Here is a 56,551-nt window from a genome sequence, read left to right as displayed (position 1 = left end):
TGATGGACGGTCAAGTGTGCCGAGTTCCATAAACACATGTCCACATAGCCTTTTTTTAGGGACGCATTGAAGTAGCAAAATGGATTGTTGTGCAAATAGTAGAACGGCAACTTGTACTTATAATCCAACTTCACCTCTGGCACTGTGGTTTCCACCAATACCTGCAATTGCAACAAAATGCTCTTGAAAGGTTCTTTTTGGTTAAGGATATAGGCCTCGGCTGGGTTCATGGACTAAAATTAACCCAATATCCAAAAAAATTATTTTTATTCGTTTTTTATTTTAACTTTGAATTTCAAAGTACTTTACTATGGATTCAAAAAAATACTTGGACGACATTTCCCAGATCAAGGACATGATGAGTCGTTCGTCTCGCTTTATATCACTTACAGGACTATCGGGTATTTTAGCGGGAATGTATGCCATTATAGGGGCTACAATAGCATATTTGTATCTTTTGCCCAATGAATATGAAGTACTGACCGTTGATAGTCTAAAGTTTAGATCAATCCTCGGAATCTTGATTCTGGTTGCAGTGCTCAGTTTTGTGACAGCCTATTTATTGACCACCAGAAAGGCCAAAAGGAACAATGAGAAAATCTGGGACGAAACCACCAAAAGACTTCTGGTAAACTTTTTTGTCCCCATGGTTACAGGTGGCATCTATATCTTGATAAAACTGCATAGCAGACATTATGGCCTGACTGCTTCCTTGATGCTGATCTTCTATGGTTTGGCATTGGTGAACGCCTCAAAATATACCGTAGGCACCGTCAAATACCTCGGTTACAGCCAAATTGTTTTGGGGTTGGTCTGCTCGGCCTTTCCCGGTTATGGTTTTTGGTTTTGGGTGCTTGGTTTTGGTGTTTTGCACATTGTCTATGGAACAATAATGCATTTTAAGGAAGATAGAAAGTAGTATGGGGCTCATTGACAATATCAACAAACTTTTTGATCACCGCATTCGTTTGGGCATCATGTCCATATTAATGGTCAATGATGATGTTGATTTCAATCGGCTCAAAGAGCTTTTGGATGTTACGGACGGTAATTTGGCAAGCCATACGAAAACCTTGGAAAACGCGGAATACATCAAAATTGAAAAAGCCTTCATCGGGAAGAAACCCAATACCAAATACTTCATTACCCCTTTGGGCAAACAAGCCTTTAAAAAACATATTGATGCCTTGGAAGATCTGATCAGAAACCCTAAATAATTTTTTTATTCATTCACTTTGTTTTTCAAAGTACTTTAATTCTATATTTATGACACTACAAAAACGCATCGGCAATTGGCTAAAAAACTCCATCTCCGCAAAAATGATCACGGTAGGATTCCTGACCCTTATTTTATTGGTCCCCTTGGGCTTTGTGAACGACCTTATTCGTGAACGTGGACAACGACAACAGGAGGTAATCTCGGAAATCAACAGCAAATGGGGTGAGGAAGTCATCATCAATGGGCCCATTTTGAAGATTCCCTATCATCAATACATAGAAGAAAAGGTATTCGACGAGAAGACCAAGACATTTCTTAAAACAGAAAAAGCGGTAAGGCACGAAGCGTATTTTTTTCCTGATGAACTTCATATAGATTCCAATGTCAACACACAACCTTTGGAGCGAGGGATATACAAATCTGTGGTTTACACTTCAAATTCAAAACTTAAAGGGACTTTCTCCAATCCGAGTTTTATAGAACTGGAAGTAAAGGACGAAGACATTCTTTGGGACAAAGCGACGATCATGTATCAAGTGAGTAACCTAAAGGGCATTCGAAATACGGTGACCATCAACCTCAACAGTCAAGGGTACGATTTAAAACCAAAATTTGACAATGCTTTTATGAATACCCTTGAATCCGATTTTATTCCCAATCTGGAAGAAATTCTAAACAAGACATTGGATTTTGAATCCAATATTATCATAAATGGCAGTAATCGTTTACAATATGTCCCCATTGGTAAGGAGACCATAGTGGCGATGAAGTCCAACTGGCACTCCCCTAGTTTTAATGGAAATTTTTTACCGGACACAGAAGGAAAGAAAATTTCAAAGAACGGATTTGAGGCCCAATGGAAGGTACTTGAAACCAATAGAAGGTTTGGACAATCCTTTTTTGACCACCTTCCCGATTTAACAGAGTTTGCTTTCGGCACCGAGTTCTTGGTTCCTGTGGACGATTATCAGAAAACCTCGCGCACCAGCAAATATGGATTTATGATCATTGGTCTTACACTATTGGTTTTTCTGCTGATCCAAATTAGCAGCAAGATTTCCATTCATCCCTTTCAATATTTGATGATAGGCTTGGCCTTGGTCCTTTTTTACACCTTGTTGATATCCATTTCAGAGCATAAAAACTACCTTTTCGCTTACGTGGTCTCTGGCGGTGCCATTGTATCCTTGATCACCATATATTCAAGGTCCATTCTCAAGAACACAAAATTCACTTTACTGGTTTTGGGATCCATGTTGGGGCTCTACTCTTTCATTTTTGTGATCATACAACTGGAAGATTATGCCCTTTTGGTAGGCAGCATAGGACTGTTTGTGATTCTGGCCACCATCATGTACACCTCGAGAAAAATTGATTGGTCAGGACAATTGGAAGTTTAAGGACCGTGCACTGCTCTGGAAAACCAGAGCAGTGCACATTATATGAAGCTAATTATTTCTTCAATATCTTTTTCACCAATTTCATCAAAAAGACGGCCGCAAAGCCCACTACCAAGCCAACCAAAAAATCCTTGAGCATGGATGGAATTTGGGGAAACAAATGGTGGAGGTATTCAATGTTGTGGTTGAATATGCCCCCCGACACCAACAACAGGGCAAGTGTGCCCACTACGGAAAGTGCCTTGATGATCTTGGGCAACGCATTCACCAACAACATCCCCACTTTGTCCGAGAAGCTATCGTCCCTATCGTTCAGTCGGATCAGTTTGTACCCATAATCATCCATCCGGACAATCAAGGCCACAATACCATACACCCCAACTGTAGCCAGCAGTGCCACTATGGAGACCACTACAATCCTGGTCAACAAAGGTTCGTTGACCACGGTGCTCAATGCAATGATGACAATTTCTATGGAAAGGATAAAATCCGTGATGATGGCCTGCTTTACCTTGGTTTTTTCCAAGGCGGGCAAATCTTCTTCCGGAACGGCTGCGGTTTCCTCCACATGCGCTTCCTTGTGAGGAAAAAAGAACTCATAGACTTTTTCCGCTCCCTCATAGGCCAAGTAGACCCCTCCCAACAGCAGTATAATGGTAATCGCAGTGGGAAGATAGGCACTCAACAAAAAAGCAATGGGGAGAATGATCAATTTGTTCAAAAAGGAACCTTTGGTAATGGCCCAAAGTACAGGTATCTCCCTATTGGACACAAAACCGGTCGCTTTCTCGGCATTCACTGCCAAATCATCGCCCAAAATACCCGCTGTTTTTTTGGTCGCTATCTTGCTCATGGAAGCCACATCGTCCATAAGTGCGGAAATATCATCCAGGACCGCAAAAAAACCTGATGCCATATCTGTGTTTTTGGATTAAAGAAACTTTTTTGACTGGCAGCAAAATAAACAAATCCAAGCAGAATGGGGCATCGAAAAAACTAAAAATATGGTTTCCTCCAGATTGGTCAAACACCTTCCAAGGAAACCAAGGTGGTGACCCAAACAATTACGGAAGAAAGGAAAATACCTATGGTATTGGCCGTGAAAGCTTCACGCTTTTTCATTTTGAACAGGTAGGCAGCAATGGTACCGGCATATACTCCGGTTCCGGGCAATGGGACCATCACAAAGAGGACTATGCCCAGAAATCCATACTTCTGCACCTTGCCCCCAGAACCTTTTTTTGCCCTCTGGCCCACATAGACCGCAGATTTTTTATAGAACCGCCATTTCACCAAATATCGGTTGATGTGTTCCAAGAAGAACATCATCAAAGGAAATACGAGCACATTTGCCAAAAAACAGGCAATGAACACCAGATATTCGTTCACTCCCTGGTACATGCCATAGGGAATGCCCACTTTGGCCTCTCCAAAAGGGGAAAGACTCCAAAGTATCGCTATGATCAAATCTTTGTGCAAGGTCAACTTTTTTTGAACCGACAAACCTAGTGATGATTTTGTTTATCCACCCTTTTGGAAACCTTAAATATTTATTAATTGTGACACATCCGGGCCATGCAAGAAATCTGTCCGTATCCGCTATGCACCAACATAGCTTTTAGGTTATCAGTTTGTAAAATCCTCTTCCGGGAATTGATACATTGACCACGGTTCATTAATTTTAGCAAAACCGCAACCATGAAATTCCAATCATTCTTCATTGTACTTCTTGTATCAACTTTTTGTTTCTCCCAAGAACATTCCCACAAGAGTTCCAGAACCTTAGTTTTTCCAGATGTTTCTGGCTATAAGACGTTGAAGACCGACCTTCACCAACATACGGTCTTTTCCGATGGGGATGTATGGCCCACCATTCGTGTCATGGAAGCCTTGCGAGACAATTTGGATGTGATATCGCTCACGGAACACATTGAATACCAACCCCACAAGCAAGATATTCCACATCCGGACCGCAATAGGTCCTATGAGCTTGCACTGGAAGAGGCGAAAGACCATGACCTATTGATCATCCATGGCTCTGAAATTACCCGGCAAGCTCCCATGGGGCACAACAATGCCGTTTTTATCCAAGACGCCAATAAACTTATGAACGATAAGGCCGAAGACTCTTTTGCAGAGGCCAAAAAGCAAGGAGCCTTTGTGTTCTGGAACCACCCGGCTTGGCATCCCCAATCGCCAAATGGCAACCCTATTTTGAGTGACTTTCAAAAAGAACGACTTAAAAAGGGAGAACTGCACGGTGTCGAGGTCATCAATATGGGGGACTATGCCGAGGAATCCTTGGCGTTGGCCCTTGAGCACAATCTGACCATTATGGGCAATAGCGACATCCATGGTCTCATCGATTGGGACTACACGGAAAAAGGGCATGACCGCCCAATTACCCTGGTCTTTGCCAAGGAAAAGACACCGGAATCCCTGAAAGAAGCTTTGTTTGCCGGAAGAACGGTGGCCGTTTTCAATTCGTTATTGGTAGGAAAAAAAGAAAATTTGATTCCGCTGTTGCAAGCCTGCATCCAGGTTGAAAAGGCCCAATACATCAACAAGACCTCCATTCTGGAAGTGACCTTGAAGAATGTTTCCAGTAGCGACCTCATCTTTGAGAACCAGATGCCCTACATCTTTTATTCCAGCTCACCGGTATTTACCGTGCCCGCTGGCGATACGAAGACCATCAACATCAAAACGTTGGAAAGGAAGGATAGTTTGACACTAACACTGAAGGCCCTGGGCGCCTATGTGGCCCCGAAGGTGCAACCAACCATTGAGTGGGAAATAAAAGTAGGGGAATGATCAGGCGACGGAAGGAACAGCAGAACCGTTGATCTCGATATCAAAGTCGGGCAGTATTTTTTTGATGCATTCCTTTGGGGTCTTTTCCGAAATCCAGACCCAGTTCCGTTTTATATCCACATCAAAATGGTAGCACGAGAAGTCCCCGCAACATTCACCATCGACCCGGGTCAGCAAAAACTTGGTGATTCTTGGCCTGAGGCTGTATTCCAAATCGATACAGGCCCTTTTCATGGCCGCATTGGCATTGCCCGAGTATAACCAGTTAAACTTCACTGTTTCAAATAATAGGGAAAACAAGATACAGATAAATAACATATCATTAACAAAAAAGAACCAAAATCGACCAATGGTCGATCATTCTTTTCCATTCACATAATCTTGCAAATAGGCATATCGTTCGGTGAGTTTGCCATTTTGGGTCATCCGGGCCCTTTGAAGTATTCCGTCCACATCCCCATTAAAAAAAGCAGGGATGACGTATTTGGAAAATGCCTCGCCAAAGCCATTACTGGCATCACGGGGCAATTCGCAGGGAAGGTTGTCCACGGCCATGACCGCAATGGCGCCCTCTTCTTTGAAGTCGGTCTCGGTTTCGGTCCGGGGATCGTATCCATAAATGGGATCTGCAATGGTGGACGCCCTTAGCGTAGTGGCCACCGGCCCATCAATATCACAACTGATATCGGCCACCACTTTTATCTTGAAGTCGGGTTGTTTGGCATCTTCCCGCGTGTAGAGATAAGGTGCTCCGTCTCCATAAAAATGTCCGGCGATATAAAAATCGGTCACCTTGGCAAACCGAAAGAAATTGGACCTGTACTCCTGCGGATTTTTAAAGAAATCGGCTTTGCTCCCGCGAACATTGTCCTTGCGTTTGTTGTATTCCGAAGCATCTATCTGGCAGTAAACAGGCTCCTGGAACGTATTTTTCAAATACTCCTCCACACCCACTTTCTTCAGTCCCATGGCATCCAACATCTCCTTGGCCCCATTGCCCACCCTACCCCTTCCGGTGAGCAGGATCTTGATATTGGGAAGGTTGATCTTTTGGAGTTCCACAATCAAGGCCTGTTGGTCCTTGAGTGTTTCCGCCTTAGGCAAGTGGAAGAGGTCAAATTTCAATCCAAAAGTCCGGATTCCGTTGTACGCCCCAACAATGCCTGCATATCTACCGAAGGCCACCAAACGCTGCCCTTTGGGATTGGTGATGACCTCATGATCGTACAGCTCGATATTCTTCTCCAAGACTGCCTTGAGCAATGACCTATTGTAGGGCTGTTTTTTGATGGTATGCGAAAAGAAAAAATATTTTTTGTGGGGAACCAGCGCATCGATGGGTACTTCCTTGACACCCAAAAACACTTCGCAAGATTCCACCGCATCCGAAACCTCCAAGTCTTTCGCCCTATATTCATCATCAGAAAACACCCTAATGGGGGACGATTCCACCAAAATCTGTGCTTTTGGAAAGTGGGCAAGGACATTTTGACAGGCTGTTGGGGATAGCACTACCCTGCGGTCTGGCGGGTCTTTGCGCTCTCGTATGATTCCGAACCTCATAAAATGAATTGGTATAATTGTTGACCAAAATAAGAGGTTTGTGATGGGTAAACAAACTTTTGGTTAACTTTGCAACCCTTTTGAGGAAAGTTCTTGAACATATTGGGGCCGACCGGTTTTGACAGCAAGACCAATGGCGATGTAAGCATGCCGAGCTATGGAATTGATGCTCGAAAATCTCCGTTCCAACCTTTTACATGGCGAGTCTAACTACGCTTTGGCTGCCTAATTGACTGAATCACAGTAAGTCATGGCCTAGTCCCGCAAGGCGGGAAAGCTGAATGTCCCTTGGTAGCCCTTGTTGATGGCGACCTTTATTGGGGCACCATAAAAGTCAACATAGCGATCTTATAGCTTCGTTAAGATCGTAAAACTAAAGAAGCTAAGCGTACGATAGGCGGTTTTCGGTCGGTCGTGCGTCGACAAATAAACGAAGACTAAGCATGTAGAAAGCATGGTTATTGCTTGTTTGGACGAGGGTTCGAATCCCTCCGGCTCCACTGAAACACCATCAAAACAAAACATTAAACCTGTAAATAACTGATTTACAGGTTTTTTTATTTTATTTGGTTTCATTTAACCTCAAATAATATCATTAAAAAAATCACCTATTCGGTGAGTAATTTTTTACTTGAAAAATACTCACCGATTTTACTATAATTGATTGATTTTATGTTAAATACAAAAATGATATTTTTCTTTTTTGTACCTTCATTTCTGTTAAAAAAGACATCAAAAATGAACCATTCTTTCTCTCAGCTATTTTATCTCAAAGGAAAACACAAAGAAAAAGACACTAAAATCCCTATATATCTACGTTTAACGGTAAATGGCCAACGAAGTGAATTGAGTGTTTCACACAAGGTCGATCCTCAAAGATGGAGTGCTCGGATGGGAAAAATAAAGGGAACGAACCTTGAAGCAAATGAATTGAACCAATATTTGGATACTGTTAGAAGTAGAATAAACAAAATCCATCGTCAACTTGTGGAGGACAATAAACCTTTCACCTCATCTGATGTAAAAAATCTGTATCTGGGTAAAGGTGAAAAACTTAAAATGCTACTGGAGCTCTTTGACGAACATAACCAACAAATGGAAAAACTTATTGATATTGAATTTGCATTGGGCACCTACAAGCGATACCATACCACAAGAAGCCATATAGCTGAATTTATCAAGTTGGAACTAAGAAAAACTGATATTCCTGTCCGAGATGTGGATTTGAAATTCATTAAGGGTTTTGAGTATTTCCTAAAAGTGACGAAAAAGTGCAACCATAACTCAGCTTTGAAATACATCAACAATTTCAAGAAGATAATCCGAATGGCCGTTGCCCATGAATGGATCGGCAAAGACCCATTTTACAACTATAAAGTACAATTCAAAACAGTGGAACGGGAATTCCTATCCAAAGAGGAACTACAGGTTTTAGTAGAAAAGGAAATTGATGGAGAACGTTTGGATGTTGTTCGGGATATGTTTGTGTTCTGCTGCTATACAGGCCTTTCCTATATCGATGTCCAAAAGTTACATTCCGACAATATTGTGAAACATACAGATGAAAGTCTTTGGATAAAGTCCAAACGCACCAAAACCAAATCCAGATTGGGTATTCCCCTACTCCCCACCGCATTGGCCATCATCGAAAAATATCAGGATCATCCCAAAGTTGTCAATGGGGATTGTGTGTTGCCTGTTTTGAGCAACCAGAAGTCAAATGCCTATCTCAAAGAAATTGCCGACCTCTGTGGTATCAAAAAAAATCTTACCACCCATTTGGCCAGACATACTTTTGCAACCACTGTGACACTTTCAAATGGCGTGCCAATTGAAACGGTAGGACAACTATTGGGGCATAAAAATCTTAGGACTACACAGCACTATGCAAAAATCATTGATAGGAAGGTGAGCGAGGATATGGCCGCTTTGAAAGAAATTTTAGCTGATCAAAAATATTGAAAGAGTTAAATAGACATAAATCTCTGTGTTATTTCAATCCAAATGGAGATAATTAGGCTTAATTTTCAAAATCAACATCACCGCAAGAAAGGTTCGCGGGTTCGAATCCCGTCCAGACCGCTTGGAATATTTCCAAATTTATGCAAAAGCCTGTAAACGAGATGTTTACAGGCTTTTTTCATTTCCATTGGCATCAAAAAATAGCAAAAAACACCATCTAAAAGGTGAGCAATTCGGTGAGCATTCCATCTCCAAAAAAATGCTCACCGCCATCGCTGTAATTGACTGTTTTATAATTTATTGCAAGGATTTGTTAACATTTATTTAAGACCCCTTTTTGTACCTTCAAAGTGTTAAATCAAAACCTTTTGCCATGTTCAGTACAATCAACGTCATTTTTTATCCCAAAAAAAGAAAATCAAGCAACAATAAATTAGTGCCCATCTATGCCCGTATTACATTGGACAGCAAGCGTTCAGAGTTCAGCACAGGCAAACAGGTCGACCCCTTGAAGTGGGATGCCAACACCGGTCGATTACGAGGGAAAAAACCAGAAACACTGGTGTTGAACAGATTCTTCGACACCTTGAAAGCAAAGTGCGTTTCCATATATGACGAGCTGGTTCGCAATGAAGAATACGTAGATACAGATATCGTGAAGAACATCTTTTTGGGCAAGGGCCAGAAACACTATATGATCTTGGAAATATTCCAAGATCACAATGATGAAATGGAAAGTTTGGTGGGCAAGGAATATTCCGCGGGAACACTCCAACGATATAAAGCGGCCAAATCGCACGTCTCCGATTACATAGTACACAAGTACCAAAAAAGGGATTTTCCGCTTAAAAAGCTCGATTATGAGTTTATAACGGGCTTTGATTACTTTTTGAAGAGCAAAAAAAACTGCTCCCACAATACGGCGACCAAATATATCGTCAATTTCAAGAAAATTGTCCGTATCGCCTATGCCAATCAATGGATTGACCGGGACCCTTTCTTCCACTGGTCCGCCAGTTGGAAACAAAAAGAGCGGGAGTATTTGACACATGAGGAACTGGAAGCAATGCTAAAACAAGAATTTGAATTCGAAAGACTGGATACAGTAAGAGATATGTTTTTGTTCTGCTGTTATACCGGACTGGCCTTTGCAGATATAGAAAAGTTGACCAAGGATGATCTGGTCAAGGACATCAAGGGGAACAAATGGATCAAGACCAAAAGAAAAAAAACCAAGGTTTTGAGCAGTATTCCTTTATTGAGCATTCCGGAGGCCATAATCGACAAGTATAAAGAACATCCCAGGGTAATTGAAAAAAAGACCTTACTACCTGTATACACCAACCAGCGCACCAATTCCTATCTGAAAGAAATTGCCACGGCATGTAAGATCAAAAAGACCTTGACCACGCATTTGGCCAGACACACCTTTGCAACGACTGTCACTCTTTCCAATGGGGTACCCATTGAGTCGGTGAGCAAAATGCTGGGTCATACCTCTTTGAAGACGACACAAATCTATGCCAGGGTATTGGACAGTAAAATTTCGGACGATATGGAAAAATTGAAAAATGACCCTGCCCTCTTGGAGTTTGCCAAATCGATTTAAAAACAATTATTTGAGGTGAACGCATAGTTTAACTTGGAGACCGATTCTTATGGGTAGTACAAAATCAACAGGCCTTTTTATTAAACATTCTTAGAATTTGATAACACCTAGCCCTTCAAGGCATCATTAATATTGTTCGCCCCATAAGCTGCAAGAATACGGAATCAAAAGACTAATCTTCAAGGATTTTCTCCGGCCTAACCAGAAACAGTAGTATAACCATAATCAACATGGCCATACCTAAATAGCTGATACCCAAACCTGACTGATCCTGGGGATGTACCAACCCAACTATGGCATAACTGGATATGGATGTGATAAAAAAAGCAGATCCACCGATAAAACCACCCGAAATTCCTGCCATTTTCGGAAACCTCCCAATACAGTAAGCAAAATAGTTGTTGAAAATAAACCCTACCCCTACATGTACCAGAAAAGCAAACAAAATCAAACTATATAGATTCTCCCAAAGCGTTGCACTAAGAATCATCAAGATGGTCACTGTGATTCCCAATATATTGGCAATCCTAAGTTTGGGAACAAAGGGCCTATCGATAAGGCCTTTTCCTATAAAACCACCCAACAGCCATGCCATTCCCATGATCAAGGAGGCATATCCTGCTACCACAGGGGGAAACCCCATCCCATGTTCCACAATAAAGGCCCCGGACAAATTGAAGATCATAATGGTCCCATAGCACAGTCCACTACATATGACCCCATATAGGAACATGGGTGTTCGCAGCATCGTCCCATAGTCCTTAAGAATGGTCTTTCTTTTGAAGGGTCGAAATTCCCGAACGGTCTCTCCTGAATATAACAACTCCAAGAGAAACAATACCGAGGCATAACCTGCCAGTGCATAAAAACTGGCCTGCCAATTGAAATAATGTTGTAGGTATCCCCCTATAAAAGGGGCCACTATAGGAGCAATGGACCATACGATGGACATGATGCTCAGGTAGTGCTTTCTTTTGTCCCCCTCATGCACATCAACAAAAAAACTTCGCTTGGCAACACCGATACAACCTATAGCAATGCCTTGGACAATCCGCATGGCATAAATTGGCCCTAAACTGGTGGACATTGCTATTACCACATTGCTCAAGATGAACAAGACGAGCGATATCAGCGTTATGCGATAACGCCCATAGCTATCCATGAAACTGCCCGCAAAAAACTGGACCACTGCATAGCTCAACAAAAAAAGTGTGAGGGTCAATTGGACCGCACCTTCCGACTGTTGGAGCTCGGAAGCCATGGTGGGCATCGAGGGCGCATAGATATCCGTTACCAACCCGGACAGGGGGATCATCAAAAAGGATATTAGGGTCGCCTTTTTCTTATGATCGACATGTAATCTTTTGACTTCGGTATATGGCTTTGTTACCAATGGAATGTGTTTAAATAGTGTATGAAAAAAAATAATGATCGACCGTCAAGGTGTTTTAGGGGTTTGGTCAATTATTCACCAAGCGCATGGCCCCTTCGTTATAGCGTTCGCCCACATTCGGGTACCTTTCCAATATTGCCGTGATGGTGTGGAGCTCTTCCTGTGAGAACACCACCTCAACAGCCTTCACATTTTCTTCCAATCTGTAAATTTTTCGGGTGCCGGGTATGGGCATTATATCATTCCCTTGGTTCAAGACCCAGGCTAAGGCCAATTGGGCCATGGTAATCCCTTTTTGACCTGCCAATTCTTGCAGCTCGGATTTAAGAAGGAGGTTGTTGTCCAGATTCTCCCCCTGATATCGCGGTAAGGTCCTTCTAAAGTCCTTTTCATCCAAAGCGTCCACCTTAAAAGTATCCGTTACCAATCCCCGCGCCAATGGGGAATAGGGCACCAAGGACATATTATATTCCCTTACAGTGTCCAGAACTTCCCCTTCCACACCTCGTGTAAGGAGGGAATATTCACTTTGAAGGGCCATAATGGGATGCACCGCATTGGCCCGTCGAATTGACTCTAGTGATGCTTCGCTCAACCCCAGATACCGCACTTTACCTTCTTTGACCAAATCGGCCATGGCCCCCACTGTTTCCTCTATCGCTACTTGAGGGTCCACCCTGTGGGCATAATAGAGATCGATGACCTCCACGTTCAATCGTCGTAAACTGGCCTCCACTGCCTGCTTGACATATTCAGGAGATCCGTCAAAATATGTGTTGAGGGAATTGCTATCCGAGGCCTTACTGGACCGGAACCGAAAACCGAACTTGGTAGCCAAAAACACTTTGTCCCTATTTTCTTTTAGTACCCGAGAAAGCAAAAGCTCGTTCGCTCCATTGCCATACATATCTGCAGTATCCCAAAAATTGATGCCCAGGTCCAGTGCCCGGTGCAAAACCATGACACTTTCGTCATCATTGGCCGGACCATAGGCAAAACTCATCCCCATACAGCCCAATCCCAAAGCGGACAACTTTTCATCTGTACTTCCTAAATTTCTATAAACCATATTTCCAACTTTTTTAAGCAAAGGTATTTGCAAAGCATGGGTCTTGGCTTATAAAATTCAAAGCATCACTTATAAAATTCAAGCATGAGTTTCCCGGACCTGATTGGGAGAGGCCCCTACTTTACCTTTAAAGAAATTGGTAAAATAGGCCGGGTTATCGAAACCTAGACTATAGGCAATCTCCGAAACGCTTTGGTCGCTATGCTGCAACAGGGCCAATGCTTCACGCAACACTCGGTCTGCGATATGCTCCGTAGTCGTTTTTTGGGTCTGTTTTTTGACCATGCGGTTCAGATGGTTCACATGTACCGACAAATGGGCCGCATAATCCTTGGCCGATTTCATTTCCAATGGGGCATTGGGAAAATCAACGGGGAATTGACGTTCCAATAATTCCAGGAACAGCGAGGCAATCCGTTCAGACGAATTGTAGCTCCTTTCAAAACTGTTGGCCGGATTGTATTTCATGGCTTCATGGATGATCAAGTGTAAATGGCTCCGGACCACATCATACTTAAATTGGTAATCTGATTGCATTTCCTTTTCCATCCTTTGGAAAATTCTGGAGATCTCATCCAACTGCCCATCATTCAAAAAGAAGACCGGATCACTGCCCACGCGGAAGAGAGGGGATTCCCTCAAGCTGGTCGATTGGACCCCATTAAGGAGAAAAGATTCGGAGAAGAGGGCAAACCATCCTTTTTGCTCTTCTGAGCTGGCCTCCCAAGCATAGGGCACCAAGGGGTTGGAAAACAACAATGCCGGGCGGTCTATGGCAATCCACTTGTTTGCATATTGAATGGTTCCCTCTCCGATGATCAGGGTAACCTTGTAAAAATCCCGACGCATGTAGGGACTGATCAGCCTACATTTATCCCTTGAGAACACATTGATATGTCCAGCACCCGAATTGTTCAACCCATCTACACCTTGCCTCAATTTGGGCACCCTTTGGTAAAACTCCTGTAAAGATTCACTCCCTTTCATATCCCAAAATTATAAAATTCAAACAAAAAACCAACCCTACTAATTCTCAATAACAAGAATAATCATGGTAAAACAACAAGGTTCCGACAGCTCCCCATTGTAACGTATACCAAAGACCGAGATAGAAAGGCACTAAGATTCCAGAGTTATTGAAATAAGATATTGCCCTATTTGACCAGAGATGCACTTACCTCCATTGCATCCCTTTCCACTAGTATACCCTTTCAGTCCATGGGCAAAATGCTTGGCAACACCTTTTTAGGCGGCCCAAATATATGTCAAGGTATTAGGTAGTAAAATTTCGGACGATATAGCATAATTGAAGAATGACCATGATCTCATGGGGTTTGCTAAGTCAATTTGGTTTTATTCAATTCAGCTTTAGTAGGTTACAATGATCTTGGTCAATTTAAAAACATTGTCCGGTAGTTCTCAATATTCGTTCATCTGCTTTAGGGGATGGACGGTAGCCTTTGATAAAAAACATTAAAACATCTTCAATCGGGATTCTAAAATGTTGAAGTACCTTTCTTTCATATCATCCGAAAGAAAGGAAATTTCAACCAACTCCTTCCATTTGGGTATAACTTTTTGCATCTGCTCCAGAATCAATTCGATTGTCTTGTTGTTCAATTGTAATCGCTCCTTCGCATAATAGCCTATGAAGTCGGAAGCTTTCAAATTACTTTTTTTCCCTTTCAGGGTCAAGGCAATTTCTTCATCGGGATTCTTTATCGCGATTGAAGAGTTCAACAGGTCATATGCCGGCGTTAAGGTTGTCATGCCCCTTTTGGTGATCAGGGAAAAGTTTTTTAAGTGCATATCTTCGTTTCCGGTCACATAACAGAAAATGACCCGTTTGAAAAATTCTGCTTTTTCAATGGCTGGAAAGGAGCAGAATTCTTCGATTACCGGTACCATCTTTTCCATGGTAAAGCGGTATTTGGTATCCCTCGTGTTTCCTGTCAATTGGGCAAAATCTTCAGTTGCATATTTTTTCCCCTTACCATAGCGGTCAAAGCGCTTTATAAAATAGGAAAGACTGCCATCTTTGGCATAAACCATCCCATGCAAAGGCACCTCTAAGCCAAATTCCTTTGCCATACGCATGGTCAGATCTTCATTTTCCGGCAACTGCGGAAATAAATCGTTTTGCGGTTTTATAATATAGGTTCCAAACTGATCCACAATTTTAAATTCCTGCCCAACCACAGAAACTGTTGCACTCAATTTGGGCTGTACCCCTTGAATGGATAACTTCTTTGCCCTATTTACGGCTTCCCTTCTCAATTCAGCAGCTGTAAAGGGAAGATCGTTTAGATGTGTTAACTTGGGTGCAATCATCTTAAGCCCCTTTTCGCTATATTTTGCCGTACCGCATAATTCATATGTGATGGGACATCTATTCATCATCCATAGATTTAACCGTTACCGCACCTACCAAATCAGTTCCTGTTGCCACTAATTGCGAGAAATAGTCATTTTTATCGATTTTGGCGATTCTAAGCAATCCTTCCAACATAACGCCTTCCGGCAACAGTCCTTCAAAAAATGGAGGGAACGTATTATAGCTGTATTTTTTATGACCGACAGGCATGGTCAATGAAACTGCTTCACCATGGTAATCATTGTCATAATCAAAATGATACTCGCTTGGAGAAACCTCTCTCAATACCCCTGCCCTATTTCCATGAACATATACGATCGCCTTTCTCATGCTTATTTAGTGAACGGACCTTTAAATTCAATTTTAATGTTCAAGACTTGCAGCACTGCCAAAAGATTGTTCCAATGAACAGTTTCTTTATTCTTTTCAATATCAAAAACGGTTGTCTTTCCAACTCCTGCCAGATTGGCCAATTCAAGCTGTGTAAGCCCTGCTTTCTTACGATGATCCTTTACCATAGACCCCAAGTCAAAATCTTTCATTTTTACCGTTTTAACAGTAAATATAAGTTATTTAATAATTTGAAATGTGAAAATATTTAAAAATAATGCTTTTTTACTGCTACAGCGGTAATATTAAAACTAAACATGTAATAGATATAGCTACAGCTAAAATCGATCCACAATTACTGCCATAACGGTAAAAAATAGGTTAAGCACGGCATAATTCCTTGAGGAATTTCAATTTACCGAACTTTACAACTCAAAAATCATAATGGCAACTATCCAATATTTGTCGGACCTTCATTTAGAATTCCCTGAAAACAAACAATTCATTCTGGATAACCCCATCCGACCCAATGCAGATATCCTGGTTATGGCAGGAGACATCGTAATGTTTTCTTTATTGGACAAGTTTGGCTGGTTTTTCGATGACCTGTCCCAAAAGTTCCAACAAGTATATTGGATTCCGGGAAACCATGAATACTATGGGTCCGATATCAGCCACAGGGCAGGAATTTTTAAAGAAAAAATACGGGACAACATCTTTTTATTAAACAATCAAACGATCGTAATCGATGATGTAGAATTGATTTTTTCCACGCTTTGGACCCAACTCTCTGATAAAAATCAAAGGCTTATCACCAGAATGCTTTCGGATTTTAGGACCATAAGAAAATATGGGCAATTACTATCCCCTTCCGATTATAATGACCTTAATCAAGAAAACCACTTTTTTTTGAGAAAGGCCTTGGAAAAGAATGATAAAAAGAAGGTGGTTGTCACACATCATGTTCCTTCCTTTCACAATTATCCAAAAAAATATCTGGGCGACCCTCTGAACGAGGCATTTGCCGTAGAACTAGAGGACCTTATAAATTTTAATGGCCCTGACTATTGGATTTATGGTCACCATCATTCAAACACGGCACCTTTCAAGATAGGAGACACCTCACTTATAACCAACCAATTGGGTTATGTGCGGATGGGTGAACACCTACAGTTCTCCTCCAATGCCGTAATCGTTCTATAACACTGGAGAACAGATAGACATTTTCTTGCATAACGTATAAAAGATTGCAGTAAAATCACCTATTCCCAATCATCGAACCATAAAATATCAAAGAAACCTAACTACCAAATCTTAGTGGTTTCTTTCCATTCTCCCGATAACAAAAGACCCTTTGATGTGAATCAGATCAATTCCCTGAGCAATCTCTCCAACTCAAGTTCCCCTTCCACGGTCTGCGCTCCATTTTTCATGGCCTTTGTCATAATATCCGTTGTTTTTGCATTGTAGGCCAACTTTTCCCATTGTTCATGTTCCACTGCAAATCCATTTAGGTCAGTGTAAGGTGCCAATACCTTTTTGGCAGCCTCGATGACGCCATCGGGCAATGCGGCAATATTATGGGACAGTTCATAAACAAAACCATCAATATCGGCATGCGGGATGGCCCGGTTGATCCAACCATACCTTTCCGCGGTTGCTGCATCGAACAAATTTGCACCTAAAATTATCTCCAAAACCTTGTTTCGGGACATTTTAGTGGACAGAAATTGTGTGGCTCCACCACCAGGAATGATTCCCATCAAGGCTTCACATTGGGCCAATTTCCCTTTTTCTAAAGATGCAAAGCTCATATCCGCAGCAGTCACGAATTCAGCTCCTCCTCCCCTAGCAATTCCCTTTAGGTTTACAATGGTAACTTGAGGTTGCTTCCTAAGCATCTCACCGACAGCTTGAAAAACATTGAACCCCTTTGGTACCTGCGCACCTAATTCTTCCAAGACATCCTGCTCCCCAAGGATGTTGATGTCAACATGGGCTATAAAGAAATCAGGGTTTGCACTTTCAAAAACAATAACTTTGATATTATGTACAGTAGCCATGTCACCCAACAATTGTTTCAGCTCCTTCATCATCTTCCCACTCAGGGCATTCACTGGGGCATTATCCAAAGTAACTGTAGCGACACCACCTTCTACTGACAATTGGAGCATGTTGTACTCCTTTTCATTGAACCTCGATTTAACGTTATCTTTCATTTTAAAAGCTTTAATCGTTTTTACCTTTGTTTTACAGCTTCAAAACTAGGTCAGGCAATCCTTTTTAGTGGGGATGCTATTGTAAACCATAGCACATGGAAACAGAGAATAAGAAACGACAACCATCCTACATTTGTACCATAGCAGATCAAGAAGAAATCAAGTATGCCCAAGACGCCTTATTCGTTTTAAATGGAAAATGGCGATTGCCCGTCATCATTGCCATCTATAATGGGGCTCACCGCTACCGGGAAATCGCCAAGAACATTCCCGGAATTACTTTTGCCATGCTGTCCAAGGAGCTAAAGCACATGGAACTCAACAACCTTGTCCTACGTATTGAAGACCCCGATTTTCCCAAGGATGTTGAATACAGGCTAACCGAATATTGTGAATCCTTATACCCTTTGGTGGAAAATTTGATTACTTGGGGCAAACAACACCGAAGAGAAATTTCATCCCAGTTGTGACATTATTATTCACCCAACGGAAATTAAAAGTTCCTCTGAACTCAATACTGTGAATCTTATCCAAAGGACCTTATTACGAATACGGATGGTGGAGACGGTTCTATTCACTATTAATTTTATTTACCAAACGTTTGGTAAATTACTGTTTTTTTTTAATTTTGCATCATGAGACCGCAAAAGATACAAGACGGAGAACTACTAGCAGCATTGTCAGATGTTTTTAGAAACAAGGGCTACGAAGGTGCAAGTTTAAAAGAGCTTTCTGAGGCTACTGGCCTACAGAAGGCAAGTCTTTACCATCGGTTCCCCAATGGAAAAAAGGAAATGGCGGAAGCTGTTCTAAATGAAATGGATCAATGGGTTACCCAAAACATATTTAAGACCTTGGAACAAGAAGGTATCACTCCCACCATCAAACTAAAGAACAGTCTTGACCAAATTTCAAAACTATACAACGGAGGTAAGGACAATTGCATTTTCAGGGCGCTTTCCATGCAGGAGGGGTTTGACCTTTTCCATGATGTAATTACCAAAGGTTTTGCGGGATGGTTAAAGTCTTTCAAGTCACTTGGTCTATCCATGGGACAATCTGATCAATTGGCTGAAAAAAATGCCATTCAAACCTTGATAGACATACAAGGAAGTCTAATGCTTAGTAAAGCAATGCAGGATACAATCATCTTTAAAAACACCCTTAAACAAATAGAGGAAAGATATAGTTAAAAAAATTTACCCCAATAATTTACCGAACGTTTGGTAATTATGTGTCTGAACATTATTAATATAAAACAAAAGACATGAAAAAAACAATCCCGATCATACTTGCCCTATCACTTACCATTTTGGGCTGCGAAAGTCCAGTGGAACCAGAAATCAACAGTAATAATACATCTAAAAACAGTAGAACTATGAAAACAACAAAATTCAAGACACTAGACATCGACGGCATCAACATTGCATACCGTGAAGCCGGAAATCCCGATAACCCTACCATTGTATTGTTGCATGGTTATCCAGCATCATCACATCAATATAGAAAAGTATTGGATGGACTATCAGACGCCTATCATCTGGTAGCGCCGGACTATCCTGGCTACGGGAACAGTGATTTCCCAACCCCGGACAACTATGAGTACACCTTTGACAACATGGCCAAAACCATGGATGCTTTTTTGGAAAAGAAAGGATTGGACTCTTATGCCATCATGATGCAGGACTACGGTGCTCCTATTGGATTTCGCATCGCAGTTGCGCATCCAGAGCGGGTCACAGCCATCATCAACCAAAATGGGAACGCCTATGAAGAAGGCCTTGGAGAAGGTTGGAAGGGAATTCGGGACCTTTGGGCCAATAGGAACCCTGAGACCGAAGCGGCCCTTTTGCCTGCATTTACCCTTGAGGGTTTAAAATGGCAATACACCCATGGTACCCGAAACCCTGAAACGGTAAACCCCGACACATGGCATTTGGATTATCTAAGGATGTCACGTCCCAATGCACACAAGGTCAACTTGGATCTTTGGTATGACTATCAAAACAATGTAAAGCAATATCCCCAATGGCAACAGTACCTAAGGGATCATCAACCGCCCATGTTGATCGTATGGGGAAAAAACGATGCCTACTTTCCTGAGAGTGGTGCAGCCGCATTCAAGAAGCATCTTAAGGAAATCGATTATAACATCTATGACACCGGACATTTTGCCTTGGAAGAGGAAGGAGAGGCCATCATCAAAAAAATCAGGTCTTTTATGGCTACACATGCAAAATAGGTGATTTGCAATAGGATTGGAATAGCTACCCATATGATAAGAGCCCCTCTTTACATAAAACGTCAACCAATATGAAGCATGCCCCTCAACGGGCATGCTTCATTTCAGTGTATACTTCCATCATTTCAAACAACAATTTCCCCATGTCACCAAGAAACTAAACCCCATCAGAATCCCCCTCTATTACTTTTGCTCTCCAATTTTTAATGAAAAAGAAACATAATGAAAAAACAAGTATTTGTATTCCTAATGGCATTGACTGCCATCAATATTACCGCACAGGAGTTGAGTGTTGACCATTCTTCTTCCGTGAACATTGAGAAACTCCCCGAATATGTGGTAGTCACTTCGGAGAACACCAAATTGTTGGGCGGCATGAACATCAACATCGATAGTAAAAAATCAGGTTATGAGAATGTATTGAAGGATTTGGAGGAACTGCTCCAAAAAAATAAAAATCTTGCCATACGAAATCAAACAGATCTCCTCAATGCAATGTCCAAATTAGGCTTTGATTACGTGGATGCCTACAATGCCTCGGCCGGTACCATCGGTGCTGCCGCAGGAGAGGATGTCCAAGCCTTTGGGAGCAACGCAAAATATCGGATCAATATGGTGTTCCGAAAGAAAATGACCTATAGGGATTAGTCCCCCAATCTGCTCTATACCTCTATCCGATAAACCATGTGAATCGGTGCTCTCAATAATGTATAGGGTGCACTAACAGCCAATATGATATATATTGGCTGTTCTTTTCCATATATACCCCAAAGCTAGAATCAATAATCCAACCAAGTCTTGAACACAGGTGCCTTAATCCTACTAATCATCAAAGCTGTCTTTTCATTGTCCCTTAAAGTAAGTCTCAATTTGCCGTTGAAATGATCTTGGACACTTTCAATGGAATCAACATGGACAATGTACTGCCTGTTCACCCTAAAGAAAACTTCAGGATCCAATTCCTGTTCCAGTGATTCCAAGGTGTGTGGCACGCTCAATTTTTCTTCAGCAAATAAATGGGCATAAGTGATATTATGGGAGGAGTGGAAATAGGCTATATCACCCACATCCACTTTTTTATAGGTGTCCCTATGGGGTATCAAGAAACGGCCTCGATATTTTTTTGGTTGGATCTGGGCTATCAATTTTTCAATGACAGGTCTTCCCATAGGAGCATTTTGCACCGCACGTTCAAATTTTAACAACGCAGCTGCCAATTCATCCTTGTCAATGGGCTTGAGCAAATAATCAATACTATTGAACTTGAATGCCTTGATGGCATATTCGTCATAGGCGGTTGTAAAGATCACCGGACTTTCGATATCCACTTGATTGAAAATCTCAAAACTTATCCCGTCTGCCAACTTCACGTCCACCAGAATAAGATCTGGCAAATCGTTTATCGCCAACCAATCCACTGTCTTTTTAATACTGGGTAAGACCCCTACGACCTCGATATCCTTTCTGATTTCGGATAGTAGCCTTTCCACCCGGTCCGAATTCAATTTTTCATCCTCTAAGATCAATATCTTGACACTATCCTTCATTTAAAAAGTGAAATTTTGACTTTAAACACCTTATTGTCTTTTTCAATGACCGGCCCATCCTGCCCCATCAGGGTATAACGATCATATATGTTTTTCAACCCCATCCCCAACGAATCTGTGGGCCTTGCCAACGGCAATATTTTATTGGACACCACTAGCCCATTGGTATCATCCAAATGGATATGAATGACCAAAGGATTGTTTTCTTCAATGCGATTATGCTTAAGGGCATTTTCAATGAGTAGTTGTAAGGACATGGGAGGAATCATCAGATCCAACCTGGATTCATCAATATCAACCTGAAAACGGCACCCCTTACCCAATCGGTGCTTGATAAGAAATTGATACGATCGGAGAAATTTCATTTCTTCGGACAAGGGGATCAACTTTCTTTTGGAATTGACCAACAGATAGCGGTACACCTTGGTAAAGTTTTCCGTATACTCATATCCCAGTCGTTGGTCTTTTAATATCAATTCTGAAAGCGCGCTTAGGTTATTGAAAACAAAATGGGGGTCAAGCTGTAGTTTGAGGGCCTGAAGTTCCAACTCCGAGGCCAGGTGACCGTTCTGGGCAGCCAACAACTTATATTCCATTGCTTTGATGCTGGTCGCCCGCCAATTCCTGAGCATATAGGCACCTGTGTTGATGGTACTGATCAACAAGGCCCAACACACAATGGACAGAAACGAATAAAAACTTAGACGTAAGTTGGTTTGGGATGATTGTATTTGTGTGGGATCCCAAACCGTCAAATAGAGGGACCCGAAAATCACCACCAACATCAACACACTCAGAATCTGAAGGAATACTTGTATGAACAACCGCTTCACTGGACGGGCCATCCATGACATCCTTTTGTTTAAAACGGCATCAATGAATAGGCAAAGAATTACTATGGCGGCACAAAATAAAAAATTGACTACTATATCCATCAAAATCCGATCCAAGGGCACACGGTATAGGGATTTCAAGATCGGAAGTGGGAAAATAATAAGTGAGGTCAGATAGGAACCGATAAAAGTAAACGCAATGAGCCATGCAATACTTTCTTTTTTTGCCAAGGGCTGTATATTTCTCAAATTAAGGTCCCCAAATCTATTTGGCCAATCTCAGACCTGAAAATTGCCATCGACGGTCCGTTTGGAAAAAATTGCGATAGGTTTTGCGACTATGCCCTTTAGGGGTTGCCACAGAAGCTCCTCGCAATACCATTTGATCGACCATGAACTTTCCATTGTACTCACCTATCGCCCCTTTGGCTTTCTTGAACTTAGGATAGGGAAGATAGGCGCTTTCCGTCCATTCCCATCGATGGCCCCACTTGATCTGTTCGGAAGCCACCTCCCATTCTGTTTCCGTTGGCAATCTTTTACCGCTCCATGCCGCAAAGGCAGCCGCTTCATAATAACTGATATGGCAAACTGCTTTCTTTGGATCAACCTCATGGATTCCCTGGAGTCCGTACTCCATCCATTGTCCATCCATGAAATGCCAATATAATGGGGCCTTGATATGGTTTTTGTTCACCCAATCCCATCCAGCGGCATGCCAAAATCGAAAATCTGTGTATCCACCATCTTGGATAAACTCCAAATATTCTCCATTGCCAACAGGATGCTGGGCAATCTCGAAGGTATCCAAGTACACCAAATGCCTCCCCTTCTCATTGTCAAAACAAAAGCCCTTGCCCTTATGTCCAATCCAATAGGCCCCCTCGGAAAAGGCAACTGGCACTTCCCGGACGACCTCCAACTCATCAAGGACCATTTCATTGGAATACATAGGGAACAAGGGGTTATGCCCGAGTATATATTTGATGTCCATGAGCAACAATTCCTGATGCTGTTGTTCATGATGGATACCCAACTCCAAAATATCCCAGAGCCCATTCTTGCTATCCAAACTTCCCAATTGCTCAATATGGGCATCCACATATTTCCGGTACTGGAAAATTTCAGCCACTGTTGGCCGGCTCAAATTACCCCTATCCGTTCGGATCACCCGTGCTCCCACCGTTTCATAGTAGCTATTGAACACATAATCGAAATGGGGATCAAACACCCTATATCCATCCATATTGGGAACCAATATAAAGGTTTCAAAAAACCAAGTAGTGTGTCCCAAATGCCATTTTGGTGGACTCACATCCCCAATGGGCTGTACCACATAATCTTCAGTTTGCAGTGGAGCACATATGGACTCCGTATGCTTTCTGACCAGTCGATAACTATCAAGCAAATGTTGTTGTATGTCCCTTTGTTCCGGTAATGTATCCATTGGGTTTCTTTAAACTTTTTCTTTGATTTTCCATACGGCATCCACAAACCACTCCTTAGAGTCATGAATCATTCCGACAGTTTCAAATCCGGTTTGATTCGCCAGGATTTGGATTTCCATCAGGTCATACTTTTGTGATATCTCGGTACAGATCACTTCGTTTTTGCCAAAATGAATTGTATATCCATCGATCAGCACCTTTTGTTCCCGTATACTGACCAAGAAGCTCCGGCACGCCCCACTGATGGGATCGTACATGGGATAATGCTCAAATTGATCCAAAGCAAAATTGGCAAACAACTCCCTGTTGATACGTTCCAATAGGTTCAGATTGAATTTAGCGGTCACCCCTGTCCCATCGTCATAGGCTTGTAGTACCTGTTTGGGGTTCTTCTTAAGATCAAACCCGATCAATACCATATCACCGGGAGAGAGCAAGGTTTGCAATTGTCTACAAAACGCTGCACATTCGTCCTGTTCCATATTTCCGATATTGGCCCCTAAAAAAAGAACCACTTTTCGATTGGTGGTGCGGGAACATGCCTTGGCCAACATTTCCAAATATTCCCCTTCAAGTCCTTGTACTTCCAGGTCCGGAAATTCCGATTTCAGTGAATTGCCCAGAACATCAAGGATGTCACCTGATATATCAATGGGCATATAGTGGAATTCTGTTTTGTCCCTATAAAGTTGCCGAAGAAGGTATTTGGATTTGAACCCATCCCCTGCCCCAAGTTCAATCAAATCGAACGGACTGTTATCCATGGTGGCAATCTTGCTCAGTTCATCAGTTTTATTTTTAAATATGTCCAGTTCACAATTTGTCAAATAATACTCCGGAAGGCCCATAATTTCCCTGAACAATGCAGACCCTTTTTTATCATAAAAATACTTTGGGTACAGATGTTTTGGAGAGGATGACAAGCCGGTCAACACATCCTCCTTGAAACGTTCCAAAGTATTTTTTCGAGCTTCCTGTGCTATCGTCCCAGTGCCATTTAGGTCTACTTTCATTCAATTTATGGTTTCTAATTTCTATCGTTCTTACTACTGCCCTAATATCCACAAGGCTCTACTTCCGTCGGAAATCCGCTTCAAACTTTCAAATTGCCAAAGGGCGATTCTCAAATCAAGCCCGCTTTTATGCCACAACAAAAACTCTGGAGGTATATGTAATTGCCAAAATTCTTCACGTTCCAACCTTGAGCTTATTCAACATTTCATCCGTCATGCTATCCGAGTAAATTCCGTACCCATTGACAAGCTGTCCCTTCAACTTGTATTTTTCCGAGGAAATCGCATAAAGAATACTTGCATCCCCTGGATCGCTCATCCCTTCAAAACGATAGTATTCATCGACTTCAAATTCATCATGGAATATTTTGAAGGCTCCGTTCCTACATTCTAGACAATTTTGCTTTAGGTTAAAGTCCTCCACATATCCCTCTTCCCTAAGTACATTCATTGCTTGGCTCAACGTATCAAAGTCTCTTTGCATAAAAAATGAGTTTTATCTTTTATTTTTGGGAATCGTTCCATAGGGACACACCGATCCGAAAAGGGCAGTTCCCATTAATTCTGCCCAACAATTTTGGGTCATTTGTTCCATTCCTTGATCCAGGCCGCCACTTCTTTGAGCACAATGGGGGCCATGGTCTGTTCAATGACTGAATATTCAAGAGGCGAACCTGTTTGGGCTTCTTGAAAAAGATGGTTCAAATCCTTAAATTCCTTAATGGTAACATTTGTATTTCCGCCTTTTTGAACTGCACTTTGGATTGCTGAAAGGTTCTCCTTTGGAGGAACCTGTAGGTCCTTTGAACCATTGATGGCCAAAACCGGACACTTTACCTTCCCAAGGGTCCTCGTTGGATCATACCTTAGAAAATAGGTTACCCAAGGGGATGTGAATTGATTGATCTGTGCATCTACATATGCTTCCTTGGTCATTCCGTCCGGCACTTTGATTTCACTCTCGCCCTCCAAAACACCTCTAAGTTCTGCTTTTAAAGCGGTATCATCGTTGGACTTCACTATGGCATCAAATAGCTTTCGATTGGTCTCGAGCATACGCTTGATTTCTGGTTCTGGCGTTCCAAGGACCCTTTCTATCAATTCTTCCTGCAGCAATAACAATTTATCTCCCCGAATCCCAGAACCCGCCATTAAAACCATAAAATCAACCTTCTTTGATCCTGTGGCGACCATGGGCGCTATCAATCCACCTTCGCTGTGGCCAACGAGTCCAATTGCATCTATTGGCAACTCATGTCTGGACTTTAAATAAGTGATCCCGCTTTCGACATCAGTTGCAAAATCCGCACTGGTGGCGGAACCAAAATCACCTGTTGACCCTCCAACACCCCTGTCATCATATCGCAGGACGGCAATACCGTTTCTTGTCAAATAATCGGAGAGCACCAAAAACGGTTTGTGCCCCATCAGTTCCTCGTCTCGATTTTGGGGACCACTTCCCGATATTAAAATAACCACTGGAAAAGTACCTTTTACCTTTGGGATCGTCAACGTACCGGCCAGTGCGATGCCCGCCTTCTCATTTTTAAAAGTGATCTCCTCAGAAGTATAGGGGTAAGGTTCTTTCGGTTCTTGCGGCCTGGAAACCACATGCTCTTTGGTGAGTTTCTTGGTCAAGGTCAATGGAAAATCTTGATTATGTTGCGTAAATGTCCCAACGATCACACTATCCTTATGAAAACCTTCATAGGAAATACCTGCCATTGGAACTTCAAAGGTGATCACCGATCCTTTCAATTGGGTCGACTTCACTGGGATACCTTTGACACCTTGATCCGGGCTATCCATAGTTGAGGCATAACCTTTTTCCGTTTCTGTTACATTAAAAACTACCCGCAATCGGGTTCCTTTTACGTCCAATGTTCCACTCCATGACCCTGTCACATCTTGGGCCACTAGTGAATTCACCATGAGCAGATATATTAAACTGTATATTACTATTCTCATTTTTCCCATTTTTGAGGTCGCCGATCCCATTGGATTACCCCGATAAACTTCGCTATATGGTTATTCCGCTTTCATTTCTGTTTCCATGCTTGAATTTAAGCATTGTATACTAAGTAAGGTCGGAAGTCACCGAGACTTTGCCAGTGATCATTCGTTCAATGGGACATTTTGACCCCATTTCCAACAATTTTTCACGTTCTTCACTGCTGAGATTACCAAAGAGTTCGATTTCCTTTTTAAAAGTCACCTCCCCAGTGGTCATATTTCTTTTGAACCCAACTTTGATCTCAGCCTGTTCCAAATCCCATCCCTTTCTATCGGCATACATTCGAATGGTCATTGCCGTACAGGCAGCCAATGAGGATTCAAGCAGTTCGGTAGGTGTGAAACCCAAATTACCGCCTCCAAGTTCTTCAGGTTCATCCGCCATGATAATATGGTTTCCTGCTTGGATTTCAGTCTTATATTTTTGTTTCCCTATAGTGGCGAAGCTTGTTTTCATGATATGGATGGTTTAAACTATTTCTCTTAACTCTACTTGATCTATAAAGTGGCTAAACTACTTTTGGGGCAAATGGACAACAGTGGCCCCACCGAAAAACCCAGCATCGGTCACTACATCTTAATGGGTCGATCGTGCCTGGGTTCATCAAAGTTTATCGTAACCCTTAAAGTTTTTGTTCACAATTCGTTTCCAGTCCGGATGCCTCTGTATAAAGGCGAACACAAAGGGGCAAAAAGGAAGTAACTGCAACTGTTCTTCTTCAAGATACCGTAAGGTTTTCTCGATAAGTGCACTGGCCGCCCCCTGTCCTGCCAACTCTGGATCGGTCTCCGTATGGACCAAGGCTATTTGGTTGCCGAACTCCCCATAATTGGTAAAGGCCAGTCGTCCATCGACCTCGATCTCGAAGCGCCGCTTTTCCCCGTTTCTGACCAAAGGGATATGTTCAAATATTGGATTCATATGTTACTGTTATAATTTTAATGATGTATCAATTCCAATCTAATCATCCCCAAAATAGAGATCTTAAAAAGTCGTAATGACCCAAGTAAAGTATGGTTAACGCGGTCAGGTTTACAAATCCATGGATACATATGGCATACCATAGGTTTTTCTTGAATTTCAAGAAAATACAACCTAAAATGAATCCTGTCACACCTGTACTGATGACACCGCTCCAACCTTGATAACGATGACAAATTCCAAAAAGAACAGCGGTTATAAAAAGGGCCAAAATATCACTGGCCATATCGGCTTTCATAAATTTGGCAATTCTTGTCATTAGAAATCCACGAAATAAAACCTCCTCCAAAAAACCCCCTAGGACAAAACCGACAATTACCCAGGTCAGGTAACTTTCCAAGCTGGGAAGTTGTACCTGGGAGAGGTCAATTTGGGACAATGTCAAACGTTCTATCAAAGGATTGAAAAAGACCTCCATGGTCAGCTCAATGACAAGACCCATAAAAGCAGTCAGGAAAAACATGGGCAATACACCTTGGGGACGGAACAGGCCTATGGACCTTAGCAACTCCTTTCTATTCGCACCGAACACCAGACCGGCGATAACGATCATGAAGGCGGCATATACACCAAAGGGCGGAATTCCCAGAATCAAGATGACGCAAATCAGTGTGATCAGGAACTCAAGTCTGTTTTTGTTTGTGCTATTCAAGAAATCCATTGTTTTTAAGTATTGGAATCAATCTGCAAAAAAAAACAGTGCCAACAGTATTGGCACTGCTTAGTATGTAATCTAAGATTATTTACTGAACAAAGCTGCGTGCAACATAGCCGATGCCTGTATCAATGCTTCCTGCACACCGGGAATGTGGGACAAGGGGTTCAACATCCCATAATCATGTATCATTCCCTTGTAAACAGTAATGGTAACGGGTACCCCGGCTTCATCAAGTTTTCGGCCATAGGCGACCCCTTCATCATATAGGATATCATTCTCGGCAACCTGTATCAAAGCAGGTGGCAACCCTTTTAACTCTTCCAAAGTGGCATTTACGGGAGAGACATACTTTTGCTTCCTGTCCTCTGGATTCGGGATATACATATCCCACATCCACTCCATAATGGGGGTGGTAAGGAACCTGCCTTGTGCATATTTGGTGTAGGATGGACGACTTGTATCAGCATCCACCAACGGCCATAGCAAAAGCTGAAAGGCCAACTTAGGGCCATTCTTCTCCTTGGCCATCAAAGAAACCACTGTGGACATATTCCCACCCACACTGTTTCCGGCCACGGCCAAACGGGACCCATCAACACCTATTTCATTACCGTGTTCCGCTACCCATGTAGTGGCGGCATAGGCTTGATCAATGGCCACTGGAAATTGCGCATCCGGTGTCGGGGTATAATCCGGAAAAACGGCCACGGCACCACTTCCCACGACCAAATCCCTTACCAGGCGCTTGTGCGTCGGGTAATCCCCAAGCACCCATCCCCCTCCGTGGAAAAACATGAATACGGGCAAATTGTCCTTTGCACCCTTTGGTTTCACAATATGTAGGGTGATGGTCTGACCATCTTGGGTAATCTCCTTTTCCGTTTCTTCGATATCACTATAATCGTAGGATACCGAATTCTGGGCGTCCACGAGTACCTGACGGGCATCTTTTGGGGACAGTTCTTCCAATGGTGGCCCATCCCCACTGTTCAATACCGCCAAAAATGCACGGGTATCCTTTGAAATGTTGGGGTCTTTTTCCCCAGGTATTGTCTGCGACATAAGGTTTGAATTAAAAGTGATTAAAATGAATAAAATTGTTGTTCCTAGGAATTTGTTCTGTTTCACTGTTGTTCTTTTTTAGTTTGTAATTATGAATCTCAGTTCTGCTTTAATGGTTTCTTGACCTTGTCCACATAGCACCAGGCAAACCTGGACCAAGGCTTGGGCAAGGTGGAGGTAACCACTGGATGGCCGGTTTCCTCATAATGTTTTTGGGCATGCTGGTTCGGGGAAGAGTTACAGCATAAAACAGCACCACATGTTTGACATAATCTCAAATGGTTCCATTTACCGCCGATCTTCACACACTCCTCGCACACCTTTATTGTTGTGGTATTGAATTCCTGTTTGTCCAAATGCACACAATGTTCACTTACATCCCCCATACCGGTGTTTTTATTGGTTCATCTTTAGTTCCGATAGATACTGATGGACCTGGCTGATTGCCATGGATCCTTCCCCCACTGCCGAGGCTACTCTTTTAACAGAACCTTTTCGAACGTCACCCACAGCAAAAAAACCCGGTATGCTCGACTCCAGGGATTGTGGTTTTCGCTGCTCGAATATGGAACATTTGGTCATGGCGGCCTCGATTACATCTTGACCCGTATAAATAAAACCTTTATCATCCATGGCCACGATCCTGTTCAACCACTCCGTGCATGGCTTCGCACCTATAAAGGTGAATAGGTTCGTAATCCCAATGGTCTGTTCGCTGCCCTCCGTATCCAGTACCAAGGATTCCAGATGATGCGCTCCATTGAGTTGGACCACATTGCTGCTTTTTTGTACGATGATATTGGGGGAGGCATAAATTCGCTGTACGAGATAATCACTCATCTTGGCCCCAAGATCGTCACCTCTGATGATGACATGGACCTCAGCGGCATGATCTGCCAAGAACAAAGCTGCCTGCCCGGCCGAGTTGCCTCCGCCCACTACGCCGACCAGTTCATTTTTACAGGCCGAGGCGTTCATTCCAGTAGCAGAATAAAAAACACCGCTCCCTTCAAATTTTTCAATCGTGTCAATGGGCAATCGCCTATAGTTCGCCCCGGTCGCAGCTATTATGGATTTTGCCTTGATATGTCTATCGTTTGAGGCACACAAGGTGAAATAGCTTCCGTTATATTCCACTTTTTCGGCTTTATGGGGAATGGAGATGTTACAACCGAATTTCTGCGCTTGGATATAGGCCTTATTGGCAAGATCAGTTCCCGATATACCTGTTGGAAAGCCCAGATAATTTTCGATTTTCGTGCTTTTCCCTGCTTGTCCCCCCGGAGCGTTACCATCAATGGTCACCACCGACAATCCTTCCGAAGCGGCATAAACACTTGCCGCCAGTCCAGAAGGACCTGCCCCAACGACCAACACATCAAAAATATCATCCCCAAATTCAGTGAGCACCCCGGTTTGTTGCGCCAGTTCGGCAAGGGATGGTTTTTTGAACATTTCACCTGTGATGTTTATCAGAATAGGGAGGTCGTCATGGGTCAAGCCAAAGCTTTCCAATAATGCTTTGGCCTCTTCCGAGGTATCTGTGTTCAAGAAGGTATGCCAGATATGGTTCTTCTCCATAAAATCGCGCAGTTGATAGGTTTCCTTTGATTTTTCAGAACCAATAACCTTTATACCTCCGATAAACTCCCGTAACATGGTCTCCTGTCTTTGGATAAATGCGCTCAAGAGCACATCACTGATGTCACTGTGTTTTGAAATGACCTCTTTTAGAACTTCTGGTTTGATACAAAGTACAGTGGTACCTTTTGGTGCATGTGCACTAAAGGGAATCCTTCGGTTGGACAGCATACTACTATCCCCTGTGAACTGATGGACGCCATGGGTTCCCACGACTTCATCCCGGATCGGGTCCTTGATCTGTATCTCCCCTTCCAAGATCACATAAAAGTCATAATTGTTATCACCCACATCGAACACAAGGGTATCCTGATCAAAAGTGATGATATGGCCAAATTCCTTGAGGGTATTGATTTGCTTTTGGGCCAATACGGAAAATCGTGGATCGTTCATTATAGTAAGTTTTGTTTTATAGCACTCCTATTTTCATTTGACCATCAATGGTCGATGTTGTGCTTCTTTAAAAAATCTATGAGTTCGGGCACTTTCGGGTTTTTTATAAAATCGGTCCCCACCATTACCGTGGGGAACTTCAGTTCCCCATCATATAGCGCACGTATCCTTGCATCCGCGTTTAGATCGGTCTCCACATTGAAATCATCAAATTCGATCCATCTACTCTGCATGAAATTGCGCAGTGCAGCAGATTTTGGGCACCAGTCGGTCCCATATAACTGTACTTTTGGACTATCCATACCTTTTGGCAAATTTGTTGAGTGTGGGGTGGATCCTTTCCGCATTGCTCACTATAAAAGGGGTCACGGACATCAGAATAATGGACACTGCCAGGAATATCTGGTAGTTGTTCGCACTGATCAATTCATATTGAAGCCCGCTCTGTGCAAGAACGAAGGAAAACTCCCCGATCTGTGCAATGGAGAAGCCCACGGCAAGGGCGGTTTTCCATTCGAGCCCCAGAACCTTTACCGACAAGATGCCGGCTATGGTCTTTACCCCAAAGGCAAACAAGGTCCAAAATAGGATCCATCCAAAATCGGTCAGGAATATCCTATAGTCGAGCAACATGCCCATGGAGATAAAAAAGAAGCTCATGAACACATATCGAAAGGGCAGAAAGCAGGTTATGGCCATATGGTCATAATCGGTTTCAGCAATGATCAGGCCCGCTATAAAGGCACCTAGGGCCAAGGAAAGACCCAGTTGCTCGGTAAGTAGGGCAATACCTGTAACGATAAAGATCAGCGCGATCAAGAACACCTCCTGGCTCTGGATCTTCATAACGTTTTTCAAGAAATAGGGAATTACAAACTTGGCCAATCCATAGGCAAGACAGCCCATCAATACCAATTTGCCCAACAACCATCCAAAGGCGGCCAATGAATTCCCGCCCACACCCGCAATGATCGGGACCAACAACATCAGTGGAACGATCATAATGTCTTGGAACAACAATACCGCCAAAATGAATTTGCCATGGGATGTTACAATTTTATTGGAATCCTGTAATGTTTTGATCACAACGGCCGTACTGCTCAATGCACATAAAAATCCCCAAAAGACACTTTCCTCCCAACTCGGCCTCCTGGTCAACCATATCAGTCCCGCAGTAATAGCTATGGTAAACAATACCTGTAAGCTCCCACCTCCCAGTACGTATTTTTTTATTTTTTTAAGTTGGTCGAATGAGAACTCAAGGCCAATGGTAAACAATAGAAGTATTACCCCGATTTCGGCATAGACATCGACTTCTTCCATATCAGCGAAATAACCCGAGGTATTGGGACTGAGCAGCACTCCCGTGATCAAGTACCCGATGATAAATCTGATCTTAAGATACCTGCAAATGATGATTACCGCGGTAGCGACACCAAAAATGGCACAAATGTTCAGCAGAATATGGTGTTCCATGAGAGGAAATTTAGACCTTCGTATAGCTCAAAGCTCCAGAAGGACAATTATTGATTTGACTTTTCAGGGCCTCAGCGGAGGCATTTTCAGGCTTGATCCAAGGTTTTTCCTTTGGATTGTAGACCATGGGAAGCGTCTTGACGCAAATCCCCGAATGAATGCACTTCTTGGGTTTCCAGATAACGGTCAAGTCTTCCCTTTGATATTCTTTGGTCACTTCCATTTCTTCCATTTCTATTTTAGCACATCCCTGATATCCTCAAGCTTTTTGAACATGGCCGAGGCAAACGGGCACAAGGGGATGATCTTTACATTTTTCTCCCTGGCCATCTCCACAATCTTATACAGCATATCCTTGCCGACCCCTTTGCCATTAAAAGCTGGTTCTACATCGGTATGGTCTATGATGACCAATTCAGGGCCTGCAATGGAATAGGTCATCATACCCGCCCTCACTTTATTCTCCCGTGCCATGGCGTAACCTTTGGCATCTAGTTCCTTTAATTGTATTTCCACAGTTATATGATCTTAAGATGGTATTCTGGAAACCGGCACCCATGGATATGTTCCACCACTATTTGGGAAAACATGATGCCAGCTTGCATAACCCCATTATTTAATTCTCCTTGATGAATTGAACGGATATGGCCAACTTGACCGTGTCACTGACCACAATGCTTCCCGTCTCTGTTATCGCGCTCCATGCCAGATTAAAATCCTTCCTATTGATACTTCCGGACATCTCAAAACCTGCTTTGGTCTGTCCATAGGGATCAACCACCACTCCATTGAAATCAACATCCAATTTGATTTCCTTGGTGACATCCCTTAGGGTCAAATCACCTATCAAAGAGCTCCCATCAAATGACTTGGAAGTAAATCTCAATTCGGGAAATTGTTCTGCATTGAAGAAATCATCTGACCTTAAGTGTTTGTCCCTATCACCGTTTTTGGTAGTGATGGATGCTGTTTTGGCCGTAAAGTTGAAATCTGCCCCTATGAAACCTTCATTATCGGTCTCGACCGAGGCCATGAAATCTTCAAATTGTCCGGTCACCGTAGAAATCATCATGTGTTTTACTTTAAAACTGATTTCCGAGTGTGCGGCATCAATGTTCCACTTTGTTGTTCCTGTTTTACTCATCTGTCTTTGATTTTGGTTAATTTTCAGTTTGACGCAGAAAGCTCCCTACCAAAGACTAATTTCATGCCATCCTTTTAGTTTGCTGATTAACAAAACCTTACACAAATAATCATTTTAAAATCGTTCCTATTTTTAATCCTTTTCTCATATATTAGAATTATTTTGCCCTTAATTCCATAATGGCCATACTGATTATCCTCAACTCATGACCAAGGTCTATACGAATGGGGAAGTCTGTATGTAGCGCAAAGCTATTTTTGGTTCGTAAACCATTAGTGTCCGATTTTGGATAGGTATACTGTTTCCGTATTTGAGGATATCGACCACCTAGATTTTATGAAAATTTGGAGAAACGAATCAACAAACAGCTTAAAGAGCGTGTCTTACAAAACAGAAAAACTATAATTCTCAAATAATGGAAAATTATATGCGGACGGTTATTTCACTCTTAGCGGCCAAGTTTTCAGGGAGTCGGCCCCATCAAAACAGCATTTCATGCGACAACACTTCCTTGAACAAGGTTCCTATACACCTTCCTTACTCCGTTGGTTTGATACCCAAAAATCGCTTGTTCATGGTTTCAATTACGTTCTCGATACCTTCCTTTTGTAACCACCCATATTCCGCCGTTGAAAGATCGCCTGCAGTATAGTGCAATTGTTTTTTGTTGTCCGTTGTTACTTCATAGACAACATTGGCAATACTTTCCGGTGTATCCCGCTTGGCACTTGAATCTGCCTTCATCGCCGTTATGTACCGATCAAACACTTCTTGATAATCTTGATGGGAAACGATTTGTGCGTTAACACCAAAGTTGGTCTGCATATAAGCGGGGACAATTGTTTTCATGCGTATTCCAAAACCATTCAATTCATAACTCATTCCCTCGGTCCAGGTTTCCAAAGCCGATTTTGTCGCAGCATAAACGGCTACAAATGGGTAAGGTATATTGGCCGTTGAAGATGTTATCGTTATGACAGTTCCCTTCTTTCGCTTTCTAAAGAAAGGAAGGAAAGCTTTTGTTACGAGGATTGTCCCCAAGAAATTTGTTTCGATCTGTTGTTCCAATTGTTCCTCTGTAGTGCCTTCAAAGGGGCCCATCAGTCCAAATGCAGCGTTGTTGATTAGCACATCTATCGGACCTATTTTCTCTGCCTCCTCCACAACCTCGATAATTTGCCTTTTATCGCTGATGTCCAATTTGAACAAATGGACGTTGGAAATTTTCGTGAGCTCCGTTTCCTTTTCAGGTCTTCGCATTGTGGCGATAACGGTCCAACCTTTTGAAGCGAACAATTTGGCGGTCACTTTTCCCAAGCCTGAAGAAGCTCCTGTGATAAAAATTGATTTAGACATTTTTGTAGTTTAAAATTGATGCTGCAAAAATGGCGACGTCAAAAATGGGTCTGTTTACCATATGGTAAAAACCGTCCTATCGAATATTTTTTCTGATCCTGCTCAAGGATTGCTGGGTGATTCCCAGATAGGAAGCGATATAGGACAATGGGATACGATTGACAAGCGTGGGATATTTATCCATAAATTCCAAGTAACGTGTGGTGGCATCTTGTGAGACCAATGGGCTTACCCGTTCCAATTTTTGGGCCAGGGCCTTGTTGGTGATCTTTTGGATGATATGATCCCAATCGATGATCGTATCGGAGATCTCCTTCCAATCCGCATTGGAAATGACGAGTAGTTTACAATCTGTTGCAGCCTGTATGTATTCGGTGGAAGGCACATTTTTCAAATTGTGGAGCAAATGCTTTTCTTCCATAAAAATCTTGGTGATTTCCTCACCTTCCTTGTTATAATAGGAAATTCGAAGTATACCGTCAATAATAAATCCGACCTGTTTCAAAATCTTGCCCGCTTCCACAAAATAGTCGTCCTTTTGAAGTGCCATTACCTTGGCCTTGCTTTCAATCAGGTTGATTTGCTGTTCGTTCAGATGGCCAAACTGGAGAATGTACGCGATAAATTCTTTCATTACACAAAATTAACCATTGTCCATTTTAGCGTCTTATCATTTGGTAAAAAGTATTTTTTCGCCCCGGGCCTTATTATACCTTATTGCCTATTTTCACCCCATATGGCAATGGGATTTCCCAGTCAATGGACCTATCCGAAAAAAAAAGGCCACAACTAATTTTAGCTGTGGCCTTTGTCCCATAGGATTGCAACAGCAGTATTATTTCAGGATGTAGTTGATGGCACCGCCATCGACCAAAAGTTCCGTTCCCGTGATAAAACTTGCATTATCGGAAGCCAAGAACAAAACGGCATTTGCAATCTCGTTTGGGCTTCCCAGTCGCTGCAAAGCGGTTACGGTAGCCAAATAATCTTTTATTTCAGGCGTCACAACACCGTCAAGACCTTCGGTCTCAGTGGGTCCTGGGCTTATCAAATTCACCCTGATCTTTCTCCCTGCCAATTCATTTGCCGCAACTTGTGCAATTTTATTCAAAGCTCCCTTTGTTGCCGAATACACACTTGAATTCAATCCCGAGGCCGATGCAACCGTGGATGAAGTCAATAGTACAGCAGCACCATCCGCCAAATGGGGCAATAATTTTTGCAAGGTAAATAATGGTCCTTTGACATTGGTGTTGAACTGGGCATCAAAATCCGCTTCCGTGATATGTTCGATTGGCGCATAGGTAGCGATCCCTGCATTTAGGAAAAGAACGTCCACTTTACTTCCACTTTCCAAAACTACGCTCTCCAATACTGCAATTCCTTCCAGATTGGAAGTGTCCGAAACCACGACATGCAAATTTGGACTGCTCAGTGCTTCTTTTGCCCTTTGGAGCTTCTCCTCATTTCGCCCCGTTATCCAAACGTTTGCCCCTGCATTGATGAATGCTTTTGCAGTTGCAAATCCTATACCGGAGCTACCTCCCGTTATGACTACATTTTTCTTTGTAAAATCCATCTTTATTCTTTCTTGATTAAGGGTACAAAAATAACGATACATGGTTATTTTTAGTAACTTTGTGACCCAAAATAACAGTAACATCGGTGTAACAAAGTAACATTATGGAGTGTCAGACTACAGATTTCAACAAAGGATACAATACAGAAATGAGGGCCGTACAAGACTCAATGGACGTGCTAAGTGGCAAATGGAAAATTCCGATATTATCATCCATTTGTTATTATAACAAGAGGCGTTTTTCTGATATTCTGAACGATATCAATGGGATTTCCAACAGAATGTTGAGCAAGGAATTAAAGGAATTGGAAATCAACCAATTGGTTTCACGTACCGTATTGGACACACAACCAATAGCCGTTGAATATCAGCTTACCGATCATGGTTTGACGTTAAGGACCATTATCAACCAGCTAACGGAATGGGGCATGGAACACCGAAAAGTAATTATTGGAAAATAGCTGTTTTCAGCATATGGGGGACTTTTATATGTATGCTTGTATTGCCTATCCAATTGCAAGGCAAGTGTACATTCAAATCAATATCCTTTGTTCCAATACCCTTTAAAAAAATATAGGGTTGTCAAGATGGCCAAGGCCAGTACTATGAACTCCAGTTCATTCCAAGCAACATTGGTTAAAACATAAAAAACAATCAAGCTGGAGATTACCGGAACCAAGTACCCCCCTGGAATTCTAAAACTATTTCCATTCCCCCTATCCTGCATTCTAAATTTTACCACGGCCAAGGAAACTCCCAGATAGATCAATAAAATGGAAGCACTCGAGATTATGGCCAACTGCTGAAAACCTCCGAAGGATGTACATATAAAGGCCAAGGTCACATAACACAGAATGGAAACAAACGGTGTATGGAACCGAGGATGTATCATGGCCAGGTATGCCAAGGGCAGTACGTTATCCTTTGCGGCCTGGAAAAGTACCCTCGGCATGCTCAAAATTGAGCTGCCCAAATAGCCTAACATGGAAACCAATGCCGCCAAAGTCATTGCAATGAAACCAAAATCCCCAAACATCCGGCTCGCAACCGCCCCCAAAGGGTTTGCCCTATAGGATGCCAAAGTTGTTCCAAGCACTCCTTGGGCAACAGTCTGGACTAGGATATAGAGCAGGAAGATAACAAGGGTGCTTATGAATATACTTTTGGGAATGGTCCTTTGGGGGTCCCTCACTTCGCCACTTATGGACAGTGCTGATTCCGTTCCTTGAAAAGCAAAAAACAGGACAAGGGACATTTCGGCTATTTCACCAATGGAAGGCGGTAAGGTGATTTCTAGATTTGATAGCCCCACCTTGCTCCAAGAGAGGGATATAAGCAGTATCAATGGGACAAGTTTTGCCATGGTCACCAATTGAACCACAACAATCCCTTGTTTGATGCCCTTAACGTTGATACATCCAAAAAACGCAAAAAGTATAAAGAACAAGGACAATCTTACGGTCTGCTCCCTGAACACTGAAAACTTAGCCCCTAGCACATCGATGATGGCATTGGCCACAGCAGCATCCGCAGCAACGGTCGACATTACAAAAAGTATTGCTGTCAAAAAGCCAAAATAAGGTCCAAAAGCAGTCCTAACATAAAGATAGGCCCCTCCAGAATCTGTTACGGTACTTCCAGCTTCAGCAAAGCACAGCATAACCATTGCCACGAGGATCGCACATAACAAGTAGGCAAAAATGCTGGAAGGTCCAAGGCCTGTAAATACAATGGCGGGCAATACAAAAATTCCAGAACCCACAACCATATTGACGATATGGGCACTAAGTCCAAAAACACCTATTTCCCGATTAAGGTTTAAGTTCCCTTCCATGGCAAAGCATATTGAAATACCGCATCAATGGACAACCCTAGAACTTGAACTGTGCACTGACAAATCCGAACAGGATGTCCTTTCCTTCGGTCACTTCCTTGAGATATTGGCCTGCATCAAACCAGCTAAAACCGGTTCCAAGGGAAATATGTCCATGGGCCTGATACATCAATGTGCCCGAGAGCTGACTCCCTATATACTTGGAAGTCGCACCATTATCCAATTCAAAAAACGGTGTCATATTGGGTCGATAAAGACCATCTGTCCTACTATTCCTCCACAGCAATGCATAATCACAGAAAAAGGACATGGTATCGCTCAGGTGAAATGTAGCGTTGGGATGGACATCGACAAGGTTGCTCGGTGCGATTGGAGCAGCCAAGCCAAAGTAGGCCCCTGGAGGAAACATCGCATTCAATGTTTGCTGGACTTGATCGCTTGGATCTTTATCGCCACTGATAAAATCTGCTTTGAGACCAAGTTCCGGCGCGTATTTTAAACCTGCAAACCGATAGGAAACAGCCAAGCCCGTGCTCCATGCCTCAATGTCCCGATCACCAATGGAACCGAATTGATATGCCCCTTCCACATCAAATTGCCAAAACCCGACCTTTTTGAGGACTCGGGCACCGACAGTATGCCGATGCTCCATCCCCGGACCATCATAGAAAATGGCCGTGGCATTATTGAACCCAAAATAATAGAAACTCAGCTCGCCCTTTGTCAAAGGTGCACTGGAAAACAACCCCCATACCCTTAAGTCGGGTGATGAGGAATCGTCAAATATCCCCACCTTATCCACGACGGCATGCAAATAGAAGATATCGGTCTCGATCCTATCGGTTGCAAACATCATTTTGACACCATCAAATGCACGGCGACTGTTTGGGGCGTCCCTAAACGAGATCAATCGTTGGGAACCATAGGCCACTTCCTGTCTACCAAGTCTAAGGGAAATGGGGATTTTGGGAAATGGTGTTACATCCACAAAAAACTGATGGATCTCAAGGGGATTCTCCTCAATGGGAATGGGCATATCCTTTCCATTGGCCATAGCGCTTTGCAATTCAGCAAAAAACCGCACGTTCTCCGAGAGATGTAAATCCGCATGAAGCAACCATCTTGTCAATGTGAAACCATCATCGTCCTCCAGTTCGGAACTCCATCCTTCATTGGTTTTGATCAGGTATTGCCCCCTAAAGTCACCTCCAAAACCAACGTATGCCTTTTTTCCCAGTTTCTTATACTTTAGACTCTTGTACCAATTGTGTATTGTATCCTTCTCAAGGAACGCATAATCCTCATCATAACGAGCCTGTTTAAAATCGGGAAATTGCTGTCCACATAAAAGAATGGGACAGGAAATTAAAATCAAAACTAAGGTAGTCCTCATGGGAAGCTAGTATTTTTTGGGTTAAAATGGGATAAAACTTATGATGGAATGGTATTGAAGACCATATCCATTCCGGTTCATCCCCATGCTTGGAATGATGCAAGCCAATCTAAAAGAACAACATGCAACGTTCCAACTGTTGGCTGCACGGGCAGGAATAAGTTATGGGTTCACAAGAGGAATCACACGCTTTCCAATCCATTGAATGGATTGCATTAACTGTTGGTGCGAGAGCCCAGCATTGTCCATTTGAAAGGTGAATCGATCCACACCCCCGAGTGCTTTGCTGTGCCGGACCAATTTTTCCGCAACCTGCTCCGGACCACCCACAACCAACACCCCACTTGGTGCGACCATGGCATCGAAATGTGCCCGCGTTACCGGTGGCCACCCTCTTTCTTTGCCCAGTTTCGTCCATTGTTCCGCATAACCGGGATAGTACTCCGCAATGGCCCGTTCATTTGTTTCACTGACATAGCCCGGTGAATGCAACCCGACCTTTAGCTCTTCGGGCGAAAAACCTGCTTTGGCACCAGCGTCCCGGTAAAGATCCACCAAGGGACGGAAGCGTTCCGTTTGACCACCAATTACGGCTACCATAAGGGGCAGTCCCAAGGATCCTGCACGAACAAAGGATTCCGGTGTCCCACCAACCCCCAACCAAACCGGCAGTTTTTCCTGAAGCGCCCTTGGATAAACCGGTTGATGATGGATTGCCGGGCGAAACTTTCCTGCCCACGTAATGAACTCCGAATCCCGTACTTGAAGAAGTAGCTCCAGTTTCTCCGCGAAAAGGGCATCATAGTCCTTGAGGTCAAATCCAAAAAGCGGATAGGATTCTATGGCCGATCCACGTCCTACCACAATTTCCGTCCTTCCTTTTGAGATAAGGTCCAGGGTCGCAAAACTTTGATAGACACGGACCGGATCGGAAGTACTCAATACCTTGACCGCACTTCCCAAACGAATCTGTTTGGTCCTGGCAGCTGCGGCGGCCAAGATCACATCGGGCGCAGAATCCAAAAATTCCTTTTTGTGATGTTCCCCGATGCCAAAAAAGTGAAGCCCGGCCTCGTCGGCGATTTCAATACGTTCCAGCAATTGTTCCATGGCCTCGGCACCGGTAAGGTTACTACCGTACATGGCCGAGGCAAAACTATCTATTCCTATTTCCATATGTTCTTTATTGGTTATGATCTGATATTGGACGTATGGTACCCGTCATCGTATAAAAACTGCCGTCGGGCAAGGTCGCATTGCTATATACGATCTCGTTCTCATGATCCTCGACATGGGTTACCGTAGCTCCGGAAACCTCTTTCCATGCCACCATGTACACTTGCGGGCGAATTTCTGCTATGGTGGTCTCCACCCTTTCCGAATATCCTTTTGTCTGCAGGGCACCACCTTCCAAAACCTTAAAGGTCATAGTGTTGTCCGACTCGAAGTCAAGTTCCGTCTTGAGGACACCAACATCCATCTGGAATCTTTTGCCTGTCAGCTTATTTCCCATTCCCTGACATATTAAAGGAAGTCATTGCATTTCCGTTGGCAGACTCCGCGGCAGGTATTTCTTCCTGTACCACATCCCAGTGTTCGGCAATCTTTCCGTCTTCGATCCGAAAAATGTCCACTACGACAACCGGCACCGGCCCCCAGCCATGTACCTGACTGTGTGTAATGACTATGTTGTTTTCCTCCACAATGATTCCTGGCTCCCACCTGAATTCTGGATCCAGCATGGGCAAAAGCTCCCTTAGTCCTTTATGACCACTGGTCATGGAAGGATTGTGCTGAACATAGGCTTCGTGCCAATAACGTTCAATAGCCGAACTGTCCTTCTCATGGAACAATTCATTCATTGCCTTTAGAACGAGGTCTTTATTTGTCATTTCTTCTTTTCTGTTTATTAAGGACTGCCCGAGCATTTAGAACGCCTGTATTGCCCCTATTGGTTCTTCATATTATAATAGCCCCCATAATAATTGACAGGTGACCACTTTGGAAGTGTTTCGGGTAATTTTGGAGACAGTTCCTTATAGGCTTCCGCACCAAAGACCACCCTTCCATCGACCACGGTCAACACGGAGGAAATGGTTTTTATTTCTTCATCCGGAACGGTGAAGTAATCCTTATTGAGCAATACAAAATCAGCAAGATGACCTGGAATTATTTTCCCCATTTCGCCCTCTTGGTCCTCAAACCAAGTAGGCCCGACCGTAAGCAATTTCAAGGCCTCTGTCCTTGTCAGTCGATTATCTTTTGCCAATATTTCAGTTCCGGAAACTGTTTTTCCCGTAGTCATCCAACTAATACCGATCCATGGATTATAGGATGAGACCCTGAATGCATCAGTCGACATGGTCAGCGGGACACCGCTATCGTACAATTGTCTTAACCTTGGGGTCCGTGATGCCTTCTCAAGGCCGTGGGTCTTTATAAAACTATCGCCATGCATGGCCATTTTCATGTCCAATGCAATGCCACCACCCAGTTTTTTTACCCTGGCAACATTATCGAGGTCAATCGTTTCGGCATGTTCAATGCTCCAACGTAAACCGTCAAATGGTGTCTTTTGGTCGATGGCTTCCAAGGCGTCCAGAAAAGGAGTGATATTCTCGTTGTAACTGATGTGCATTCGAAACGGAATCCCTTTCTCCACCAGTTTTGAAATATCCTCTTTGATATAACGGCGCATGACTTCCCCATCAATGATCACTTCAGGTCTGTCAAAGTTTTCATGGTCATGTAATGCCTCCCTGAGCAATTCCCCCGCTCCCTCATATTCATGACCATGCGCCATGGTCGGATGCAAGTTTTCCCCAGCGCTAATGGGTGATTTCCTTGTTACTGCCTTAATTTCCGCATCCACCAAACTGGCACTTGTGGGATCCCCAAATTGAAGGTCGATGAACGGCATCCTCACGTTCAGACGATTTTCCTTGGCCAGTTGTTGTATTTGGGTATGACCCTGGGGAAAACCGATCAAGGAGGCCCCGTCAACCGCCGAAGTAACACCAAAACTGTTCATTTGATGGATAGCATTGGTAATGGAACTGAGTTGCTCCTCATTCGAAGGCTGTGGCACCATGGATTCCAATGAGATAAAGGTAAATGTATATCCTTCCACAACGCCTGTATAATTCCCCTTTTTGTCTTTTTCGAAAACGGTGCCTGGCAAGGCCGGAAACCGATCGGTGCCCACACCAAAAGCTTTCATCGCCTTTTCATTTAAAAATGCACGATTGTACGCATACTGCACTATCGCGGGCCTGTTCGGGACCGCTTTTTTGATTTCTTCAATGGTTGGCAATCGATTTTCCTCAAACTGGTAGGGAGACCAACCACCGATCACTTTCACCCATTGGCCCTCGGGGGTCCGTTTGGCTTGCTCTTCCAACATTTCCAATGCTCGCTTTAATGTTGGCACACCTTCCCATCTTACATTATAGTTGAAGCTCCGTTCGTTCAATATATGGGTATGGGCATCATTGATACCTGGTATCAAACGTTTGCCACCGGCATCGATGATATTGGTGCTTTTGCCTTTTAGCCCCATGATCTCGTCATCGGTCCCTACGGCATATATTTTACCCCTTTTTACGGCCAGTGCAGAAGCTTCGGGCTTGGTTAGGCTTCCAGTGGCGATTTTCGCATTGAACACGATCATATCGGCACCGATTGATTGTGCATTGGACTGTGCACTGCTACTATGTAAACTACAGACAATTGCTGTCACAAGGACGATTAGTTTTTTCATGATTTGTTGATTTTTCATTAAGCTAGTTTTTGATAATTTATTTTACCGTACTTACCGGAATAAAAATCCCGGTACGCTTCGGCAATCTCGGATCGACTGTTCATCACAAAAGGACCCTCTGCCACAATGGGTTCCGTGTAGGGTTCTCCCCCAAATAAAATGACATCTATCGCTCCCTGAAGTTTGTTCCCAATCGTAATTTCACCAGCGTCCCGGTCAAATTCCACAAATTCCCCAGCTTTGAAGCCGGCACCGTTGAGCATGGCGTTCTTGGTGGGCAAAAAAGCGGCCACCTCTATATTTTCCTTCATGGAAATCGTAAAATCCTTGTCGGGCTCCAAATTGATGTGATACAAGAATTGAATGGAATAATTGGGTATGGCGGAGCGGAGATTCTCATAGTCACCCACGATCACCTTGATCCAACCACCATTATTGGGCAATCCCTTTGAGGGAACCTCATTTCCAGGGATGGCCAAATACGCTGGACTTTCAGCCTTGTTCTTCGATGGAAGATTGATCCAAAATTGAAAAGCATGGGTACGATTGGTCTCGGTATGCGAATCCACATTCAAGGTCTCGTCATGGACAATGCCATGACCTGCCTTCATCCATTGTACCCCCCCGGAATGTACTTTGGCATAATTTCCCGCACTGTCGAAATGTTCGTCTTCCCCTTCTATGATGTAACTAAGGGTCGCTATCCCGCGATGGGGATGCGCCCCTGTTCCACTATCCATGACAGCAGGTTGATGTTTGGGCACGATGTGGTCCAAAAATACAAATGGACCGACGGCATCCGCGTACCGGTTCGGCAATATCCGATTGATGGTCAAGTCACCGATATCGGCCCTATGGCCTTGGGTGGAAAAACTGGTTCTTTTTTTCATTTCTCTTTTTTTTAATCCAAAAACACATAAAGTGCCTGTATTTTCCCGTTTTGAAACACAGCGATGTCCATTCCTGTTTCCACGGGGGCCTTTCCTTCAGGACCGACTCCCCAGACCAATCTTCCGATATCATTGTTGATCACCACGGGTTTTAGCAGCCGAAAGACAAAACCATCCGGCATCTGCTTTAAAACTTCGGTAACACTATCATTGATGCCTTGGTGTCCATAGGTCTGATGCCCTACATGAAAGAGTGCACTATTGGAGGCATAGAGATCATCGATGGCCTTCAATCGAGTGACACTGTCCCGTTCACTCCAAACCCTTTTTAAATTTTCCTCCATGATGGAGGCGAGTATGGTATTTTCCATAAGAATGGTCATTTTGGCAATGAACAACCGGTCCTTAAATTGAATGGGACCGGTTGGTATTTAAAAGTTGTTTGTTATTCCGTTGGTACCGGAGTCGCCAAAAGTTGCAGTTCCCATGCCAAGGCAACCCCACTTGCACCTCCATGATCAAAGAGTACGTCGGAGAGTTTTGTGGCCGTTTCGGTACGGGCCCAGTCACGTTGCCATTCTGAAACAACAGCTATCCAATTGATGGGCACGATACCAACTTGGGTCATACGGCGTACCGCCATGTCGTGTGCTTCCGCCGATGTGGAACCACTGGCATCCGTAACCACAAAAACATCATAATCCTCCCCTACTGCTTGTATAGCGGGCATGGCCACACAAATCTCCGTCCACAGGCCTGCTATAATCAACTGTTTTCGGCCACTTTCTTTCACGATATCCGTAACCTTGGGATCTTCCCAAGTATTGATAAAAGTTCGATTAATTGGCTTTTGATTTGGAAAAACATCCTGTAGGCCCTTAATGATATATCCGCCGCGCTCCTCAATGACCGTGGTAAGTATCGTTGGCACTTTGAACACTTTTGCCGCTTTGGCAAGACCGACCACATTATTGATGACCATAGTAGGTTCATGGCTGTTCAAGTTTGTGAATTGAAAGGGTTGGTGATCGATCAGCACTACGATGCTATCCTCAGGACGCAATAGCCCATCTAGACCATTTTTTGGTGTAATACCCATAATTTTGAAGGTTTTAAGTTTAAATCTGTTCTTGCCCCGACCCCCTTGGCCCGATTCCATCGAATGGATTTGGGTGACCGTTGCCCCATTGCTAAGGCCATTTCTGTGCCACATGTTTATGGTTTTGAATATCAGCATTTTACGATTATACCAAATAAAATAGTCATTCTATCATTTAGTATTATTCTATTATTTTAGAATTTAAGGTTACATTTACCAAGATCAAAAATGCTTGAACGATGAACAATGTTACGGATGAATTAAAATTGAAAGGTTGGTTGATGGATCGGCTTCCCTACGAAATGGTCTGGGTCAGGGAAGACGGCCAGATTATATATGCAAATGCCAAGTTTTGCGAGGGAGTGGGCTATAGTCAAAAGGAATGCATGAACCTCAAGGTTTCGGATATCAATGTTACGGTCACCCCTGAAAGTTGGAAAAACCACTGGGAAGAAGTCATGACAAAGGGTGCCGTCCAATTCAGGGCCGTACATAAAACCAAGAAGGGTAAATTCTATGAAGTGGAGGTCCATGTGCAGAAATTCTCATATAATGGAAAAAATTACATTTGTGGAACGACCAATGAATTTTCGGAGTCCAGTTTTTACAAAAACCTGATCGACAACACCCACAGTATAGCCAATGTCGGGGGATGGGAACTGAATTTACATGACGGCTCCATTTTGGCCACATCCTGTGCCATGGATATTTTAAATGTCAAAGAACCAGAGGATCTGACCCCTGCCAAGGTCATCCATAAATTCAAGGATACCGATAGGGTAAAGCATTTACTGGGCCAGGTCATCAGGGAAGGTACGCCCTATGATGAGCTATTGGAAACCAAGGATTCCCCCACGCGCTACATCCGGGCAATTGCCAAACCTATCCTGAAAGGGGATAAAATTTATAAAATTTTAGGGGTCTACCAAGACCTGACCGAGATCAAGCAAAAGGAAAATGACATGAACCTTTACAAAACGGTCATCGACAATGTGGAGGACTTGATCTATGTCTACAATGACCAAGGTGATCTATTATTGTACAGTCAATCCGTAATCAATAAATTGGGGTACAAAAAGGAGGATCTGGACCATATGGGGATGTTCGATTTGGATACCGCAGTCACCGAAGATTTCTACAATGCACATTTCGACATGATAAGGACCAAAGGGTCGCATCGGTTTGAATGGTTGATATCAAGAAAGGACGGCACCATGTTCCCTGTGGACATTACCTCAAGTCAATTAAAGTATTACGGGGAGGACTATTGTTGTTCCGTGGTCCGGGACATCACAGCAAAAAAAATGCGCGACCTTGAGCTTTATGAGGCAATGGAAGAAATCAAGTCCCTAAAGGAGCGACTTGAACATGAGAATGAATACCTGCAGGAAGAGATAAGCAACAAGATCAATTTCAACAACATCATATGTCAAAGTGAGTCCTATAAGAGCGTGCTTATCCAGGTCGACCAAGTGGCCCCTACGGAAACAACCGTATTGATAACGGGTGAATCCGGCACTGGCAAGGAATTGTTGGCCAGTGCGGTCCATGCCAACAGTTCAAGAAAAAACCGTCCCTTGATCAAGATCAATTGTGCCACACTTCCAAAAGACCTCATAGAGAGTGAATTGTTCGGACATAAGAAAGGTGCCTTCACCGGGGCACATACGGATAAGGCAGGGAAATTCACACTTGCTGATGGCGGTACGATTTTCCTTGATGAAATTGGGGAATTGCCCTTAGAGCTTCAGCCCAAGTTGCTACGGGTATTGCAAGAGGGGGAATATGATGAATTGGGCGGCACCAAGACCATAAAAGTTGATGTACGCATCATTGCCGCGACCAATAGGGATTTGAAGGAAATGATACGTGAAGGGAAGTTTAGGGAAGATCTTTACTACCGTTTAAATGTTTTTCCGATCCATAATATTCCATTACGGGCCCGAAAAGAGGATATTCCCATTTTGGCCCAATATTTTTTGGAAAAACTGGCCGCCAAAGCCGGGAAAAATTTTAAGCGCCTATCCAACGACAGCATTGATGCATTAATGAACTATAATTTCCCTGGAAACATCAGGGAGCTTGAAAATATGATCGAGCGGGCGGTGATCGTGGAGACCGGTCCAACATTAAAACCGGGGGGCTGGATACCTGAAAATGATATGTTGGCCGCATCCAGTGAATTCAGATCCTTTGAGGCCATCCAGCGGGAATATATCATCGACGTTCTCGATCACACCAATTGGAGGGTCAGCGGTCCGAACGGAGCCGCAAAGATCTTAAAGCTAAAGGACAAGACCCTATTTGCCAAAATGAAACGTTTGGGCATCGAAAAGAAGGTCGGTCTGAAGTAAGGGATTATAGGAGCAGGGTTATGATGAACATAATGGTCAACTTGGCGGCTTCCTTACATAGGACATTTCGACCATATCGAATCAAATTTGAACACCCTTGGGACCTTACTCCTCAACAAATCCCATTAACAAAATAAGGGAAAGCCCAAACGGCTTCCCCTTATACCTGTTCAATTGGAAACTATTTTACCACGGTCGCTTCGAGCTCAACGGTCAAGGTCTCAAAAAGGCTCACTACTTCCAGTAGGGTCAGGGCCTGTTGCATCCCCTTTTTTTCCACCCATTCCTGAAGGATATTGAAGTGGGGCCATAGCGCTTCGGTCGAAGTGGTATAGATGTTCAGACGGACGATGTTCTTGCAGTCATATCCTGCTTCGGTGACCACCCTTTCCAAATTCTTGATGGCCAGTTCCAATTGGGTCTTCATATCGGCATCGCTCGATATTCCCTCATCGTCGATGGCCGTTTGGCCAGACACATATAAGGTCCCACTGGCATGCTTTACCTCTACTGCCTGATGGTAACTCCTTTCTTTTTGCCAGGTCCACGGATTGATTGTACGTTTTTCCATTTTTTCCATGTTTTTGTTTTGCGAGTACATCGCAGTTATCAAATTGATTAAAAGGGCCGTTGCGATGATTTTTTCATTGCATCTTTTATTTGCCAATTACTGACACAAAATTACGGGCAGCGGAAAGGCCCTACCTGTGACCTATATCACAATTGATAATGTGGACAAGACAGCAAACATTTAGGAATAGAACCGACTCAACGTTTCCCGAGACACTCCGAGATAGGCTGCCAATTGGCTTTTGGAAACTCGTTGCATAAGGGATGGGTATCGCTTGAGCAACATGGAATAACGCTCCTCGGCACTGGAACCCAATAGCGACAGTATTCGTTGCTGCGATGCAATATGGCCTGAAGTGGCCTTTTGTAGAAAAAAGTGTTCCATACGTGGAAACGCGGCACATAATCTATGGTAATCTTCCAACCCTATACAAAGTACTTGGGTATCCTCGAGACATTTTAGGGACATGGTCGCCCTACCCTCATGGTAAAATGCATAATAATCGGTTTCCCACCAATCCTCCATGGCAAAGGACAGGATATGTTCCTTACCTGAGGCATCGTTATAAATAAGTTTTAAGAGCCCTGAAACAACAAAGAAAGTAAAGGGCACCCTATCTCCTTGCTGAATCAAATAGGCTCCCTTTTTGTAACTTTTTGAAATAAAAAACCCATTGATCGTGCTGAATTCCAAATCAGTCAATGGCATAATCTCCTCAATATGTCTTCTCAGTTCGTCCATTTAAAATCACAAAGCGGTTTTATTGGCCATCATATTACAAATCCGAAATCGTAGCTCCTAAAATACCATTCTTCCAAAGAACACTAAAATATTATACTCTCATAGGCCCCATGTAAAACTCCAAAGTCTTTGTTGATGTAATCACCTTTTGAACCAAGATCTGAAGTGGAGTTGGACTTCTCGAAGTATCCATTTGATCAATACAATTGTTTCATTTACAATTTCTCTCATTCAAATATGCTATAAGGGTATCTAAAATGACCAATGCAATGGAAGTGGTGGCAGCTTCTTTTACTATATGCTCCGCCTCTTTTCGATTGGAAAGAAATCCCAATTCGATCAATACGGACCAACAATGTTCCCGGGTTTCCCGAAGCACTTGAAAATTGGCCCCTTTCAATCCCCTATTCCAATATCCTAAATCTTGTTGCAAGTTGTTGGCGAACAATTCTGCAATCCTCTTGGCCCTTCCAGTGTGTTTGCTCTTACCCTTGGGCACAAATACTTCGATACCCTTGGCCTCCTGCCTGTTTGCATGGTTACAATGCAAGGAAACCAAGCCATCCGCATCGAGTACCCGAGCCAATCTGGCCCTATCGTACAAGGAAACCAATGTATCTGTATTTCTGGTAAGGTATATCTCCAGTGCATGGTCATATAGTTCCCTGTTGAGGCGAACAATTTCATGGGCAACCAATAATCCAATGTTCTTTTCCAATGCCCCATTGGCCCCGGTTGCGCCTGTATCCCTACCTCCATGACCCGGATCAAGGACCACAACGGGAAGGACCCGTCCATCTTGCGCAAAACATGTGGAGCGTACCAACAGGCACAACAACAAAATAAATCTGATTGGAACTGCCATTTTAATGGATTGTGGTTTTTTGATTGAACAATTTTCACCAAATCCCATCAATCGTTCACTATCTGCCAAATTTTAACGCTTCGCACTGTTAAAATTTATAGGGTTCCCAATGAATGGATCTCATCTCTGGAAATTCCATAACTGAAATACTAATCCGCTCGGAATGAGCAGTTAAAGACAAAGTTATGCGACCACTTTCAAAAATCTGGACGACACTATTATTCCTTTTATTTGCCATGCCCATCTATCCTCAGATCGGTGGTATCGAGGATTCCGTAAACGACATTTCGGACACTATCCGGACCATCTTCCCCATTATCCTTGGGGTCATCTTCCTTATTGGCTTCCTGTTCAATGCGGGCCACTTCTTCGGGGAAAATGCGGATCTAAAAAAGGGTATTACCCGGGTATTGGTATTTGTATTGATTGCAGGGGCAGTCGTTGGCATCTTCACCTATTTGATAGGAATTGTGGTATAGGCACTAAAAAGAAATCCCAATGAAGAAATATTATGTCTATCGCACTATCCGAAGTCGGGCGTTGATCTTTGGCTTGACAGTACCCCTTTTTGCTTTACAGATGCTGGCCATCATCGGATCCTTGATCGCGGCCATCTTCTCCTTCAACTGGATACTGTTCCTGGTATCGACCTTGGCCAACGGGGCACTCTATATTATCCTCATCAAATTGGCGCAAGGGGCCCAATCCCTAAAAATTGGAAAGGTATTTCCCAAAATGATCTCCAATAAAAAAATCACCGCATATGACCCGCATAATGAACTTTAATGACACGTATCCCATTGTGGATGTGGACCAAAACAAGGTCTTGGCCAACAATGGAAACCTTGCCTTTGCATACCGTTTGGAACTACCTGAGATCCATTCCCTCTCCGAACAGGATTTTGAGGAACTCCACGGGCTATGGTTCCAGGCCCTCAAATCTCTCCCTGCCGGAACATTGGTCCACAAACAGGATATCTACCAAAAAACGGCCTTTGATACAGGGAGATTGCCCAAAAGTACCTTTCTGGCCAAAGCAACGCATAAACACTTTGAGGGTCGGGAACATTTGTCCCATACATCCCTTCTCTTCTTTGTCTGGCCAAAGAATAAATCAGTGAACAGTTCCAGGTTGGTCAATCCTTTTGCGCATATTCCAAAGAAAATGCCGGAGACCCTCTGGGAAAAGACCGAACAGTTCGGCAATTCGGTGCGGGAAGTCGTGAACTTTTTGAACAATGGCCCCCACCTATCCCTAATTCCATTCAACCAAGCAGCGCTCATCCAATACACGGATGACTACTTCAATGGTTTCAACAAAGGGTTTGACACCGATATCGAATTGAAAAAGGATCGGGTGCAAATCGGCGACCATTTTTTCGGTGCCATGGCCGTGAACAACGAGATTTGTTTCGGGGATGCTGTGCAGACCAGTAGGCCCAATGAAAAGTACACGACCGACGGCTTCCTGTTCCACCAAGGCTATATCGACGGGCTAGGGCTTACCTTTCCGGGAGACCATATCATCAACCAGGTCATTCATCTGGATGATCGGCACAAATGGCGAAAGCTATTGGAGAAACGACTGGAGGAACTGGCCAAAAGCAGCAATTTCGGGTCACAGAACAAGGTGCTCTTCGACAAGGTAACGAGCACTTTGGCCAAGATCAATAATGACGATTCCTCCCGAATCGTACGGGCACAATTGAATGTGGTCCTATGGTCCAAGAGCGAAAAAGAGTTGGGCCACACCCTATCAGACCTAACGGCCCGTTTCAAGGAACTGGACATCCATCCCTACCGTCCCCAAGGACAGGCTCGGATTCATTACCTATTGAACAGCTACCCCTTATTCTCCTCTAACTTTTCGGACAGTGACCTTTACGTAACGGACCTGAAACATGTCTTATGTCTAATGATAAACACGACCAACTACCGTTCCGACAGGGAGGGTATCCTCTTCAATGACCGCTTGGACAACATCCCTGTAATGAAGGATGTATGGGATCAGGAAAAAAAACGTATCAAGGCTCGGAACTTTGCCATTTTTGCCCCGACCGGGGAGGGTAAGTCCTTTTTGGCCAACAACATCCTAAGACAATATTTTGAACAGGGGGTCCGCCTAGTGATCATTGACTTAGGAGGAAGCTATGCCAAGTTCGCCCAGCTCTATCCGAATCAACATATCATCCTGAAATACGAGCAGGGCAAAAATTTGGGCATCAATCCATTTTATATATCGGATATCCACCATATCACACCCGAATGGTTGGAGGATTTAACGGTTTTTCTTTTGGAGTTATACGGTTCCGGCCAAAAAGTGACCAAGACCCAAGAAGTGGCTTTAAAGAAAATCCTGCGCCAATATTACGGAGCGGTCGAAAACGGTCATTCGTTGGAAGATCTATACACCTTTATAAAGAAAAATCAGGATTCGCTGCTACAGGGGCTGGACATCGACCCCAATTACTTCAACCTTACGGATTTCCTTCACATTCTTTCCGAATACGTGGGTGATGGTCTATACAGCTTCCTATTCAAAATCGGGAAAGACCAGTCCCACCGATTGGAGGACAAACGCCTTATCGTCTTTGAACTGGATGAGGTCAGGGAAAATCGAGAAGTCCTCTCCGTGATGCTGAAACTTATCAAATCCGCCATCCAACGGACCATTTGGCGGAACCGTTCGGAACGGGGCATCATTCTCTTCGATGAGTTTGCCAAGCAGCTTAAGTTCGACAATGTACTGGAGAGCGTGGAATTCTATTACCAGGCCATCCGGAAACAGAACGGTGCCATTGGCATCGTACTACAGTCCATCAACCAATTACCTGAAAACCCTACTTCGGCCACCATATTGGAAAACACCCAGGTTATCTACAGTCTACGGAACGAAAAGGGTTACGACACATTGAGACAACGGCTCAATTTAAGTGACCATGACCTTGACCAGCTCCGCTCCATCAAAAACGACCTGAAAGGGAATCGCAAGTACACTGAGATCTTTATCAAGATCGGTTCGGAGAGCAACATCTACCGCTTGGAAGTGCCCCCGGAGGCCTACGCGGCCTATCTCACCGATGGCCCTTCCAACGACCGTATCATGCGGATTTATAAAAGGACCAACAATATGGAGGAAGCCATCAAAGAATTTTTGAACCAAAAAAACAGCACGACATGAAAGCAATGAGAGAACAAAACTGCAGGAAAAAAGCCCCTATACTAGGTTTGGCACTGATCCTAATCTTGTACCTACCCGGTCGTGTTACCGCCCAGGGGATGCCGGTATATGACAACACCAATTTCATAAGCTTGGGGAAACAACTGATCGAATCCGCCAAGCAGACCGCGGAACTGTTGAACATGGTGGAAGAGTTGAATGCCGTCAGGGAAAAAATTGAAAAAGTGAACAATGCGGTAAGGCAGTACCAAGCGGTCCGCGACATTACCCGCAACAATGAACAACTGTTCGAGATGGTTCGTGACGACTTGAGGGAAGTATTGAATTCCACATATATCCATGGTGATGAAGTGGAAATCATATCCAATGACTTTAATGGCATTATGGAACACTCCTTGGACCAATTGGATTTTATGGGCCAGGTGCTCAGTAACGATTTCTTGAACATGAGCGATGCGGAACGGCTGGAGATTCTCGAGGCCCAACGCGAGGAATCCCGTAAAATGTTGGTTGACATCAAACTTAAAAAAAGGCGGTATGACATGGTCATTTCTTTCCGGAAAATGCAGTTTCTGATCAAGGATAGGAAACCAAACGATTAAATACGGGCATTATGGGACTCGAATATGTGGATGCGGTCTTCCAGACCATAAAGGAGAGCACTTTTGCCACCTATACCATTGGGGGGATGAAAGCCTTGGCCGTACTGTTCTTTTTGATCAACATCATCAAAAAGTACTATGAGGGAGGAGCGAACCATACTGGACTCACTTGGGGGCTGACCCCTACGGATCTGATCCGAAATTTTGCGGTGGTGTTGGTGGTTCTTTTCTCCTCGGAGGTATTGGGGGCTTTTGATGTCATCTTGGTGGCCATAGAGAACCAGTACCGCGACACGGCCCCAACCCTTTTACCCTTGGGCATCCAAGAAGTGGAAATCGAGGAAGAACCTGGCCTTTTGGATGCAGCGAGCAAGGCCATGGCCTTGTTGTACGAATGGCTGGCGACCCCTTTCTTGGGTCTTCGCACCTTGGCTTGGGCGGGGGCACTGATGCTTTGGATCTTGGATCTGTTCATCTATCCCCTCTTTTTGGCCGAGCGCTATTTTATTTTGGGAGTGATGCAGGCCTTTTTTCCGCTGGTCATCAGTATGGCGGTCTTTGAAAAGTTCCGGGAGATGGGCTATCGTTTCTTCCGGCTCTATGCAGCGGTGTACATGATCGTTCCGGCCTTTTTCTTGGTCAACGTCTTTGTCAATATGCTATACCAAGAAGTAATGGACAATTTCTGGCCCAACCTGTTCGGAACGGACTATGGGAGCGAACTCTTCGCTCCCTTGATCGAACTGGCAGGAATCGGCTTTATCATATTGTTGAAGTTCAAACTGTACAAACGGGCCACCTCGTTCACCTTCCGCCTATTCAGCGGAGGTGCATAAAGGCCTTCAATCCTAATAATCAACGCTTATGAAAAACAATTTTAGGAATATCACCGACATTCTGCGGTTGAACCGCTTTATCGTTTTGACCGTGGTCAGTCTCTGCTTGCTGTGCAGTGGTTTATCCTTGGGACTGCTTTACCACTATCAAGAAAAACTGCTGAACTCTGCTTTTATAATCCGTAGCGATGGTTCGATACTTCCACTTGAACTTGTGGAACAACGGGAAAACAGGGAAGTGGAGGCCCTTGCCCATATCGATCGCTTCCATAGGCTCTTTTATGGAATTGACGGCATCAATTATCGGGCCCGGTTGGAAAAAGCCCTTTGGCTGGGGGATGCCTCTGTGGATGCCATTTACCGCCAAAAAAAAATGGATGGTGTTTATAACCGTTTGTTGCAGTTCTCTCTACGGCAAGAGATTATCCAAGTTGACATTGAACTTAATCTGGACTACGAACCTTATAGTTTTCGGGCAACGATCCTATTTGAGGTGAACCGGGGAACGGCAACCGATCGTTACCGTTTGGAAACTTCGGGTGAGCTCATCCATATCGACCGAAACTTTCCACACAATCCGCACGGACTTTTGATCACTCAATATTTTGAAAACTCACTACGCAAAATCGAACCACACCCGTAAAAAACTGCTCTCATGAAACTAGAAAGAAACAAAGTTGTGTTCATCGGATTTTTATTGGCCATTATAGTTTTTATGGTTCTTTATGGTATTTCCCTTAATAAGGAGACCGAGGAACCCGAGCTGAAGCAGCCCAAGGTTCCGGAACTGAAGGAAATTCCCGAGGAGTATGACTCCAAACTAGAGGCCGTGGACGCTATCAAGGAAGAACGGCAGACCCTCAAGCCCAGCCTATATGGGGAGGGACATATTGATTCCACGGGGATGTACGACCCCCTATTGGAGGAAAAGGAACGACAGCGCATCGTGGACAGCATTTATAGGGAAGGCCGGATCGATTACCGTGAAGGAACGTATCGAAAACCCAAATGCAAAAAACGGGCATAGTATACCACCTTCGGCGGATTAAACTGAGCCACCCGCGGCGGACCAAAGTGAGCATAGTG

General features: G+C 43.6%; 64 protein-coding genes, 1 other RNA gene and 1 pseudogene (1 of these 66 cut by a window edge). 22 read left to right on the top strand and 44 right to left on the bottom strand.

What is annotated here, in order from left to right; all coding sequences use genetic code 11:
- Window positions 1-230, bottom strand: the 5' portion of a protein-coding gene (locus tag DB398_RS04900) for a DUF1801 domain-containing protein (protein WP_108423294.1). 139 nt of this gene lie to the left of the window's left edge; only the first 230 of its 369 coding nucleotides appear in the window; the start codon lies at window positions 228-230; its stop codon lies off the left edge, out of view.
- Window positions 231-310: 80 nt separating this feature from the next.
- On the opposite strand from DB398_RS04900, the gene DB398_RS04895 reads away from it, so the two are divergent.
- The 3 genes from DB398_RS04895 to creD are packed head-to-tail and all read left to right on the top strand — an operon-like array spanning window position 311 to window position 2,619.
- A complete protein-coding gene (locus tag DB398_RS04895) occupies window positions 311-919 on the top strand; it encodes a hypothetical protein (RefSeq protein WP_108423293.1) in 609 nt (202 codons plus the stop codon).
- 1 nt (window position 920) lies between these two features.
- The gene (locus DB398_RS04890; protein WP_072877017.1) at window positions 921-1,217 is read left to right on the top strand and encodes a winged helix-turn-helix domain-containing protein; all 297 of its coding nucleotides are present in this window, start codon (window positions 921-923) and stop codon (window positions 1,215-1,217) included.
- 49 nt (window positions 1,218-1,266) lie between these two features.
- Window positions 1,267-2,619: a cell envelope integrity protein CreD gene (gene creD, locus DB398_RS04885; protein ID WP_108423292.1), complete on the top strand. Its 1,353-nt coding sequence runs from the start codon at window positions 1,267-1,269 to the stop codon at window positions 2,617-2,619.
- A 52-nt stretch (window positions 2,620-2,671) separates the two neighbouring features.
- Here creD and DB398_RS04880 read toward each other — a convergent pair whose 3' ends face one another.
- Together DB398_RS04880 and DB398_RS04875 are read right to left on the bottom strand one after the other, a co-directional pair.
- Window positions 2,672-3,535: a DUF808 domain-containing protein gene (locus DB398_RS04880; protein WP_108423291.1), complete on the bottom strand. Its 864-nt coding sequence runs from the start codon at window positions 3,533-3,535 to the stop codon at window positions 2,672-2,674.
- 107 nt (window positions 3,536-3,642) lie between these two features.
- On the bottom strand, window positions 3,643-4,098 hold the full coding sequence (locus DB398_RS04875) for a COG2426 family protein (RefSeq protein ID WP_108423576.1): 456 nt from the start codon (window positions 4,096-4,098) through the stop codon (window positions 3,643-3,645).
- Between the two features lie 219 nt (window positions 4,099-4,317).
- Here DB398_RS04875 and DB398_RS04870 point away from each other — a divergent pair, with 219 nt between their 5' ends.
- Window positions 4,318-5,433 carry an Sb-PDE family phosphodiesterase gene (locus tag DB398_RS04870; protein WP_108423290.1) on the top strand — a complete coding sequence of 372 codons (1,116 nt, stop codon included), beginning with the start codon at window positions 4,318-4,320 and terminating at the stop codon, window positions 5,431-5,433.
- Here DB398_RS04870 and DB398_RS04865 read toward each other — a convergent pair whose 3' ends face one another.
- Window positions 5,434-5,709: a hypothetical protein gene (locus DB398_RS04865; RefSeq protein ID WP_159076315.1), complete on the bottom strand. Its 276-nt coding sequence runs from the start codon at window positions 5,707-5,709 to the stop codon at window positions 5,434-5,436. It lies immediately after the preceding gene.
- An 81-nt stretch (window positions 5,710-5,790) separates the two neighbouring features.
- Window positions 5,791-6,996, bottom strand: a complete 1,206-nt coding sequence (locus tag DB398_RS04860) for an NAD(P)-dependent oxidoreductase (protein ID WP_108423288.1) — start codon at window positions 6,994-6,996, stop codon at window positions 5,791-5,793.
- A 104-nt stretch (window positions 6,997-7,100) separates the two neighbouring features.
- Between DB398_RS04860 and ssrA the strand changes: the two genes are divergently transcribed.
- The 4 genes and pseudogenes from ssrA (at window position 7,101) to DB398_RS04845 (ending at window position 10,567) form a co-directional block, all read left to right on the top strand.
- Window positions 7,101-7,499, top strand: a transfer-messenger RNA (tmRNA) gene (ssrA, locus tag DB398_RS04855).
- A 169-nt stretch (window positions 7,500-7,668) separates the two neighbouring features.
- A pseudogene (locus DB398_RS18645) lies at window positions 7,669-8,010 on the top strand (Arm DNA-binding domain-containing protein); the annotation flags it as partial.
- Between the two features lie 45 nt (window positions 8,011-8,055).
- Window positions 8,056-8,958 (top strand): site-specific integrase, encoded by a 903-nt coding sequence (locus DB398_RS04850; protein WP_313777783.1) that lies wholly within the window; start codon window positions 8,056-8,058, stop codon window positions 8,956-8,958.
- A 373-nt stretch (window positions 8,959-9,331) separates the two neighbouring features.
- A complete protein-coding gene (locus DB398_RS04845; RefSeq protein WP_108423286.1) occupies window positions 9,332-10,567 on the top strand; it encodes a site-specific integrase in 1,236 nt (411 codons plus the stop codon).
- 172 nt (window positions 10,568-10,739) lie between these two features.
- On the opposite strand, the gene DB398_RS04840 is transcribed toward DB398_RS04845, so the two are convergent.
- From DB398_RS04840 to DB398_RS04815, 6 genes are all read right to left on the bottom strand, one after another.
- A complete protein-coding gene (locus DB398_RS04840; RefSeq protein ID WP_108423285.1) occupies window positions 10,740-11,882 on the bottom strand; it encodes an MFS transporter in 1,143 nt (380 codons plus the stop codon).
- A gap of 145 nt (window positions 11,883-12,027) precedes the next feature.
- A complete protein-coding gene (locus DB398_RS04835; RefSeq protein ID WP_108423284.1) occupies window positions 12,028-13,029 on the bottom strand; it encodes an aldo/keto reductase in 1,002 nt (333 codons plus the stop codon).
- Between the two features lie 78 nt (window positions 13,030-13,107).
- Complete coding sequence (locus DB398_RS04830) at window positions 13,108-14,016, bottom strand: helix-turn-helix domain-containing protein (RefSeq protein ID WP_108423283.1); 909 nt, start codon at window positions 14,014-14,016, stop codon at window positions 13,108-13,110.
- A 486-nt stretch (window positions 14,017-14,502) separates the two neighbouring features.
- The gene (locus tag DB398_RS04825) at window positions 14,503-15,360 is read right to left on the bottom strand and encodes a HipA domain-containing protein (protein WP_234416065.1); all 858 of its coding nucleotides are present in this window, start codon (window positions 15,358-15,360) and stop codon (window positions 14,503-14,505) included.
- A gap of 58 nt (window positions 15,361-15,418) precedes the next feature.
- Complete coding sequence (locus tag DB398_RS04820; RefSeq protein ID WP_108423281.1) at window positions 15,419-15,733, bottom strand: HipA N-terminal domain-containing protein; 315 nt, start codon at window positions 15,731-15,733, stop codon at window positions 15,419-15,421.
- A gap of 2 nt (window positions 15,734-15,735) precedes the next feature.
- Complete coding sequence (locus tag DB398_RS04815) at window positions 15,736-15,945, bottom strand: helix-turn-helix domain-containing protein (protein ID WP_108423280.1); 210 nt, start codon at window positions 15,943-15,945, stop codon at window positions 15,736-15,738.
- Between the two features lie 232 nt (window positions 15,946-16,177).
- Here DB398_RS04815 and DB398_RS04810 point away from each other — a divergent pair, with 232 nt between their 5' ends.
- Entirely contained in the window at window positions 16,178-16,936 is a 759-nt protein-coding gene (locus tag DB398_RS04810) for a metallophosphoesterase (RefSeq protein WP_108423279.1), read from the top strand.
- A gap of 161 nt (window positions 16,937-17,097) precedes the next feature.
- Here DB398_RS04810 and DB398_RS04805 read toward each other — a convergent pair whose 3' ends face one another.
- Window positions 17,098-17,952, bottom strand: coding sequence for an enoyl-CoA hydratase/isomerase family protein (locus DB398_RS04805; protein WP_108423278.1), 855 nt, complete (start codon window positions 17,950-17,952; stop codon window positions 17,098-17,100).
- Window positions 17,953-18,047: 95 nt separating this feature from the next.
- Here DB398_RS04805 and DB398_RS04800 point away from each other — a divergent pair, with 95 nt between their 5' ends.
- From DB398_RS04800 to DB398_RS04785, 4 genes are all read left to right on the top strand, one after another.
- Entirely contained in the window at window positions 18,048-18,422 is a 375-nt protein-coding gene (locus DB398_RS04800; protein ID WP_108423277.1) for a winged helix-turn-helix transcriptional regulator, read from the top strand.
- A 165-nt stretch (window positions 18,423-18,587) separates the two neighbouring features.
- Window positions 18,588-19,145, top strand: coding sequence for a TetR/AcrR family transcriptional regulator (locus tag DB398_RS04795; protein ID WP_108423276.1), 558 nt, complete (start codon window positions 18,588-18,590; stop codon window positions 19,143-19,145).
- A 185-nt stretch (window positions 19,146-19,330) separates the two neighbouring features.
- Window positions 19,331-20,194: an alpha/beta fold hydrolase gene (locus DB398_RS04790; RefSeq protein ID WP_108423575.1), complete on the top strand. Its 864-nt coding sequence runs from the start codon at window positions 19,331-19,333 to the stop codon at window positions 20,192-20,194.
- Window positions 20,195-20,416: 222 nt separating this feature from the next.
- Complete coding sequence (locus DB398_RS04785) at window positions 20,417-20,842, top strand: hypothetical protein (RefSeq protein WP_108423275.1); 426 nt, start codon at window positions 20,417-20,419, stop codon at window positions 20,840-20,842.
- A 131-nt stretch (window positions 20,843-20,973) separates the two neighbouring features.
- On the opposite strand, the gene DB398_RS04780 is transcribed toward DB398_RS04785, so the two are convergent.
- The 20 genes from DB398_RS04780 to DB398_RS04685 form a co-directional block, all read right to left on the bottom strand.
- Window positions 20,974-21,741: a LytR/AlgR family response regulator transcription factor gene (locus tag DB398_RS04780; protein ID WP_108423274.1), complete on the bottom strand. Its 768-nt coding sequence runs from the start codon at window positions 21,739-21,741 to the stop codon at window positions 20,974-20,976.
- Window positions 21,738-22,805 carry a sensor histidine kinase gene (locus tag DB398_RS04775; RefSeq protein WP_108423273.1) on the bottom strand — a complete coding sequence of 356 codons (1,068 nt, stop codon included), beginning with the start codon at window positions 22,803-22,805 and terminating at the stop codon, window positions 21,738-21,740. The genes DB398_RS04780 and DB398_RS04775 overlap by 4 nt, the downstream gene beginning before the upstream one ends.
- Before the next feature lie 34 nt (window positions 22,806-22,839).
- Window positions 22,840-24,021 (bottom strand): ergothioneine biosynthesis protein EgtB, encoded by a 1,182-nt coding sequence (egtB, locus tag DB398_RS04770; protein WP_108423272.1) that lies wholly within the window; start codon window positions 24,019-24,021, stop codon window positions 22,840-22,842.
- Window positions 24,022-24,030: 9 nt separating this feature from the next.
- The gene (gene egtD / locus DB398_RS04765) at window positions 24,031-25,035 is read right to left on the bottom strand and encodes an L-histidine N(alpha)-methyltransferase (protein ID WP_108423271.1); all 1,005 of its coding nucleotides are present in this window, start codon (window positions 25,033-25,035) and stop codon (window positions 24,031-24,033) included.
- A gap of 175 nt (window positions 25,036-25,210) precedes the next feature.
- Window positions 25,211-25,519, bottom strand: coding sequence for a phosphoribosylpyrophosphate synthetase (locus DB398_RS04760; RefSeq protein ID WP_108423270.1), 309 nt, complete (start codon window positions 25,517-25,519; stop codon window positions 25,211-25,213).
- 98 nt (window positions 25,520-25,617) lie between these two features.
- Window positions 25,618-27,003, bottom strand: coding sequence for an alpha/beta hydrolase family protein (locus tag DB398_RS04755; protein ID WP_108423574.1), 1,386 nt, complete (start codon window positions 27,001-27,003; stop codon window positions 25,618-25,620).
- A gap of 109 nt (window positions 27,004-27,112) precedes the next feature.
- Complete coding sequence (locus DB398_RS04750; protein WP_108423269.1) at window positions 27,113-27,505, bottom strand: OsmC family protein; 393 nt, start codon at window positions 27,503-27,505, stop codon at window positions 27,113-27,115.
- 147 nt (window positions 27,506-27,652) lie between these two features.
- Window positions 27,653-27,970, bottom strand: a complete 318-nt coding sequence (locus tag DB398_RS04745) for a GNAT family N-acetyltransferase (RefSeq protein WP_108423268.1) — start codon at window positions 27,968-27,970, stop codon at window positions 27,653-27,655.
- Between the two features lie 43 nt (window positions 27,971-28,013).
- Window positions 28,014-28,682: a CPBP family intramembrane glutamic endopeptidase gene (locus tag DB398_RS04740; protein WP_159076314.1), complete on the bottom strand. Its 669-nt coding sequence runs from the start codon at window positions 28,680-28,682 to the stop codon at window positions 28,014-28,016.
- An 87-nt stretch (window positions 28,683-28,769) separates the two neighbouring features.
- On the bottom strand, window positions 28,770-29,750 hold the full coding sequence (locus DB398_RS04735; protein WP_108423266.1) for an alpha/beta hydrolase: 981 nt from the start codon (window positions 29,748-29,750) through the stop codon (window positions 28,770-28,772).
- Window positions 29,751-29,848: 98 nt separating this feature from the next.
- Window positions 29,849-30,136: a UBP-type zinc finger domain-containing protein gene (locus tag DB398_RS04730; RefSeq protein ID WP_108423265.1), complete on the bottom strand. Its 288-nt coding sequence runs from the start codon at window positions 30,134-30,136 to the stop codon at window positions 29,849-29,851.
- A 10-nt stretch (window positions 30,137-30,146) separates the two neighbouring features.
- Window positions 30,147-31,784 carry an FAD-dependent oxidoreductase gene (locus DB398_RS04725; protein WP_108423264.1) on the bottom strand — a complete coding sequence of 546 codons (1,638 nt, stop codon included), beginning with the start codon at window positions 31,782-31,784 and terminating at the stop codon, window positions 30,147-30,149.
- A 44-nt stretch (window positions 31,785-31,828) separates the two neighbouring features.
- Window positions 31,829-32,086: a glutaredoxin family protein gene (locus DB398_RS04720; RefSeq protein ID WP_159076313.1), complete on the bottom strand. Its 258-nt coding sequence runs from the start codon at window positions 32,084-32,086 to the stop codon at window positions 31,829-31,831.
- Window positions 32,079-33,260, bottom strand: coding sequence for a cation:proton antiporter (locus DB398_RS04715; protein WP_108423262.1), 1,182 nt, complete (start codon window positions 33,258-33,260; stop codon window positions 32,079-32,081). The genes DB398_RS04720 and DB398_RS04715 overlap by 8 nt, the downstream gene beginning before the upstream one ends.
- A gap of 10 nt (window positions 33,261-33,270) precedes the next feature.
- Window positions 33,271-33,483 (bottom strand): (4Fe-4S)-binding protein, encoded by a 213-nt coding sequence (locus tag DB398_RS04710; protein WP_108423573.1) that lies wholly within the window; start codon window positions 33,481-33,483, stop codon window positions 33,271-33,273.
- Between the two features lie 11 nt (window positions 33,484-33,494).
- Window positions 33,495-33,776: a GNAT family N-acetyltransferase gene (locus DB398_RS04705; RefSeq protein WP_108423261.1), complete on the bottom strand. Its 282-nt coding sequence runs from the start codon at window positions 33,774-33,776 to the stop codon at window positions 33,495-33,497.
- A gap of 100 nt (window positions 33,777-33,876) precedes the next feature.
- Window positions 33,877-34,404, bottom strand: a complete 528-nt coding sequence (locus DB398_RS04700) for a YceI family protein (protein WP_108423260.1) — start codon at window positions 34,402-34,404, stop codon at window positions 33,877-33,879.
- 537 nt (window positions 34,405-34,941) lie between these two features.
- Window positions 34,942-35,760, bottom strand: coding sequence for an SDR family oxidoreductase (locus DB398_RS04695; RefSeq protein WP_108423259.1), 819 nt, complete (start codon window positions 35,758-35,760; stop codon window positions 34,942-34,944).
- Window positions 35,761-35,836: 76 nt separating this feature from the next.
- Entirely contained in the window at window positions 35,837-36,394 is a 558-nt protein-coding gene (locus DB398_RS04690) for a Crp/Fnr family transcriptional regulator (protein ID WP_108423258.1), read from the bottom strand.
- 201 nt (window positions 36,395-36,595) lie between these two features.
- The gene (locus DB398_RS04685) at window positions 36,596-37,339 is read right to left on the bottom strand and encodes an SDR family oxidoreductase (protein ID WP_108423257.1); all 744 of its coding nucleotides are present in this window, start codon (window positions 37,337-37,339) and stop codon (window positions 36,596-36,598) included.
- Window positions 37,340-37,443: 104 nt separating this feature from the next.
- Here DB398_RS04685 and DB398_RS04680 point away from each other — a divergent pair, with 104 nt between their 5' ends.
- A complete protein-coding gene (locus DB398_RS04680) occupies window positions 37,444-37,800 on the top strand; it encodes a winged helix-turn-helix transcriptional regulator (protein ID WP_199913351.1) in 357 nt (118 codons plus the stop codon).
- 77 nt (window positions 37,801-37,877) lie between these two features.
- Here the strand turns inward: DB398_RS04680 and DB398_RS04675 are convergent, their stop codons facing one another.
- The 9 genes from DB398_RS04675 to DB398_RS04635 form a co-directional block, all read right to left on the bottom strand.
- The gene (locus DB398_RS04675) at window positions 37,878-39,173 is read right to left on the bottom strand and encodes an APC family permease (protein WP_108423255.1); all 1,296 of its coding nucleotides are present in this window, start codon (window positions 39,171-39,173) and stop codon (window positions 37,878-37,880) included.
- A gap of 37 nt (window positions 39,174-39,210) precedes the next feature.
- Window positions 39,211-40,566: an alginate export family protein gene (locus DB398_RS04670; RefSeq protein ID WP_108423254.1), complete on the bottom strand. Its 1,356-nt coding sequence runs from the start codon at window positions 40,564-40,566 to the stop codon at window positions 39,211-39,213.
- Window positions 40,567-40,728: 162 nt separating this feature from the next.
- Window positions 40,729-41,742: an LLM class flavin-dependent oxidoreductase gene (locus DB398_RS04665; protein WP_108423253.1), complete on the bottom strand. Its 1,014-nt coding sequence runs from the start codon at window positions 41,740-41,742 to the stop codon at window positions 40,729-40,731.
- Window positions 41,743-41,749: 7 nt separating this feature from the next.
- Window positions 41,750-42,079, bottom strand: a complete 330-nt coding sequence (locus tag DB398_RS04660) for a MoaF-related domain-containing protein (protein ID WP_108423252.1) — start codon at window positions 42,077-42,079, stop codon at window positions 41,750-41,752.
- Window positions 42,069-42,458: a nuclear transport factor 2 family protein gene (locus tag DB398_RS04655; RefSeq protein ID WP_108423572.1), complete on the bottom strand. Its 390-nt coding sequence runs from the start codon at window positions 42,456-42,458 to the stop codon at window positions 42,069-42,071. The genes DB398_RS04660 and DB398_RS04655 overlap by 11 nt, the downstream gene beginning before the upstream one ends.
- Before the next feature lie 56 nt (window positions 42,459-42,514).
- Entirely contained in the window at window positions 42,515-44,326 is a 1,812-nt protein-coding gene (locus DB398_RS04650) for an amidohydrolase (RefSeq protein WP_108423571.1), read from the bottom strand.
- Window positions 44,327-44,343: 17 nt separating this feature from the next.
- Window positions 44,344-45,216 carry a pirin family protein gene (locus DB398_RS04645; RefSeq protein WP_108423251.1) on the bottom strand — a complete coding sequence of 291 codons (873 nt, stop codon included), beginning with the start codon at window positions 45,214-45,216 and terminating at the stop codon, window positions 44,344-44,346.
- Window positions 45,217-45,227: 11 nt separating this feature from the next.
- A complete protein-coding gene (locus tag DB398_RS04640; protein ID WP_159076312.1) occupies window positions 45,228-45,587 on the bottom strand; it encodes a nuclear transport factor 2 family protein in 360 nt (119 codons plus the stop codon).
- A gap of 74 nt (window positions 45,588-45,661) precedes the next feature.
- Window positions 45,662-46,429: a hydrolase gene (locus DB398_RS04635; RefSeq protein WP_234416064.1), complete on the bottom strand. Its 768-nt coding sequence runs from the start codon at window positions 46,427-46,429 to the stop codon at window positions 45,662-45,664.
- Between the two features lie 125 nt (window positions 46,430-46,554).
- Here DB398_RS04635 and DB398_RS04630 point away from each other — a divergent pair, with 125 nt between their 5' ends.
- Complete coding sequence (locus DB398_RS04630) at window positions 46,555-48,669, top strand: sigma 54-interacting transcriptional regulator (RefSeq protein ID WP_108423249.1); 2,115 nt, start codon at window positions 46,555-46,557, stop codon at window positions 48,667-48,669.
- 181 nt (window positions 48,670-48,850) lie between these two features.
- Here the strand turns inward: DB398_RS04630 and DB398_RS04625 are convergent, their stop codons facing one another.
- The 3 genes from DB398_RS04625 to DB398_RS04615 form a co-directional block, all read right to left on the bottom strand.
- Window positions 48,851-49,240 (bottom strand): RidA family protein, encoded by a 390-nt coding sequence (locus DB398_RS04625; RefSeq protein WP_108423569.1) that lies wholly within the window; start codon window positions 49,238-49,240, stop codon window positions 48,851-48,853.
- A 180-nt stretch (window positions 49,241-49,420) separates the two neighbouring features.
- The gene (locus DB398_RS04620; protein ID WP_234416063.1) at window positions 49,421-49,948 is read right to left on the bottom strand and encodes a Crp/Fnr family transcriptional regulator; all 528 of its coding nucleotides are present in this window, start codon (window positions 49,946-49,948) and stop codon (window positions 49,421-49,423) included.
- A 244-nt stretch (window positions 49,949-50,192) separates the two neighbouring features.
- Entirely contained in the window at window positions 50,193-50,846 is a 654-nt protein-coding gene (locus DB398_RS04615) for an N-acetylmuramoyl-L-alanine amidase family protein (protein WP_159076311.1), read from the bottom strand.
- A gap of 236 nt (window positions 50,847-51,082) precedes the next feature.
- On the opposite strand from DB398_RS04615, the gene DB398_RS04610 reads away from it, so the two are divergent.
- Genes DB398_RS04610 through DB398_RS04580 form a run of 7 tightly spaced genes read left to right on the top strand, consistent with a single transcriptional unit; the run spans window position 51,083 to window position 56,492 of the window.
- Window positions 51,083-51,325, top strand: coding sequence for a hypothetical protein (locus tag DB398_RS04610; RefSeq protein WP_108423246.1), 243 nt, complete (start codon window positions 51,083-51,085; stop codon window positions 51,323-51,325).
- A 19-nt stretch (window positions 51,326-51,344) separates the two neighbouring features.
- Window positions 51,345-51,632 (top strand): hypothetical protein, encoded by a 288-nt coding sequence (locus DB398_RS04605; protein WP_108423245.1) that lies wholly within the window; start codon window positions 51,345-51,347, stop codon window positions 51,630-51,632.
- Window positions 51,610-54,027, top strand: coding sequence for a TraG family conjugative transposon ATPase (locus DB398_RS04600; RefSeq protein WP_108423244.1), 2,418 nt, complete (start codon window positions 51,610-51,612; stop codon window positions 54,025-54,027). Before DB398_RS04605 ends, DB398_RS04600 begins: the two co-directional genes overlap by 23 nt.
- On the top strand, window positions 54,024-54,629 hold the full coding sequence (locus tag DB398_RS04595) for a coiled-coil domain-containing protein (protein ID WP_234416060.1): 606 nt from the start codon (window positions 54,024-54,026) through the stop codon (window positions 54,627-54,629). The genes DB398_RS04600 and DB398_RS04595 overlap by 4 nt, the downstream gene beginning before the upstream one ends.
- Window positions 54,630-54,640: 11 nt before the next feature.
- Window positions 54,641-55,465 (top strand): hypothetical protein, encoded by an 825-nt coding sequence (locus DB398_RS04590; protein WP_108423243.1) that lies wholly within the window; start codon window positions 54,641-54,643, stop codon window positions 55,463-55,465.
- 28 nt (window positions 55,466-55,493) lie between these two features.
- On the top strand, window positions 55,494-56,108 hold the full coding sequence (locus DB398_RS04585) for a conjugal transfer protein TraK (protein ID WP_108423242.1): 615 nt from the start codon (window positions 55,494-55,496) through the stop codon (window positions 56,106-56,108).
- Window positions 56,109-56,120: 12 nt separating this feature from the next.
- Entirely contained in the window at window positions 56,121-56,492 is a 372-nt protein-coding gene (locus DB398_RS04580) for a hypothetical protein (RefSeq protein ID WP_108423241.1), read from the top strand.
- Window positions 56,493-56,551: the final 59 nt, after the last annotated feature.

The sequence above is a fragment of the Flagellimonas amoyensis genome (assembly GCF_003058265.1).
Lineage (GTDB): Bacteria > Bacteroidota > Bacteroidia > Flavobacteriales > Flavobacteriaceae > Flagellimonas > Flagellimonas amoyensis.
This window is presented reverse-complemented; position numbering and strand designations above follow the sequence as displayed.

Coding starts and splice junctions, on each gene's coding strand:
- DB398_RS04680 (WP_199913351.1), top strand. CDS start 37,444: ATGGAGTGTCAGACTACAGATTTCAACAAAGGATACAATACAGAAATG.
- DB398_RS04645 (WP_108423251.1), bottom strand. CDS start 45,216: ATGAAAAAAAGAACCAGTTTTTCCACCCAAGGCCATAGGGCCGATATC.
- DB398_RS04860 (WP_108423288.1), bottom strand. CDS start 6,996: ATGAGGTTCGGAATCATACGAGAGCGCAAAGACCCGCCAGACCGCAGG.
- DB398_RS04655 (WP_108423572.1), bottom strand. CDS start 42,458: ATGACAAATAAAGACCTCGTTCTAAAGGCAATGAATGAATTGTTCCAT.
- egtB (WP_108423272.1), bottom strand. CDS start 24,021: ATGGATACATTACCGGAACAAAGGGACATACAACAACATTTGCTTGAT.
- DB398_RS04805 (WP_108423278.1), bottom strand. CDS start 17,952: ATGAAAGATAACGTTAAATCGAGGTTCAATGAAAAGGAGTACAACATG.
- DB398_RS04640 (WP_159076312.1), bottom strand. CDS start 45,587: ATGGAAAATACCATACTCGCCTCCATCATGGAGGAAAATTTAAAAAGG.
- DB398_RS04720 (WP_159076313.1), bottom strand. CDS start 32,086: ATGGATAGTCCAAAAGTACAGTTATATGGGACCGACTGGTGCCCAAAA.
- DB398_RS04665 (WP_108423253.1), bottom strand. CDS start 41,742: ATGGAAATAGGAATAGATAGTTTTGCCTCGGCCATGTACGGTAGTAAC.
- DB398_RS04795 (WP_108423276.1), top strand. CDS start 18,588: ATGAGACCGCAAAAGATACAAGACGGAGAACTACTAGCAGCATTGTCA.
- DB398_RS04610 (WP_108423246.1), top strand. CDS start 51,083: ATGCCCATCTATCCTCAGATCGGTGGTATCGAGGATTCCGTAAACGAC.
- DB398_RS04880 (WP_108423291.1), bottom strand. CDS start 3,535: ATGGCATCAGGTTTTTTTGCGGTCCTGGATGATATTTCCGCACTTATG.
- DB398_RS04595 (WP_234416060.1), top strand. CDS start 54,024: ATGAAAGCAATGAGAGAACAAAACTGCAGGAAAAAAGCCCCTATACTA.
- DB398_RS04660 (WP_108423252.1), bottom strand. CDS start 42,079: ATGGGAAATAAGCTGACAGGCAAAAGATTCCAGATGGATGTTGGTGTC.
- DB398_RS04725 (WP_108423264.1), bottom strand. CDS start 31,784: ATGAACGATCCACGATTTTCCGTATTGGCCCAAAAGCAAATCAATACC.
- DB398_RS04810 (WP_108423279.1), top strand. CDS start 16,178: ATGGCAACTATCCAATATTTGTCGGACCTTCATTTAGAATTCCCTGAA.
- DB398_RS04745 (WP_108423268.1), bottom strand. CDS start 27,970: ATGAATCCAATATTTGAACATATCCCTTTGGTCAGAAACGGGGAAAAG.
- DB398_RS04830 (WP_108423283.1), bottom strand. CDS start 14,016: ATGAAAGGGAGTGAATCTTTACAGGAGTTTTACCAAAGGGTGCCCAAA.
- DB398_RS04625 (WP_108423569.1), bottom strand. CDS start 49,240: ATGGAAAAACGTACAATCAATCCGTGGACCTGGCAAAAAGAAAGGAGT.
- DB398_RS04585 (WP_108423242.1), top strand. CDS start 55,494: ATGAAAAACAATTTTAGGAATATCACCGACATTCTGCGGTTGAACCGC.
- DB398_RS04825 (WP_234416065.1), bottom strand. CDS start 15,360: ATGATTGCACCCAAGTTAACACATCTAAACGATCTTCCCTTTACAGCT.
- DB398_RS04785 (WP_108423275.1), top strand. CDS start 20,417: ATGAAAAAACAAGTATTTGTATTCCTAATGGCATTGACTGCCATCAAT.
- DB398_RS04780 (WP_108423274.1), bottom strand. CDS start 21,741: ATGAAGGATAGTGTCAAGATATTGATCTTAGAGGATGAAAAATTGAAT.
- DB398_RS04710 (WP_108423573.1), bottom strand. CDS start 33,483: ATGGAAGTGACCAAAGAATATCAAAGGGAAGACTTGACCGTTATCTGG.
- DB398_RS04580 (WP_108423241.1), top strand. CDS start 56,121: ATGAAACTAGAAAGAAACAAAGTTGTGTTCATCGGATTTTTATTGGCC.
- DB398_RS04695 (WP_108423259.1), bottom strand. CDS start 35,760: ATGTCTAAATCAATTTTTATCACAGGAGCTTCTTCAGGCTTGGGAAAA.
- DB398_RS04590 (WP_108423243.1), top strand. CDS start 54,641: ATGGGACTCGAATATGTGGATGCGGTCTTCCAGACCATAAAGGAGAGC.
- DB398_RS04820 (WP_108423281.1), bottom strand. CDS start 15,733: ATGAGAAAGGCGATCGTATATGTTCATGGAAATAGGGCAGGGGTATTG.
- DB398_RS04845 (WP_108423286.1), top strand. CDS start 9,332: ATGTTCAGTACAATCAACGTCATTTTTTATCCCAAAAAAAGAAAATCA.
- DB398_RS04735 (WP_108423266.1), bottom strand. CDS start 29,750: ATGTCGCAGACAATACCTGGGGAAAAAGACCCCAACATTTCAAAGGAT.
- DB398_RS04815 (WP_108423280.1), bottom strand. CDS start 15,945: ATGAAAGATTTTGACTTGGGGTCTATGGTAAAGGATCATCGTAAGAAA.
- DB398_RS04605 (WP_108423245.1), top strand. CDS start 51,345: ATGAAGAAATATTATGTCTATCGCACTATCCGAAGTCGGGCGTTGATC.
- DB398_RS04850 (WP_313777783.1), top strand. CDS start 8,056: ATGCTACTGGAGCTCTTTGACGAACATAACCAACAAATGGAAAAACTT.
- DB398_RS04700 (WP_108423260.1), bottom strand. CDS start 34,404: ATGAGTAAAACAGGAACAACAAAGTGGAACATTGATGCCGCACACTCG.
- DB398_RS04790 (WP_108423575.1), top strand. CDS start 19,331: ATGAAAACAACAAAATTCAAGACACTAGACATCGACGGCATCAACATT.
- creD (WP_108423292.1), top strand. CDS start 1,267: ATGACACTACAAAAACGCATCGGCAATTGGCTAAAAAACTCCATCTCC.
- DB398_RS04800 (WP_108423277.1), top strand. CDS start 18,048: ATGGAAACAGAGAATAAGAAACGACAACCATCCTACATTTGTACCATA.
- DB398_RS04835 (WP_108423284.1), bottom strand. CDS start 13,029: ATGGTTTATAGAAATTTAGGAAGTACAGATGAAAAGTTGTCCGCTTTG.
- DB398_RS04890 (WP_072877017.1), top strand. CDS start 921: ATGGGGCTCATTGACAATATCAACAAACTTTTTGATCACCGCATTCGT.
- egtD (WP_108423271.1), bottom strand. CDS start 25,035: ATGAAAGTAGACCTAAATGGCACTGGGACGATAGCACAGGAAGCTCGA.
- DB398_RS04870 (WP_108423290.1), top strand. CDS start 4,318: ATGAAATTCCAATCATTCTTCATTGTACTTCTTGTATCAACTTTTTGT.
- DB398_RS04760 (WP_108423270.1), bottom strand. CDS start 25,519: ATGCAAAGAGACTTTGATACGTTGAGCCAAGCAATGAATGTACTTAGG.
- DB398_RS04630 (WP_108423249.1), top strand. CDS start 46,555: ATGAACAATGTTACGGATGAATTAAAATTGAAAGGTTGGTTGATGGAT.
- DB398_RS04670 (WP_108423254.1), bottom strand. CDS start 40,566: ATGAGGACTACCTTAGTTTTGATTTTAATTTCCTGTCCCATTCTTTTA.
- DB398_RS04895 (WP_108423293.1), top strand. CDS start 311: ATGGATTCAAAAAAATACTTGGACGACATTTCCCAGATCAAGGACATG.
- DB398_RS04715 (WP_108423262.1), bottom strand. CDS start 33,260: ATGGAACACCATATTCTGCTGAACATTTGTGCCATTTTTGGTGTCGCT.
- DB398_RS04840 (WP_108423285.1), bottom strand. CDS start 11,882: ATGATCCCCCTGTCCGGGTTGGTAACGGATATCTATGCGCCCTCGATG.
- DB398_RS04750 (WP_108423269.1), bottom strand. CDS start 27,505: ATGAAAACAAGCTTCGCCACTATAGGGAAACAAAAATATAAGACTGAA.
- DB398_RS04730 (WP_108423265.1), bottom strand. CDS start 30,136: ATGGGGGATGTAAGTGAACATTGTGTGCATTTGGACAAACAGGAATTC.
- DB398_RS04755 (WP_108423574.1), bottom strand. CDS start 27,003: ATGAGAATAGTAATATACAGTTTAATATATCTGCTCATGGTGAATTCA.
- DB398_RS04685 (WP_108423257.1), bottom strand. CDS start 37,339: ATGGATTTTACAAAGAAAAATGTAGTCATAACGGGAGGTAGCTCCGGT.
- DB398_RS04675 (WP_108423255.1), bottom strand. CDS start 39,173: ATGGAAGGGAACTTAAACCTTAATCGGGAAATAGGTGTTTTTGGACTT.
- DB398_RS04615 (WP_159076311.1), bottom strand. CDS start 50,846: ATGGCAGTTCCAATCAGATTTATTTTGTTGTTGTGCCTGTTGGTACGC.
- DB398_RS04635 (WP_234416064.1), bottom strand. CDS start 46,429: ATGTGGCACAGAAATGGCCTTAGCAATGGGGCAACGGTCACCCAAATC.
- DB398_RS04650 (WP_108423571.1), bottom strand. CDS start 44,326: ATGAAAAAACTAATCGTCCTTGTGACAGCAATTGTCTGTAGTTTACAT.
- DB398_RS04690 (WP_108423258.1), bottom strand. CDS start 36,394: ATGAAAGAATTTATCGCGTACATTCTCCAGTTTGGCCATCTGAACGAA.
- DB398_RS04600 (WP_108423244.1), top strand. CDS start 51,610: ATGACCCGCATAATGAACTTTAATGACACGTATCCCATTGTGGATGTG.
- DB398_RS04620 (WP_234416063.1), bottom strand. CDS start 49,948: ATGCCATTGACTGATTTGGAATTCAGCACGATCAATGGGTTTTTTATT.